The sequence below is a fragment of the Streptomyces corchorusii genome (genome assembly GCF_001514055.1).
GTDB lineage: Bacteria > Actinomycetota > Actinomycetes > Streptomycetales > Streptomycetaceae > Streptomyces > Streptomyces olivaceoviridis.
Genome location: NZ_KQ948374.1, coordinates 55,892 through 105,858, shown reverse-complemented (window position 1 = coordinate 105,858; position 49,967 = coordinate 55,892). Strand labels below are relative to the sequence as shown.

44 protein-coding genes and 7 pseudogenes are annotated in these 49,967 nt (G+C 69.7%); 22 read left to right on the top strand and 29 right to left on the bottom strand.

Features of this window, described 5'->3' with window-relative positions; all coding sequences use genetic code 11:
- Nucleotides 1-89: 89 nt before the first annotated feature.
- Nucleotides 90-668 carry a hypothetical protein gene (locus AQJ11_RS40315; protein WP_244218601.1) on the bottom strand — a complete coding sequence of 193 codons (579 nt, stop codon included), beginning with the start codon at nucleotides 666-668 and terminating at the stop codon, nucleotides 90-92.
- Here AQJ11_RS40315 and AQJ11_RS52955 point away from each other — a divergent pair.
- Nucleotides 564-1,013 carry a DUF5958 family protein gene (locus AQJ11_RS52955; protein WP_398790881.1) on the top strand — a complete coding sequence of 150 codons (450 nt, stop codon included), beginning with the start codon at nucleotides 564-566 and terminating at the stop codon, nucleotides 1,011-1,013. The genes AQJ11_RS40315 and AQJ11_RS52955 overlap by 105 nt on opposite strands.
- A 707-nt stretch (nucleotides 1,014-1,720) precedes the next feature.
- Here AQJ11_RS52955 and AQJ11_RS40310 read toward each other — a convergent pair.
- Nucleotides 1,721-5,461 carry a S8 family serine peptidase gene (locus tag AQJ11_RS40310; RefSeq protein ID WP_244218600.1) on the bottom strand — a complete coding sequence of 1,247 codons (3,741 nt, stop codon included), beginning with the start codon at nucleotides 5,459-5,461 and terminating at the stop codon, nucleotides 1,721-1,723.
- Nucleotides 5,462-5,705: 244 nt separating this feature from the next.
- On the opposite strand from AQJ11_RS40310, the gene AQJ11_RS40305 reads away from it, so the two are divergent.
- Nucleotides 5,706-6,674: a helix-turn-helix domain-containing protein gene (locus AQJ11_RS40305; protein ID WP_059266718.1), complete on the top strand. Its 969-nt coding sequence runs from the start codon at nucleotides 5,706-5,708 to the stop codon at nucleotides 6,672-6,674.
- 19 nt (nucleotides 6,675-6,693) lie between these two features.
- Here AQJ11_RS40305 and AQJ11_RS47520 read toward each other — a convergent pair.
- The 4 genes and pseudogenes from AQJ11_RS47520 to AQJ11_RS50175 all read right to left on the bottom strand — a co-directional run bounded on the left by AQJ11_RS47520 (nucleotide 6,694) and on the right by AQJ11_RS50175 (nucleotide 9,267).
- Nucleotides 6,694-7,546, bottom strand: a pseudogene (locus tag AQJ11_RS47520) (IS5 family transposase).
- A gap of 63 nt (nucleotides 7,547-7,609) precedes the next feature.
- Nucleotides 7,610-7,918: a DUF6233 domain-containing protein gene (locus AQJ11_RS40295; protein WP_059266717.1), complete on the bottom strand. Its 309-nt coding sequence runs from the start codon at nucleotides 7,916-7,918 to the stop codon at nucleotides 7,610-7,612.
- Nucleotides 7,919-7,994: 76 nt separating this feature from the next.
- The gene (locus tag AQJ11_RS40290) at nucleotides 7,995-8,333 is read right to left on the bottom strand and encodes a hypothetical protein (RefSeq protein WP_159061798.1); all 339 of its coding nucleotides are present in this window, start codon (nucleotides 8,331-8,333) and stop codon (nucleotides 7,995-7,997) included.
- 655 nt (nucleotides 8,334-8,988) lie between these two features.
- The gene (locus AQJ11_RS50175; RefSeq protein ID WP_059266715.1) at nucleotides 8,989-9,267 is read right to left on the bottom strand and encodes a hypothetical protein; all 279 of its coding nucleotides are present in this window, start codon (nucleotides 9,265-9,267) and stop codon (nucleotides 8,989-8,991) included.
- 241 nt (nucleotides 9,268-9,508) lie between these two features.
- On the opposite strand from AQJ11_RS50175, the pseudogene AQJ11_RS51865 reads away from it, so the two are divergent.
- A pseudogene (locus AQJ11_RS51865) lies at nucleotides 9,509-9,606 on the top strand (ATP-binding protein); the annotation flags it as partial.
- On the opposite strand, the pseudogene AQJ11_RS51860 reads toward AQJ11_RS51865, so the two are convergent.
- Nucleotides 9,607-10,085: pseudogene (locus tag AQJ11_RS51860) on the bottom strand (DUF6233 domain-containing protein); the annotation flags it as partial.
- 985 nt (nucleotides 10,086-11,070) lie between these two features.
- A complete protein-coding gene (locus AQJ11_RS40270) occupies nucleotides 11,071-12,126 on the bottom strand; it encodes an XRE family transcriptional regulator (RefSeq protein ID WP_244218599.1) in 1,056 nt (351 codons plus the stop codon).
- Nucleotides 12,127-12,901: 775 nt separating this feature from the next.
- Here AQJ11_RS40270 and AQJ11_RS52950 point away from each other — a divergent pair.
- Nucleotides 12,902-13,084, top strand: a pseudogene (locus AQJ11_RS52950) (MauE/DoxX family redox-associated membrane protein); the annotation flags it as partial.
- Nucleotides 13,085-13,144: 60 nt separating this feature from the next.
- Nucleotides 13,145-13,308: pseudogene (locus tag AQJ11_RS50600) on the top strand (IS5/IS1182 family transposase); the annotation flags it as partial.
- A 664-nt stretch (nucleotides 13,309-13,972) separates the two neighbouring features.
- Here AQJ11_RS50600 and AQJ11_RS40260 read toward each other — a convergent pair.
- The 3 genes from AQJ11_RS40260 to AQJ11_RS40250 form a co-directional block, all read right to left on the bottom strand.
- Nucleotides 13,973-14,803, bottom strand: a complete 831-nt coding sequence (locus AQJ11_RS40260; RefSeq protein WP_014670211.1) for an alpha/beta fold hydrolase — start codon at nucleotides 14,801-14,803, stop codon at nucleotides 13,973-13,975.
- A 188-nt stretch (nucleotides 14,804-14,991) separates the two neighbouring features.
- Nucleotides 14,992-15,705: an alpha/beta fold hydrolase gene (locus AQJ11_RS40255; RefSeq protein ID WP_059266712.1), complete on the bottom strand. Its 714-nt coding sequence runs from the start codon at nucleotides 15,703-15,705 to the stop codon at nucleotides 14,992-14,994.
- Nucleotides 15,702-16,904 (bottom strand): AraC-like ligand-binding domain-containing protein, encoded by a 1,203-nt coding sequence (locus AQJ11_RS40250; protein WP_244218598.1) that lies wholly within the window; start codon nucleotides 16,902-16,904, stop codon nucleotides 15,702-15,704. The genes AQJ11_RS40255 and AQJ11_RS40250 overlap by 4 nt, the downstream gene beginning before the upstream one ends.
- Nucleotides 16,905-17,161: 257 nt before the next feature.
- Here AQJ11_RS40250 and AQJ11_RS52305 point away from each other — a divergent pair.
- Both AQJ11_RS52305 and AQJ11_RS52300 read left to right on the top strand, forming a co-directional pair.
- Nucleotides 17,162-17,962 (top strand): annotated as a pseudogene (locus AQJ11_RS52305) (relaxase domain-containing protein).
- Entirely contained in the window at nucleotides 17,952-18,677 is a 726-nt protein-coding gene (locus AQJ11_RS52300; RefSeq protein WP_059266710.1) for a relaxase domain-containing protein, read from the top strand. Before AQJ11_RS52305 ends, AQJ11_RS52300 begins: the two are co-directional and overlap by 11 nt.
- Here AQJ11_RS52300 and AQJ11_RS40235 read toward each other — a convergent pair.
- Genes AQJ11_RS40235 through AQJ11_RS40220 form a run of 4 tightly spaced genes read right to left on the bottom strand, consistent with a single transcriptional unit; the run spans nucleotide 18,666 to nucleotide 22,139 of the window.
- On the bottom strand, nucleotides 18,666-19,208 hold the full coding sequence (locus AQJ11_RS40235; protein WP_059266709.1) for a hypothetical protein: 543 nt from the start codon (nucleotides 19,206-19,208) through the stop codon (nucleotides 18,666-18,668). The genes AQJ11_RS52300 and AQJ11_RS40235 overlap by 12 nt on opposite strands.
- Nucleotides 19,209-19,225: 17 nt before the next feature.
- A complete protein-coding gene (locus AQJ11_RS40230) occupies nucleotides 19,226-20,560 on the bottom strand; it encodes a Dyp-type peroxidase (protein ID WP_059266708.1) in 1,335 nt (444 codons plus the stop codon).
- 22 nt (nucleotides 20,561-20,582) lie between these two features.
- Nucleotides 20,583-21,593 carry a hypothetical protein gene (locus AQJ11_RS40225; protein ID WP_079082643.1) on the bottom strand — a complete coding sequence of 337 codons (1,011 nt, stop codon included), beginning with the start codon at nucleotides 21,591-21,593 and terminating at the stop codon, nucleotides 20,583-20,585.
- 12 nt (nucleotides 21,594-21,605) lie between these two features.
- A complete protein-coding gene (locus AQJ11_RS40220) occupies nucleotides 21,606-22,139 on the bottom strand; it encodes a hypothetical protein (protein WP_059266707.1) in 534 nt (177 codons plus the stop codon).
- Nucleotides 22,140-22,833: 694 nt separating this feature from the next.
- On the opposite strand from AQJ11_RS40220, the gene AQJ11_RS40215 reads away from it, so the two are divergent.
- Both AQJ11_RS40215 and AQJ11_RS40210 read left to right on the top strand, forming a co-directional pair.
- Entirely contained in the window at nucleotides 22,834-23,694 is an 861-nt protein-coding gene (locus AQJ11_RS40215) for a hypothetical protein (RefSeq protein WP_244218597.1), read from the top strand.
- Nucleotides 23,695-24,167: 473 nt separating this feature from the next.
- Entirely contained in the window at nucleotides 24,168-24,365 is a 198-nt protein-coding gene (locus tag AQJ11_RS40210) for a hypothetical protein (RefSeq protein ID WP_059266706.1), read from the top strand.
- 9 nt (nucleotides 24,366-24,374) lie between these two features.
- Here the strand turns inward: AQJ11_RS40210 and AQJ11_RS40205 are convergent, their stop codons facing one another.
- A complete protein-coding gene (locus tag AQJ11_RS40205; RefSeq protein ID WP_059266705.1) occupies nucleotides 24,375-25,796 on the bottom strand; it encodes an NAD(P)/FAD-dependent oxidoreductase in 1,422 nt (473 codons plus the stop codon).
- A gap of 154 nt (nucleotides 25,797-25,950) precedes the next feature.
- On the opposite strand from AQJ11_RS40205, the gene AQJ11_RS40200 reads away from it, so the two are divergent.
- Nucleotides 25,951-27,033, top strand: coding sequence for a carboxylate-amine ligase (locus AQJ11_RS40200; RefSeq protein ID WP_059266704.1), 1,083 nt, complete (start codon nucleotides 25,951-25,953; stop codon nucleotides 27,031-27,033).
- 279 nt (nucleotides 27,034-27,312) lie between these two features.
- Here the strand turns inward: AQJ11_RS40200 and AQJ11_RS40195 are convergent, their stop codons facing one another.
- The gene (locus AQJ11_RS40195) at nucleotides 27,313-28,434 is read right to left on the bottom strand and encodes an epoxide hydrolase family protein (protein WP_059266703.1); all 1,122 of its coding nucleotides are present in this window, start codon (nucleotides 28,432-28,434) and stop codon (nucleotides 27,313-27,315) included.
- Nucleotides 28,435-29,262: 828 nt separating this feature from the next.
- The gene (locus tag AQJ11_RS40185; protein WP_058078935.1) at nucleotides 29,263-29,760 is read right to left on the bottom strand and encodes a tautomerase family protein; all 498 of its coding nucleotides are present in this window, start codon (nucleotides 29,758-29,760) and stop codon (nucleotides 29,263-29,265) included.
- A 94-nt stretch (nucleotides 29,761-29,854) separates the two neighbouring features.
- Here AQJ11_RS40185 and AQJ11_RS40180 point away from each other — a divergent pair, with 94 nt between their 5' ends.
- Nucleotides 29,855-30,346, top strand: a complete 492-nt coding sequence (locus AQJ11_RS40180; RefSeq protein ID WP_058078934.1) for a winged helix-turn-helix transcriptional regulator — start codon at nucleotides 29,855-29,857, stop codon at nucleotides 30,344-30,346.
- A gap of 180 nt (nucleotides 30,347-30,526) precedes the next feature.
- Here AQJ11_RS40180 and AQJ11_RS40175 read toward each other — a convergent pair whose 3' ends face one another.
- From AQJ11_RS40175 to AQJ11_RS40165, 3 genes are all read right to left on the bottom strand, one after another.
- Nucleotides 30,527-30,901 (bottom strand): Asp23/Gls24 family envelope stress response protein, encoded by a 375-nt coding sequence (locus AQJ11_RS40175; protein WP_059266701.1) that lies wholly within the window; start codon nucleotides 30,899-30,901, stop codon nucleotides 30,527-30,529.
- Nucleotides 30,898-31,452 (bottom strand): hypothetical protein, encoded by a 555-nt coding sequence (locus tag AQJ11_RS40170; RefSeq protein ID WP_244218596.1) that lies wholly within the window; start codon nucleotides 31,450-31,452, stop codon nucleotides 30,898-30,900. The genes AQJ11_RS40175 and AQJ11_RS40170 overlap by 4 nt, the downstream gene beginning before the upstream one ends.
- Before the next feature lie 92 nt (nucleotides 31,453-31,544).
- A complete protein-coding gene (locus AQJ11_RS40165) occupies nucleotides 31,545-32,135 on the bottom strand; it encodes an RNA polymerase sigma factor (RefSeq protein ID WP_203348812.1) in 591 nt (196 codons plus the stop codon).
- 177 nt (nucleotides 32,136-32,312) lie between these two features.
- Here AQJ11_RS40165 and AQJ11_RS40160 point away from each other — a divergent pair, with 177 nt between their 5' ends.
- The 5 genes from AQJ11_RS40160 (at nucleotide 32,313) to AQJ11_RS40145 (ending at nucleotide 34,801) form a co-directional block, all read left to right on the top strand.
- Complete coding sequence (locus AQJ11_RS40160; protein WP_058083633.1) at nucleotides 32,313-32,792, top strand: Asp23/Gls24 family envelope stress response protein; 480 nt, start codon at nucleotides 32,313-32,315, stop codon at nucleotides 32,790-32,792.
- Between the two features lie 76 nt (nucleotides 32,793-32,868).
- Nucleotides 32,869-33,039 (top strand): hypothetical protein, encoded by a 171-nt coding sequence (locus tag AQJ11_RS49535; RefSeq protein ID WP_159061796.1) that lies wholly within the window; start codon nucleotides 32,869-32,871, stop codon nucleotides 33,037-33,039.
- Complete coding sequence (locus AQJ11_RS40155) at nucleotides 33,036-33,443, top strand: Asp23/Gls24 family envelope stress response protein (RefSeq protein ID WP_058078931.1); 408 nt, start codon at nucleotides 33,036-33,038, stop codon at nucleotides 33,441-33,443. Before AQJ11_RS49535 ends, AQJ11_RS40155 begins: the two co-directional genes overlap by 4 nt.
- 52 nt (nucleotides 33,444-33,495) lie before the next feature.
- The gene (locus AQJ11_RS40150; protein WP_244218595.1) at nucleotides 33,496-34,164 is read left to right on the top strand and encodes a DUF6286 domain-containing protein; all 669 of its coding nucleotides are present in this window, start codon (nucleotides 33,496-33,498) and stop codon (nucleotides 34,162-34,164) included.
- 28 nt (nucleotides 34,165-34,192) lie between these two features.
- Complete coding sequence (locus AQJ11_RS40145) at nucleotides 34,193-34,801, top strand: hypothetical protein (RefSeq protein ID WP_059266699.1); 609 nt, start codon at nucleotides 34,193-34,195, stop codon at nucleotides 34,799-34,801.
- Here AQJ11_RS40145 and AQJ11_RS49530 read toward each other — a convergent pair.
- Nucleotides 34,763-35,116, bottom strand: coding sequence for a hypothetical protein (locus AQJ11_RS49530; protein WP_059266698.1), 354 nt, complete (start codon nucleotides 35,114-35,116; stop codon nucleotides 34,763-34,765). The two genes, AQJ11_RS40145 and AQJ11_RS49530, sit on opposite strands and share 39 nt — an antisense overlap.
- 113 nt (nucleotides 35,117-35,229) lie before the next feature.
- On the opposite strand from AQJ11_RS49530, the pseudogene AQJ11_RS51850 reads away from it, so the two are divergent.
- A pseudogene (locus AQJ11_RS51850) lies at nucleotides 35,230-35,513 on the top strand (NAD(P)-dependent oxidoreductase); the annotation flags it as partial.
- A gap of 911 nt (nucleotides 35,514-36,424) precedes the next feature.
- Here the strand turns inward: AQJ11_RS51850 and AQJ11_RS52945 are convergent.
- Both AQJ11_RS52945 and AQJ11_RS40135 read right to left on the bottom strand, forming a co-directional pair.
- The gene (locus AQJ11_RS52945; RefSeq protein ID WP_398790884.1) at nucleotides 36,425-36,844 is read right to left on the bottom strand and encodes a hypothetical protein; all 420 of its coding nucleotides are present in this window, start codon (nucleotides 36,842-36,844) and stop codon (nucleotides 36,425-36,427) included.
- A 118-nt stretch (nucleotides 36,845-36,962) separates the two neighbouring features.
- Nucleotides 36,963-38,393, bottom strand: a complete 1,431-nt coding sequence (locus AQJ11_RS40135; RefSeq protein WP_059266697.1) for a selenium-binding protein SBP56-related protein — start codon at nucleotides 38,391-38,393, stop codon at nucleotides 36,963-36,965.
- 700 nt (nucleotides 38,394-39,093) lie between these two features.
- On the opposite strand from AQJ11_RS40135, the gene AQJ11_RS40130 reads away from it, so the two are divergent.
- Entirely contained in the window at nucleotides 39,094-39,885 is a 792-nt protein-coding gene (locus tag AQJ11_RS40130) for an IclR family transcriptional regulator (RefSeq protein ID WP_059266696.1), read from the top strand.
- 60 nt (nucleotides 39,886-39,945) lie between these two features.
- Here AQJ11_RS40130 and AQJ11_RS40125 read toward each other — a convergent pair whose 3' ends face one another.
- Together AQJ11_RS40125 and AQJ11_RS40120 are read right to left on the bottom strand one after the other, a co-directional pair.
- Nucleotides 39,946-40,974, bottom strand: coding sequence for a transketolase family protein (locus tag AQJ11_RS40125; protein ID WP_059266695.1), 1,029 nt, complete (start codon nucleotides 40,972-40,974; stop codon nucleotides 39,946-39,948).
- Nucleotides 40,971-41,831 carry a transketolase gene (locus tag AQJ11_RS40120; protein ID WP_059266694.1) on the bottom strand — a complete coding sequence of 287 codons (861 nt, stop codon included), beginning with the start codon at nucleotides 41,829-41,831 and terminating at the stop codon, nucleotides 40,971-40,973. Before AQJ11_RS40120 ends, AQJ11_RS40125 begins: the two co-directional genes overlap by 4 nt.
- Nucleotides 41,832-42,041: 210 nt before the next feature.
- On the opposite strand from AQJ11_RS40120, the gene AQJ11_RS40115 reads away from it, so the two are divergent.
- From AQJ11_RS40115 to AQJ11_RS40100, 4 genes are read left to right on the top strand one after another with little or no spacing between them, the layout of a single operon-like run.
- A complete protein-coding gene (locus AQJ11_RS40115; protein ID WP_059266693.1) occupies nucleotides 42,042-42,968 on the top strand; it encodes an SMP-30/gluconolactonase/LRE family protein in 927 nt (308 codons plus the stop codon).
- Between the two features lie 54 nt (nucleotides 42,969-43,022).
- The gene (locus AQJ11_RS40110) at nucleotides 43,023-44,060 is read left to right on the top strand and encodes an alcohol dehydrogenase catalytic domain-containing protein (RefSeq protein WP_059266692.1); all 1,038 of its coding nucleotides are present in this window, start codon (nucleotides 43,023-43,025) and stop codon (nucleotides 44,058-44,060) included.
- A gap of 2 nt (nucleotides 44,061-44,062) precedes the next feature.
- Nucleotides 44,063-45,124: an aldose epimerase family protein gene (locus tag AQJ11_RS40105; RefSeq protein ID WP_059266691.1), complete on the top strand. Its 1,062-nt coding sequence runs from the start codon at nucleotides 44,063-44,065 to the stop codon at nucleotides 45,122-45,124.
- A 13-nt stretch (nucleotides 45,125-45,137) separates the two neighbouring features.
- A complete protein-coding gene (locus AQJ11_RS40100; RefSeq protein ID WP_059266690.1) occupies nucleotides 45,138-45,926 on the top strand; it encodes an SDR family NAD(P)-dependent oxidoreductase in 789 nt (262 codons plus the stop codon).
- A gap of 70 nt (nucleotides 45,927-45,996) precedes the next feature.
- Here the strand turns inward: AQJ11_RS40100 and AQJ11_RS40095 are convergent, their stop codons facing one another.
- Genes AQJ11_RS40095 through AQJ11_RS40085 form a run of 3 tightly spaced genes read right to left on the bottom strand, consistent with a single transcriptional unit; the run spans nucleotide 45,997 to nucleotide 49,579 of the window.
- Nucleotides 45,997-47,007, bottom strand: coding sequence for a sugar ABC transporter substrate-binding protein (locus AQJ11_RS40095; protein WP_059266689.1), 1,011 nt, complete (start codon nucleotides 47,005-47,007; stop codon nucleotides 45,997-45,999).
- A gap of 26 nt (nucleotides 47,008-47,033) precedes the next feature.
- Nucleotides 47,034-48,065 (bottom strand): ABC transporter permease, encoded by a 1,032-nt coding sequence (locus tag AQJ11_RS40090; RefSeq protein ID WP_059266688.1) that lies wholly within the window; start codon nucleotides 48,063-48,065, stop codon nucleotides 47,034-47,036.
- Nucleotides 48,062-49,579, bottom strand: coding sequence for a sugar ABC transporter ATP-binding protein (locus tag AQJ11_RS40085; protein WP_059266687.1), 1,518 nt, complete (start codon nucleotides 49,577-49,579; stop codon nucleotides 48,062-48,064). Before AQJ11_RS40085 ends, AQJ11_RS40090 begins: the two co-directional genes overlap by 4 nt.
- Nucleotides 49,580-49,967 lie beyond the last annotated feature (388 nt).

The window sequence follows — 49,967 nt, the reverse complement described above, 5'->3', positions numbered from 1 at the left end:
ATCAACCGCCTCAAGCAGTGGCGAGGCATCGCCACCCGCTACGAGAAGACCGCGACCATCTACCTCGCCGGACTCCACATCGCGGGCATCTACCTCTGGTCCGCCCGCTGATCCAGCTCATCCAAACGAGACCGCCTAGTTGAGGCTGGCGTCTGTCTCCGAGTCTTTCGGGCGTTGTTCCTGAGGTTGGCGAAGGGCAGAGCTCCTCCATGGAGTTCTTTGAACTCGTCGATCAGATCCTGCTCGGCCTCACCCGGGTCATCCTCGGTCATCGGCCGCCAGGCAACGAGCAGTGCATCCGAGTCGGCCAGTTGCCAGATGTAGCGTCCGCCCCAGTGGCCGGCCAGCAGACCGGTGCCGTGGCGTCGGTAGTCGGCAAGCCGCTGATCCAGTCCGTCCTGACCTGCGGCCTTGCCGATGTACACGATCGTTGCCCGGTCCACCCAGGCGGCGCGGAGTTTGTCGGCGGTCACGGACGGGTCGCGGCCCTTGAGGTGCCCAGCAGGGTTGGTGGGGAGGAATGACGGGGGCGAGGTGTCCGTGCGGATCACCACGTAGATTCCGTGCCCGGTGGGGACGTTGCTGCCGGGCAGTTCACGAAACGGCACGAAGCCGCGGAAGCCACGTGTGGTCAGGGTCCTCTGCGTCAGCTCGGGTGTCGGGCTCATACCGGGCGCATCTCACAGTCGTCGGCGGTGGGTGACGTACCGCAGCCGAGCGGGGGAAGGTCAACGACCTGCCCCCGCTCGGGCTTGGCGCACATCACAGCTGCTGACGGCCGTTCGGGGGTGGCGCGGTCCGGTGTGAAGCCAACGGCCTACTGCTCGGTGATGATCTGCACGGACCCGCCCCGCTACGGGTCCGCGGGCCTCCCGCCCGCCGAATACCCCAACGCATTCCGCGTCCTCGTCTCCGTGTTCGCCGTCGCTGACACTCGCCGCCGCGAGACGTACTGCAAAGGCGCCTGTGGACACGCATGGCACCACCTGCCGATGGCAACCGAGCAGCCGTAGCACCGGCCGTCGCGGCTCGTCCTCGACTAGGGAGAACTCAACGACCCGCCCGCGCACAACCCCCGGCCGCGTACAACGTGGCGAGCGCCTTCCTCCTCGACGGCCCGGGCCGGCGGGTTGAGGCCGGATTCCTCCCACCCCTCAGACCGCTGCGCCAACCTGGTGCGGGCCGTTCCTGCTGAGGTCACCTCTGTCCGACCGACGTGTCACCGTCTCCAGTGAGGAGCCTTCAACGAACCAGCGTCCGCTCAAGTCCCGTCCGTGCGCCTTCCGTCCGGCCGCCTTCTGCCTGGGCGAGGACCTCGCCGCGCGGCCCTTCGCGCAGCCGTAGCAGCCGCGGTGACTTCCTCCAGCGCCCGCCCGGGGCCCCCTCCGTCCTGCCCAGGCGATGGGTCGTGTAGCGAAGCCTCGGATAGATCATGTTGCACCACCGGCTCGCCCACGGCTACGAAACCAAACCCATGCGCTCCGAGAGCATGATCCGCCTCGCGGCGATTTCCGCCCTTGCCAAACACGTAGCCGGCGAAGCATTCCCAACTTGGTGAAATATACCGCAAATATGCACTAACCACTTGAACCAGACATCCTCTAAGCGCCCCCGCCGGACGGACCGCGCCGTCCGGGGCGCCCGGCGGCGGACGGTCCGTCCGTGGTCGTGCTACCACGGACGGACCGGCCTTTACCCGCGTGCGATCAGCGGGGTGGCGTCAGCGCAGGCCGAACGCTCGGATCACGGTCTGGTGCACCGCATTGCCCGCCGAGTCCTCGGCGCTCGCCCTGAGCGACACGAAGGACGCGTTCTTCGGCGCGTCCAGGCGGAACCGTCCGTCATGGTCACCGGTGGCCCTGTGCCATGTCGTGCCGTCGTCGTAGGACAGCTCCAGGGTGACCGCGCCGACCCGGCCGGCGCCGGCGGCACCCGGCAGTTGTGCGGCGGTGGCGGACAGGGTGTCGTGCCTCCCGGCCCGCCCGGCCGGGTCGGTGGTGACCGTGTAGTCGATCTGCAGCAGTGGCAGGACCGTGTCGGAGCCGTCCGACGCCGCCTTCGAGGTGAAGTCCCACTCGGTGCGGGTGCTGGAGGAGTACGGGGTGAACGGAACGTCGCGCTTGCCCGTGACCACCAGCCGGTACGGCAGCTTGCCGGCGCTGGGTGCGTCGCCCGATACCTGCGTGAAGGTTCCGGTGCCGAGCTCCTTGGTGCCCTGGTAGAGGGTCTGGCGCTGCTCCGCCGCGCCGTCGATCTGGTTCATGCCGACGTGGTCGCGGCTGCCCCAGGCCGGAATGTCGATGTACAGGTGGTCGCCCTTGCGCGTGGGAAGACTGTAGACGTCGTTCAGGTAGGGCCGTTCGATCGGCTTGAACCATTCCTCGGACTGCCTGCTGCCCGCCCGGTAGGCGGTCTTGGCCCCGGCTTCGAAGACCATGCCGTCCGCGTAAGCGCTCTGGCTCCAACTGTTGAACCCCCCGGTGGAGACCCAGTCGGTACGCTTGCCGCGCACCGGCTCAGGCATCAGCTCGCCGATGGCCCAGTTGTTGTAGGCAGGCCAGTCGAAGCGGAACTCGCCGCCGGTCTTCCCCGGAGCCGGGCTGTCGAAGGTCTCGTCGACCCGGGCGAGGTTCCTGGAACTGCCCGGCACCACCATGCGGTCGGGGATCTCGTTGTGCCAGGTCCAGCTGAGGTCGTAGACGTACGGGCTCACGGGCGCGGAGTCAACCGTGACGGAGGCGTTGCGGGCCCGGGCCTGCTGGACGAGCTTCTCGCCCTCGTCGGTGCTGAGCAGGCCCACGTCGAGCGGGACGGGTGTCGAGCCGAACGGCGCGTTGTAGCGGCGGAAGCCGCGGCCGTCCACGTTGTTCACGACCAGCATGAGTTCGGCGCCCGCGGCTGTCGCGGCGGCCGCCTGGTCGATGTCGGTGACGTCGTCGTTGCGGCGTACCACCACGGCCTTGCCGTGCGCGTCGAGGTGCGCGTAATCGCTGCTCGCGCCCTGGCCGGCGAAGACCAGCGGGAGTTTGGCACTGCCCTTGGGCAGGGGGGTGACGCCGTCCTGGCGCAGCACATCGGTGAAGTCGGTGGTGCGGGTGGAGACGGCCAGCGCGGGCTTCTCCTTGCGCCAGCGGGCCGCCAGGTAGAAGTCGCCGTGGGTGACCTTGTGGATGGTCGGCTGGGCCCACAGGCTGTCGTAGTTCGTCTGGGTCTCCATGTAGTCCCGCCAGTTCTGGCCGCCCATCATGCGGGTGTAGTCCAGTCGCTGGTAGGTCGTCTCGGTCCGCTGAGGGGCCGTCATGTCGATGCGGCTGATCCTGGACGCGTCAAGGCTGACGGTGGTGTCGCTGTCCAGGTAGACGTCAGGGTCGCCCAGCAGGGCCATGCCCCACGAGTGGGGGCCGTGGACGCCCTGCACCGTCTTGAAGGAGAGCACCGAGTACACGTCCTTGGGCAGGTACATCTGCCCTGTGCCGGAGGCGTCGATCTCGACGAACGCCGGGGAGTCGTCACCGGACCTGAGCAGTTCGACCACGCCGGACATGGGCCGGCCATGGGCGTCCTTGAACGTCATGGTCAGTTTGTGCATGACGTCACCGAGGGAGACCGCGGTGTGCGCCGCGACCTTCCCGGCCGCGGTTCTCGCGACGACCTGGCCGGTGTACCGGCCGTCGGCGGGGGCGGCCGAGCCGTCGATGGTCACGGTGACACCGGCGCTGCCGTGCGCGGGCACGACCACCTGGGGGGCGGAGAGGCGGAACACGCCGGCCGGGGCATGTGCGGCTTCGACGGTCACCGCGAGGGTGACCGGCGTGTCGGTGGTGTTGGTGTAGGTCACCGGGCGCCGCACGCCGCCGGCGGGATTCTGCGGGACCTGCGCGGCGTACGCGGTCGCCGTGGCGAAGACTCCGGCGTGCGCGGCCGCGGCGAGGTCGAGGCGGCCGCTGCCCGCCTGGAAGGCGTCGTACTGCGGGGTCTGTCGGGAACTGCTGGTCAGCAGGTCCTTCAGCTGGCTTCCGGTGAGGTCCGGATGAGCGGCGGCCATCAGCGCGGCGGCGCCCGTCACGTGGGGCGTGGCCATAGAGGTGCCGCTCATGGTCTGGTAGGCGCCCGCGTCGTTGCCGTCGAACCGGGAGTTGGCCGCCAGGATGCCGACGCCGGGCGCGGTGATCTCCGGCTTCAGGGCTCCGTCCACGCGGGGGCCCTGGCTGGAGAAGTCGGCCACGGAGTCGCCGGAGTCGACGGCGCCCACGGTCAGCGCGGTGCTCGCCGCGCCCGGTGCGCCGATGGTGCCGGGTGCGCCCGCGTTGCCGGCGGCGACGACGAACAGAGCGCCCGTCTCGGCGCTGAGCTTGTCGACGGCCTGGCTGAGGGGGTCGGTTCCGTCGGACACCTGGGCGTCGCCGAGACTCATGTTGATGACCTTGGCGTGCTGGTCGATCGCGGCCCATTCCATGCCGGCCAGGACCCAGGAGGTCTGTCCGGAGCCGGTGTCGTCCAGCACCTTGGCGATGTCGAGGCGGGCGCCGGGGGCGACGCCCTTCTCCCTGCCGGCGGAGGCCGCGCCGGTGCCGGCGATGATGGACGCGACATGCGTGCCGTGGCCGAAGCGGTCGTCCGTGTTCTCACCCGGTACGAAACTCTGCCGGCTCGCGACGCGGTCCACGAGGTCGGGATGTCCCGCGTCGATGCCGGTGTCGAGGACCGCCACATCCACGCCTTGTCCGGTGTTGCCCTCCGCCCAGACCTGAGGCGCGCCGATCTGCTCGGTGCTGTCGGCGAGGTCGGCGTGGACGAGGCCGTCCAGCCAGATGTGCGCGATCCCGTCGGCGAAGGCGGCTGCGGTGTCCTGCTTGCGGGCTCGGTCGGTCGTCGCCGTCCCGGCCACGGACTTCCAGAAGTCAGCGGCGCGGGAGCGGTCCGCGGTGAGGGCGGCGCCGCGTATGCCGTCGAGGGTGCGGACCCGGGTCGCCCCGGCGGGCAGAGCAGGGGCCTTGGGGCGTGTGCCGGCGGAGTGCGTGTAGGAGACGATGAGCGGCAGCTGGTCGCGGTGCGCGTCGTCGTACCCGTCGGCGATCATGTCCGTGATGTTGAACAGCTGCCGGTCCAGGGTGCCCTGGGCGACGAAGGGCAGTACGGACTCGGGGAACACGTAGAGGTCGTCGCCCGATGTCAGGATGCGGGTCTGTGCGGGGCGCCCGCCGGCACCGCGGACGCTGACGGAGCCTCCGCCCTTGCCGTCGGTGCCGGGTCTCCGCCGGGTGGTGACCACGTCACCGGTGATCAGTGTGACGGAGTGGTCGCCCGCGGGCACCCGGTCGGACACGGATGCGGTGGACGCGGCGTCGAAACGGGCTGTTGAGGGCGCCGAGGCAGTCGCGTCGTAGGGGCCCGCCAGCGCGAGTACCAGAGCGCCGGCCGCGACCGGCACGCTCCAGCGTCTGCGGTGGTGTGCTTTCACAAGGTCTCTCCCGGGTCTACGGTCGGGCAGAGCACCGTCGTCCTCTGCCGTCCACGTTGCGCCACCTGACCGGTCGTCGGCATCGAGGTGGCTCGGATCTCTCGACAGGCGGCGTGAACGTTCAGAGTGAAGGCTTGTGAAGGAGAAATGTCTAGATCAGACTCGTGTCGTAGATCGCCAGTTGGCGATTCGCGTCACGCGCGTCCCGAGGGGCCGTCGGGCGGTGATCACGGGAGGGCGGCCGGTGCTGAGCACGCTGGGGATCAGCGAGTTCGACGAAAGGGTCTACCGGGTCTGTCTGACCAGGTCGGGCGGGACGGCCACCGAGATCGCCGAGAGCCTGGGCACCACGCCCAGCCGGATCCGGCGCACGATCTCCCGGTTGGTGGAGCTGGGCATGCTGCGGAAGGAAGGGCACGGCCAGTACCGTCCGGTCAGCCCGCACACCGCGTTGAGCGCGCTGCTCGCCAGACGCCGGGCCGAGAGCGAGGCGGCGTTCACCGCGGTGTGGGGCGCCGTCGAGGACCTGGCGGACGAGTACCGTGCCCGCCGGCTCCGGGAGGATCCGACCGGACTGGTGGAGGTGATCACGGGCGAGGCGGAGATCACGTTGCGCGTCGCCGAACTGATGCAGTCGGTTCGCACGCACTTCTGGGTGCTCGATCGGCCTTCCTATCTCGGCCACTACAGCACCGAGTTGGAGGAGGCCCTGACAATGGACCTGCTGGGCCGCGGCGTCGACATCCGGTCCGTCTACACCCCGGAGGCGCTGGCGCTGCCCGGCCGTTTCGAGCTGATCACCCACCTCGCCCGGATCGGCGAGCAGGCCCGCATCCTGCCGGCCCTGCCGTTCAGACTGCGCATCATGGACCGACGCGTCGCGCTGGTCGCGCTGGTCCCGGGCCGTTACGACATGATCGCCGTGGTCCACAGGTCGGGGCTGCTCGACGCGCTCCTGGAGTTGTTCGACTCCTACTGGCAGCGTGCGCAGTCCGTCGTCGCCACCGATCCGGCGACGGCCGACGGGCCGAGCGCTCAGGACCTCCTGCTGCTGAAGATGATGCAGGCGGGGTACAAGGACCAGGCGATCGCCCGGCAGTTGGGGACGAGCGCGCGCACCGTGACCCGCCGGATCGCGGCGATCGCCTCCGGGCTCGGCCTCGACACCCGCTTCCAGGTGGGGGCCGAGGCCGCGAAAAGAGGCTGGATCTAAGAGAGCATCTGATCGGTGTTCACGCCGATGCGGGCGGGATGTCCGTTTCGATTCGCCAGGTTGGTGCGGATTCTCCAGTCAGCTCGCGGGACATTTTGTCAGCCATCGCCCAGTGGATCATTGTCCGGGATCTCTGCGGGAGGGCTTCGTAGTCCCGCGCCAGGCGACGGTGTTGCATCAGCCAGCCAAAGGTCCGCTCGATCACCCACCGCTTCGGCAGCGGCTCGAACCCCCTCGCCCGTGGCCGCTGCACCACCTCGACATCGATGCCCAGCCGGGCGCCGTGGTTGAAAGATGCTGTTCTGGTAACCGCCGTCGGCCCAGACCTTGGTCACGCTGGGATGCGCCGCGGCCAGGTCATCGAGCAGAAGTCTGCCGCCGGTGGTGTCGTGCACGTTCGCGGCGGTGACCAGGACGGCCAACACCAGACCGAGCGTGTCCGTGATCAGGTGCCGCTTGCGCCCTTTGATCTTCTTGCCGGCGTCGATGCCCTGGCTGGTCTCGGCGACGCATGCCGAGGCCTTCACACTCTGCGCGTCCACCACGGCCGCAGTGGGCTCCGCGCTGCGGCCGTGAGCCCGCCGGGCCTCGTCGCGTAACAGGTCGTGGACCTGCTGGGTGGTGCCGTCTGCTTCCCACTTCGCGTAATAGTCGTAGACGGTCTTGTACGGCGGGAAGTCCTGCGGCAGGTACTCCCATGGGATGCCGGTGCGGTTGACGTAGAGGATCGCGTTGACGATCTCCCGCAGGTCGTGCACCCGAGCTGCCGTGCCGGGTCCGGTCCGTCTGGCCCGCCAGGCGGAGAAGACCGGCTCGATCAAGGCCCAGCGGGCATCGGACACACCACTGCGGTAGGGACGACGAGCACTCACACTCGCCTGACGACAGCCCACACCAGCCGTCACAAAATCATCCCTAACTACCAACTACTTAGATCAGATGCTCTCTAAGCCGGCGATGCCCAGAGCGGTGTCGGGGCGGCAGCGGCTGCACGCGCTGGTGCCGTCGGCCAGCAGCCGGCGGGCCTCGTCCGGGCCGATGGGCCGTTGCCGTTTGCCTTCCATGTAGCAGGTGCCCTGGTGGACCTGCACGGGCGGCCGGCCGACTCCGATACCGAGTTCGACGATCCAGTCCGGCGGCTCCGGCTTCGCCCGCCGACCGCGTTCCTGTTCGGCTTGCCGTTGCACCAGCTGCGCGATCTTGCGGTCGATGCGGGCCAGCCACATCGCATGCCACACCCGCATTCTGTGGAATCGGCTTTGTCAAGCGTCCTCGGCAGCGAAGGGCACCCCATGGCTCGACGCAGTCAATCCGTGGTGGCTACTCGGGACGCCACCAGCCCTGTCCGACATGCCAGTCCCCGATCCAGCCATGGAAGCCGCCCCCGAGTTGCGCGGACGGGGAATCGGTGGAGGGAGCTGCGCATCCGTCGCGGAGCCACCAGACCTGGCCGCGCTGCGGACCGGTCACTGCCAGCGTCCAGTACTCACCGGGCCGGTCGCTGCCCAGCAGCACCGAGCCGCACTGGTAGATCTGATGCAACGTGTCGGAGTGCAATGCGTGGTCGTAGTAGTCGTACTCCCACTGCCATTCCTCTTCGAGCGGGAAGGGCTGGGCGAGCCCGCGCACGGCTGTGCCATCGAACGGCTCAGGACTCATCCAGCAGTCCGCTTCCCACCTGACCCAGCTGGCCGGCTTCTCTCCCAGGGGCAACAGACCGCCTTCGTCAGGGGGTCCCTCGTCTGTCCCGTTCGCGATCTCGGCCACGAAGGTGCGATATGGCTCAGGCAACACCACACCCTGCCGGTCCTCCCAGGAGCGGAGCGCCTTCCACCAAGAGGGCGATGGCGGACCTGTGCGGGAATGCGTCCTGGAGGAGAGCCAGCGCATCCGGGATCGCGTCTTCCATGTCTTACAGGTATCACCCGCCACCGAGACCCCGACTGCGGCCGGCAGAACACAGCAGTTCCGACGTCAAGCTCAGGCTTTCGGCGTCTGCCCCTGCCGGACCTCGACGATCGGCAGGAGCTGTGCCCGCAGGACGTGACGGGTGAGGTGACCGGTCGCAGGGGCATCCTTGCCCGCGCTCAGAGCCTCACCCGGACATCAGACCCGATGCCGGGTGAGGCTCTGGCCCAGCCGCGCACCCGCACTTTTTCGCCTCGCACTGACCGGTCGGTGGAGCAGCCCAGCGCGGTTGTCGCCCACGAGCAGGGCGCTCGTCAACGTGCGGTGGCCGCTTTCACCCGTTGTTCGGGTTGCACCAATGCGGTGAGCGGGGGGCTGCCCGGGTCGGGGTGGTGAGCGGCGGTGCTCAGCCCTTCTGGAGCCACAGCTTGTAGGTGCTGCCGCTCCAGCGGCAGTCCCAGCTGTAGACATTCGAGTAGTTGTCCCAGTACCACGACCCGCGTGTGTTGCAGGGGTCGATCCGGTTGAAGGTCTCGCCCGTGTTGACCCAGTAGAGCTGGGCCGAGTTAGGCGTAGCGACCGACGGCGTGGCCGCGGGAGCGGCGGCAGCGGCAGGCAGAGCAGTTGCCCCGAGTGCCAGCGCGGCGCCGAGCCCGGCGCTCACTAACGCACTGCGAATGCGCATGACTGTCTCCTTGCAGGAGGAGGTTGTGTGAAGTGGATCGTCCGAGCAGTCCGGCCGACATGCTTCCGAGCCATCGTTCGGAGACACCGAACGCCACGTCTCTTGATGGATCGGCTGGACAGTCGGAAGCTACGTCGGCGGCACCGAGCAGGTCAACGTCGGTGGCTGTCCCGGACAGCTGCAGCCCTGTCCGGCCTGGTGAGCGCGCTGTCCGACCTCTGTCCGGGACAGAGTTTCGAGCGAGGTGCTGGCCACCGCCATCCTCGACCGTCTCCTGCACCACTGTGTAGTGATCACCATCAACGGCCCAGCTACCGGTTCAAGAACCGCCTCAAAGCCAAGCTCCTGAGCGCACCCGCACATGGTGCACAGCTGAGTTCCCGGGTTCTCGGCGACGTTCAGCGCGTGCTCCAGATCGAGCAGTGGCGCGCCCTGCGGGGCTTCCTCGCAGTCCGGCGCGTGCAGCACGCCCCGGGCCGGGCCCCGCCCCTCGCGCGCGTTCGCCAGCATCCAGCCCGAAGGCCGGCGCTCCCCGAGGACCTCGCGGACCACCGACGTCGGCGGCACCGGTGGAAGAGGCTCGGTGGGGACTTGGTCGAGTCGACGCCGTCGACCGGCCGCACGTGCTCGGGAGCCCGGACCCACACCCGGTACTCCGCCGCTTCCGCCCCGCCGTTTTCAAGGTCCCGGTACGACGGCAGCCCCACCAGGTACAGCCAGCCCGTCTCGGTCTGCCGCCGCCTCCACAGCTGCGCGACGACCTCCTGTTCCGGATGACCGAGCACCGGATCCGCAGGCAGGACGACCCGCACCGGCACCGGCTGGGCCGCGTCGTCGGAAGGCGTGGTCACGGTCCCACGGTAGACACGCAGCCGGGCCCGGACCTCCGGGGGGAGAGCGCGCGGCGCCCGGCGGCCGGGCGCTCGGGCTTCGGCTCGGCGGCGGCCGGGACGGACGGCAGGCGTTCGGCGGCGAGCTGGGCGCGCGGCGCCGGCGGATCGGTGTCTGGCGTGCGGGACGGCTCGGCGGTGGGTCCGGCGGCGGTCGGTCATCGCCCGATCATCCCGGCGGGGCCGGAGTTCTTCTTCACCGCCTCGGCCACCCGCTGCGGCCCGGCCCAAGGCGCGCGTGTCGCGCACGCGCGAGGCGGTGAACTTCCGGGCGGGCGCGAGCACCAGGCCGTGCTCCCACAGGCGGTCCGCGACAGGGAGCCGGAGCGCCAGGAGCGGTCCAGGAAAGTAGTCGGCGCGCCGGATCGTCTGGAATCGAGGCGCTGAGCGACGCAGGACGCGACCGAGGGCGTGACCTGCTGCCGGTCCGTCCGGCAGGGAGTGTCACAGGGAAGTAGTCGGCGCCTCCGGTTCCCCTTGACCACCCGGCCTGATCTGCGGTTCCGCCTACCCGGCCGGGTCGGTGGAGGCAAGTTGTAGAGCAAGTTCAGAGGCAGGTTGTAGGGCAAGTTGGAGGGCCATTTGTAGGGCAAGCCCGCCGGGACGTGCCCAGTTTGCGCCGCCATGCCCTAGTACTGCCCTGCCCTGTCGAGACCACGCTTGATGACCTGATCCGCATCGCGGGCAGCCGGTGGGTCATCGAGGATCGGGCATGCAGCGGCCGGTGCGAGCCTGGTGTCGTCGTCGGCAGGTCCACCGGTGCAGGACGTGCTCGACGGGGGCGGACCGGTGCCCGGCGAGGCGGCCATGGTGGCGTGCCGGTGGCCATGACGTGGACGACGTGCGTCCGTGTCGGTTCGGAGGACCAGCCCTTGGAGAGCCGTAGGGTCTGGTTTGCCGGGCGACGGCATCGTCAGCCGACGGTATCCACGAGGAACTCCTGGTCCGGGGCCCCCGTGCAGCGCTGCTGAGCGATCTCGGCGCCGACCGCCCGGTCGTCGGCACCGTTGATGCCGAGGCACATTCCGTTCTGCACCACGTGAATTCGGTAGGCGTGGTTGCGGGAGCCGTCGACGGGGTCGAAGAAGAAGTGCTGGCTGGTGCGGTCCGCCGAGCAGCTCTCCCAAGGCCAGGGTTCCAGCAGCCCCTCGACCACATGTCCGCTGCCCAGCGCCGTGAGGCACCCGTCGCCGTACACCGGATGGCGCCACTGGATGTAGTACGAGCCTGTCTTGCCAACAGGGACAAGGGAGACTGCCGGCGGTGTGGCGTCGGCACACGGACGCTGGACGGCGACCTGGCTCCGGTAACGCTCCTTCCGGTCGTGGCCCTCGGTGATGCACAGCCCGGCGGCCAGGGCCGGCCGGATACGACTGCGTCCTGGTGCCGGGCCGTCGGCGCCGGTGGACGCGACGGGGGGCGAGGAGGAGGCAAGGCCCGGTGCCGCACCGGCCTCACGCGCCGCCGGGTCCCGGCCGCCCGCCCCTCCGGGCAGCAGCGCCCAGGCTCCCGCAGCGGCGAGCAGGAGCACGGTGACGACACAGACCGCGAGGATGCGCCGGTTCCTTATGCGTGGCAAGGCGGGCGGCTTCGCCGGTTGTTCGCACGTCGCGTCGAACGTCGGATTGTCGTCCGATTGGGCCGGGCCTCCGTCTGCGAGCTTCGACCGGTCGTGCCCGAACGCCGGCCCTTCGTCCCCGTGCGGCAATGCGCCGCCCTCGGGCGGAACCCCGTCGTCCGCGTGCGAGGGCTCGGCGGTGGCCAGCCGGTCTCTGGCCTCCAGCCAGGCGGTGGGGTCCTCGTCTCTCCCGCAGGCTCGGACGAACGCGGCGACGACCTCCGCACGCGGCAGCGAGTCCCGGCGCAGCGCGTCGGCGACCGTGCTCCGAGCGAGCACGTCCCCGCGCCGCTGCGCATGGGCCTCCAACTGGCGGTAGGTCAGCCCGGACTGTTCCTTGAGCTGCCGCATGCAGGCCACGAACTCCGCGACAGTGCACGCCTCCTGAGGTAACGGACGCGGTCTCCCCATGTCCGGACATCTTCGTCCGGTTCCTCGCGGTGGACAATCCGGGATTCTGCCAATTGCCGTACCACCACTTGGACCCCCCGGACACCGGCTCGGTCGTCCCGGACACGGCCTGGACAGATCCTTGACCAGCCCGGACAACCCCGCTGTGTCCGGGACAGCCGAAGCCCTTCCATCGGGCGGAGTCGGTCCGCCCAGACTGGATGCCCGGCCGGCCGAGCACGGCCCGAGGCCGAACAACTGATCCCTCCACGTGAACCGCCGGGGGGATCAACCGACGAAAAGACACCGCCAGATGAAGTCGATCCGCACCCTCGCCGACCGGATGCTGAACCACCTAGTGCCACGGGAGACGGCCGGGCATGCGAGTGGTGGTACCGCTGCATCCGTAACCAGCCCTGTTCCTCCTACAACGAGTACACGCAGCGCGTCTGGTCGGGCGCGAGTTCGTGCGGTGCGGCTGCACGTCGTAAGGCCGCTCCCGCCCCACTGCGGCCGTGCCTTGGGGGGGGCCCGGCCGTCCGACGCGCGGGAGGTGCACGACGCGCCAACCACCGGCCGCCTTCCGCCTGCCGCGAAGTCCCGCCGTAAGGAGCGCCCGTGTATTTCCTTTCCTCGACATGCCAAGGACTGCTGGCGCTCGTCTTCGCCGGCGCCTGCGTGAGCAAGGTGCGCACCGCGGCCTCGTTCGCGGCGTTCTCGGACACCGTCGTCACACTTGGGGGGGGCGCGGCGCCTGGTCGGCGGGTTGGCGGCGGGAATCGTCTCCCTGGAAGCCCTGACCGTCCTGTGCCTCGTCGTTCCGAAGCTGTATGGAGTGGGCCTCGCGGCGGCAGCCGTGCTGCTGACCGGCTTCACCTACGCCATCGCCCGTGCGCTACGGGACGCCACCACGGTTACGTGCCACTGCTCCGGCACGTCTGGCGACCGCCCGGCGGGACGGCCCCAGATCGTCCGCAATCGCGCCCACCAGCACGCCGCCGGCCGCCGCAAAATGGGGACCCCGACAGAGACAAACTGGAGGAGCCGGAACGCTCGGCGGCTCGGCAGGCACTCGGCCGGTCCCGGGGAGGACTGACGACCAAGGTGCACCTTTCGGCCGACGGCCGCGGCCTGCCAGCGAGGTTGGGTCAGCGCCCACTACTTCGTGGTCACCGCCCCACTCATGCAGTGGCTCTGCTGGCCCACAGAATCTCTCGCCCGCATCATCGAGCGCCGAGGTTAAACGGCAAGTTCAGAGCTTGTGTCTGAACTTCAGAGCCCGTTGGAGCGCTCCTCAGAACTTGCTGTGGACGCTGGCATGACACGGGTGGCCGTGTCCTTCGTTGGCTCCCGCGCGTTGCCAGAAGGACACGCCGCGCGCTGCGTGTCGGCGGTCTGGAATCCGCTTTCCCCCCGGCGGGGAGCCGGATCGCGCCCGTCGGTGAACCGGCCGGCGGAGGGCGCCCCGGGAAACGTCATGGCCCACTGATCCCGGGGCCGCTGCGGTCGGTTGTGCGGGGCCGGCCGGTGTGACCAGTGCGTCCGCCGCCCGCCTTCTCCAAGCTGTTGAAGTGTGTAAGGCTCAACGGGGCAGGGCCCGTTGGCCCTTCATGCATGGGCCGGTGGACCCCATCTTGCCGTAGTGCTGGGCGGGAGGATGGACGTCATCCATGACACTCCGGAAGCCCGGGCCCGGAACCCGGGGCGATATGCGCGTCCCCCGGCAATGGCCCGCATGGGCGTTACCGGGGGACGGTGTGTCGCTATCAGGTTCTCGCTGTCGCCCGGCAGAGGCGGGCGGTGCGCCTTAACCCTCCACGAAGGCCAGGATGTCGGCGTTGAGCACCTCGGGGTGCGTCGACAGCATGCCGTGGGGGTAACCCTCGTAGCTCTTGAGCGTGCCGTCCTTCAGCAGCTCAACGGACTTCGGGCCCGAGTCGGCGTACGGCACGACCTGGTCGTCCGTCCCGTGCATCACGAGGACGGGGACGTCGATCTTCTTGAGGTCCTCGGTGAAGTCGGTCTCCGAGAACGCCTTGATGCATTCGTAGTGGGCGTTCGTCGCGCCCATCATGCCCTGCCACCACCACCGGTCGATGAGTCCCTGGGACACCTCGGCCCCGGGCCGGTTGAAGCCGTAGAAGGGCCCGGCCGGGACATCGATGAAGAACTGGGCCCGGTTGGCGGCGAGCGCGGCACGGAAGCCGTCGAAGACCTCGATCGGAGTGCCTTCGGGGTTGCTGTCCTTCTTCACCATGACCGGCGGGACGGCCGCGACGAGTACCGCCTTGGAGACCCGGCCGGGCTTGGCCTGCGCCACGTAGCGCGCGACCTCGCCGCCGCCGGTGGAGTGCCCGACGTGCACTGCCCCCTGGAGGTCCAGGTGGTCGGTCAGCACGTTGACGTCGGCGACGTAGGTGTCCATGTCGTGGCCGGTCGAAGGCTGGCTGGAGCGCCCGTGCCCGCGGCGGTCGTGGGCGATGACGCGGTAGCCCTTGGAGAGGAAGAACAGCAACTGGGCGTCCCAATCGTCCGAGCTGAGCGGCCAACCGTGGTGGAAGACGATCGGCTGGGCGTCCCGCGGGCCCCAGTCCTTGTAGAAGATGACGGTGCCGTCCGGCGTGGTGACTGTGCTCATTACTGGTTCCTCTGCTTGTTCGGATGTTCGGTTGTGCATAGCGTCAGTCGACCGGTGTCCCGGTGAACGCCGGGGTGTGTCGGCCGGCTGTCGGGCCTGTGCGAGAAGTTCTCGCCTTCGGACGGCTCTCGGCCGGCCTGCCGCCCGAGCCGCGGGGAGCTCGCCTGGTGGAGCTCACCTGGTGGAGCTCACTCGGTTGCTTCGACTGCCTGCAGGATGATGTCCACGACCTCGTCGGGGTGAGAGAGCATGACCATGTGCGAGGAGTCGATCTCCACGAAGTCGATTCCGGCACGGCGGTAACCGAAGCGTTCCACATCGGGATTGATGGTGGTGTCGGAGCTGGAGACGACTGCCCAGGCGGGCTTCGTCCTCCAGGCTGCGGCGGTTGCCTTCTCGGCGAACGCCAGACCCGCCAGCGGGCGCTGTGACGACGCCAGCACGGCGGCGAGGTCCGGGTCCACGTCGGCGGCCACGACCTCGGGGAACTTGTCCACGTCGACGGTGACGTCGGGGTTCTTCTCGTCGTAGTCCGCCAGTGGCGACGGCGTGTAGACGAGGGCGGCGCCCAGTTTCGAGTCGGGGAAGCCGCCCTGGAGTTCGCCGAGGCTCTCGCCCTCCTCCAGCGCGTACCCCGAGAGGTACACCAGGGCCTTCACGTTCTCCTCGGTCCCGGCCATGGTGATCACGGCGCCGCCGTAGGAGTGACCGACGAGGACCACCGGGCCGTCGACGTTGCGCACGACGGACGCCACGTATGCGGCGTCGCCCAGCAGGCTGCGGTTCGGCACGCCCGGAGCGACGACCTTGAAGCCCTTCTTCAGCAACCGGGAGGTGACGGGGGCGTAGGAGGAGGCGTCGGCGAACGCTCCGTGGACGAGAACGATGGTGGGCCGGGTCATGGCGAGGTCCTCGGGTGAGCGATGGGCGGTGAGACCTTCGAAGATACGGAGTCATATCGCGGCGTCTTGTCTCTGAGCGCACGACGCCTGGCCCAAGAGCGCTCGCGCGGCATGCGCGAGACCGTCGCGTCATCGGCCGTAGCCGGCATCGCCGCAGTCAGCAGCACATCTAGGCGCCCGGTTGGCGACGTGTGCGTTCGACGTTCGAGTGCCGCGGAGTACCGCCACTCGACGGGGGACATCCCGTAGGCGGCCCGGAACGCCCGGCTGAAGTGGGCGGCGCTGACGAAGCCCCACCGTCGGCTCACCGCGGCGATGGTCCGGCTCGCCGCGTCCCGGTGGGCCAGCTCGCGTCGGCACTGCTCCAGCCGGCGGCTCTGTATCCACCGGCGGACGGTGGTGCCCTCGCTCTGGAAGAGCTTGTACAGGTAGCGCAGGGAGATCTGGTTGGCCCGGGCGATGGCCTCCGGGGTCAGGTCTGGGTCCGCCAGGTGACGGTCGATGTACGCCTGGACCCGCATCAGCAGCACGCGGGCGGCGCTCGGTGTGCCTGTGGTGTCACCGCCGCGTCGCTCGTCGGCCAACACCGTGAGCAGGTCCAGGACATTGCGGGTGATCAGGTCGCCGACGTGCTGCGGATACGCGCCCGCGGTGTCCACGAGCCGGGACAGGAAGGGGGACAGCAGGTTGCCCAGGGGCGTCGTGGAGTCGAGAGGAGATGCCGTGATCCGGCGCAGATCCGACTCCCTCAGACTCAGGAGGTGCCGGGGCAGGACGAGGGCCTTCGTCTGGAAGGTGTCGGGGAAGGTCAGCCGCATGGGACGCGCCCGGTCGTAGACGAAGAGCTGCCCGGGCTCGACATACGCGTCGCGCGCGTCCTGCTCGACCCGGGCCAGCCCGCTGCTCAGCAGCATCACGACCACGTGGTCGTCGCCTGTGGACTGCGCGATGAGGCGCGGTGTGCGCACGGTCTGCAGGGCTTCGCTGTCCACCGTGACGCCCCGTGTCCGGCCCGTTGGTGAGGCATGGATCGTGCCGGAGAACACCTCCTCGGCGAGCTTGACGTCCACGGCTCCGAAGGTGTGGGCCACGGCGTCGCGCCAGTAGGTCCGTCTTCGCTGCCTGGGCACCCCGTCCGTGGTGTAGAAGATGCCTGCGGGCTGCTTCCCCGTCCCCTTCACCGATACGTCCGACATCATCTCCGCCCTTCAGCCGGTGTGCGCTGCGGACACTGTGCCAGCGGGGCACGGGGTGGCGCATCGAGTGAATGCACTAGATCCGGGATAGGGGGTGGAGATACGGGGGACCGCGGGGCCTCATTCGAAGCGCAGGTCGGAGAGCTGCCGTTCGAGGGCGGTGACCTCGTCGTCGGGCGTCTCGGCCCGGCCGGCACCACTCAACTCCGCGGCCACCCGCTTGCGCAACCGTCGGTCCCGGCGCCACTGCCTGGAACGACATGCCGCCGAGCAATACACGGCCGTCGGCCGTGCGTCTGGCCGCAGCCGTTCACCGCAGCCCCCGCACACCCGTTCCCTGGCCTCCCCGGCGCCCTTGGACACCCAGCCAGCCTAGACCCAAAGCTATTCAAAACCGGGGATCGAAAACAGGCACTGACCGGCTCCTGACGGCACCGTCGTCCGGGGACGGCTCGGGGTGCTTGTTGGCCTGTATGACAGTGGATATCAGGGTCATTCGGGCCGGTCAGATGTACCGATACTACCTCCGCGAGACCGTCGTCGGCGACGGTCGTCGCCCGGACCGCATGCCGCTGCGCGAGGCCCAGGAGAAAGCTGGTGTCCCGGCCGGGCGATGGATGGGCCGCGGCCTGACCGTGCTTGGCCTGACGCCGGGTGAGGAGGTCACCGAGGCGCAGCTGCGGAACCTGTTCGGTGAGCGGGGCCGGCACCCGTACGCGGACCGGATCGAGGCCGACCTGCTCGCCAAGGGTGCGTCCCCGAAGAAGGCGTTCAAGGCCGGCGCCCTCGGCCGCCGGGTGACGGTGACCGGTGTCGAATTCGTCCTCCGGCCGCAGCCGACGATCTACCTGTTGTAGGCGCTGGGGGATGAGGAGACCCGGCGGGTGATCGAGGCCGCGCACGAGCGCGCGATCGAGCGGGTGCTGGCCTGGATCGAGGACGAGGTGGCGGTGATCCGGTACGGCAAGGACGGCATCCACCGGGACCGGCCGCCCGGCGGTCTGGTCGCCGCCCGCTTCCGCCACGACGAGGTGCGTTCCGAGCGGACCCTTGCTCCATGACCATCTGCTGCTGAGCGTGAAGGGGCAGCGCCTGGACGGGAAGTGGGGCTCGATCCACACCACGGCCCTGCACGAGAACACCGTGGCCGCCTCCGCTCTCTACAACGAGATCGTGGCCGCTGAGGTCTGCGAGGCGCTGGGACTGGCGACCGAGCCGCGCACCGTCACCCCCGGGCGTCGGCCCGTGATGGAGATTGCCGGGGTGCCGCACGAGCTGATCCGCTGGACCGCCCGGCGCAGCGACCAGATCGCCGCCTGCCTGACCGAGCTGGAGCACGAGTACGTCACCGCCGTCGACGACGACGGCGAGCCGCGGTTCCTGCCCGTGGTCTCCGAGCGGGCCCGCGCCAAACTGAACGGGATCGCCGCGAAGATGACGCGCCCACCGAAGCAGAAGGCCCGTCCCCTCACGCAGCTGCGCAGGGAGTGGAAGGAGAGCGCGATCCGCACCTCCAAGGTAGCCATCGACATCGTCAACTCCCTCGTCGAGCACGCCCGTGCCGCAGCTGCCGCGATCCGGGCCCGGGTCACCGCCGTGGTCGACGTCGCCCTGGCGGCCGTCGACGTCACCGCGACCGTGTTCGTGATGAACGACGGTGGCCGCTTCCATCGCCGGCACCTGCTCGCCGAAGCCCGCCGCCACCTTGCCCGAAGAGGTCGGCGACGTCGCGCAAGCTGCCGAGCAGCATGCCCGCCAGCACGATCAGGAAGGTGATGTTGGAGACGGCGGCTGCCGGGGGCGCCATGCCTGTGCGGTGGGTTCGGCGTAGCGGCGCAGGAGCAGGCCGATGGCGAAGGGAACGAGTTGCAGAAGCGCCATCGCCCGCACCAGCGCGCCGACGTCGAGGGAGACCTCGGCGCGAGTGTCGGCGGCGGTGAGGATGGCGTTGACGGTGGGGGCGAAGGTGAGGCTGCCGAGCGAGGCGAGCAGTACCTGCGTCGCCGCGCCCGCGACGACGTCGCCCTGCTGCCCGGTCGCCAGTTTCGCCCCGAAGGGGCCGCCCGGGGAGGAGGCGATCAGGACGAGGGCGATGGAGGCGGCCGAGGGGAGACCGAACAGAGCACCGATGCCCCAGCCGAGCAGCGGGATGACCACCATGTTGGCGGTCAGCGCCAGCGCCAGAAGCGGAATGTCGGCGAAGACTCCGCGCAGTGCCGGGACGGTGGCGCGCAGGCCGGCGGCGAACATGGTGGCCGCGATGAAGATGACGGTGACCGCGTTGAGGACGAGATGCAGGGCGTCCATGGCGTTTGTCCGCCCGGTCAGTCGTGGAGGTCCCCGAGCCAGCGCAGGGCGCTCAGGCTCGGCAGGAAGCAGTATTCGCCTCCACGGGTGACCGCGAACCGGGGCAGCGGGGCCAGGCGGCGCCGCACGGGCCGGCGGGGGATGGTGTAGCCGGTATGCCCGTCGGCGGCGCCGACGACGGGGTCCTTCGTGGCGCCGGCCCCGAAGAAGACGCCGTCGTTCATCCACTGCGACTGGACGAACTCGAACTGCCGGCCCAGGTGGGCGCCGATGAACGCGAACATCAGGCCGCGGTCGGCTCCGTCGTCCTCCAGCACGCCCTCGGGCAGCGGCGGTCCGTAGACGGCGCCGCGCCGGATCATGCGGTGCAGCCGCACCTCGCCGGCCACCGAGGCGTCGCGCGGGTTGGCCCGGCGGATGTGGCAGCCACCGGGGGTGGTGAATCCCATCGGGTCGTCCTGCTCGTACAGGAAGGTGTTGCGCCGGTGGGCGTCGGAGCCGAGCGCGGGGTCGTCGTGCTGCGGAGCGAGCGCCAGCGGGGCCCCGCTGCGCCAGCGCCCCATGATCTTCGCCGCGATCAGCTCCTCGTCCTCGGCCCTGGCGGAGTTGTCCCTCAGGTACCGCCTGAACCCGGCGACGTCCTGGTGGAGTTTGCGGAAGACCGCGTAACTGCCGTTGCGCCCGAGCACGGCCGGCTGCGGCGTCTGGACACCGCCGAGCTCATCGGGGTAGCCGAGCACGAACTCCCCGCTCCTCAGAGGCGCTTCCAGCGTATTGGACCCTGGGATGCCGCTGCCTTCGACAGCCGGATGGCTGACGCCGTCGAGATAGCCGAAGTGCTCCTTCTCGGTGGGCAGCGCGTAGCAGTCCTGCCTCCAGATCGCCGTCACACCGGGTAGGCGCCCATAGGCGAGACGGGCGCGGTCGATGGCCGCCTCCAGGTGCGGGGGGTCGGGCGCGACCGCCGTGATCACCACATGGACCTCGCGGGTACCGAGCGGTGCCTCCCAGTGCTGCGGGCTGCTGGCGCCCTCGTCACGCAGCGCCCGGGCGCGGGCTGCCATGCCCTGCCGGAACTCCCAGGCGAACGAATCCAGCGAGGAGCGCGGCACTCCCAGGGCCTGGAGGCCCCAGTAGGTGACGGCGATACTGACCCAGGTGTCCCCCAGGGGACTGGAGGTGTCGGCGGCGGAGGTCGCCGCTGCGCTCGCCCGCCGCATCAGCTCACGGCCCCGGGTGCGGTCGTCGATGCGGAAGGCCAGATAGGTCGCCGCGTACGGGGTGGGGCGTGGGCTGAGGACCCCGCGTTGGATGTCGTCGAGTTCGAGTGTGACGTGGGTGGGTGCGCTCACGTCGGCCTCCCTACGGCATCGCCTATGTAACGAGGTTGCGCCAGAAGTTCCTCAGGCTGTCGTCGGCGCCGAAGAGCGTGCTGAAGATCGTGGAGTCGGCCAGCAGAACGTCTGCCGCGCGGTCGCCGCCGGGGGGCATCCACAGGAACATGTTGAACTCGGCGTTGCCGTCCTCGGTGAACGGATGGGGCCGGGAGGTGTCGATCGGCTGCCGGGCCAGCACATGGACGGCCTTCGGCTCGTCGGTCGTCACCGCGTAGTGAGGCAGGTGCATGTGGAAGTTGAAGTTCGTGACCCCGTTCAGCCACCCCTTCTCGTCCAGGTCAGGGATGGTCGACAAAGGAGCGATCCGGTTGCCCTCACCGGTGGCGGGACGCAGCCCGTACCGATTGATGACCGGCACGCCCAGGCCCTTCATCAGATCCCTGACGTAGGTCGCGAACCGCTGCTGGCGCGGCACCAGGGGATCGCCGTGATGGCGGTACTCCACCTCCCGCACGGACAGATCGTCCGAGGCGCCGACATCGTGGTGGGGCCCGAGGACCAGGCGGGCGTCGTCCCGGCCGAGGAAGCCCCGAAGCGCCTCGATCTCCCCGGGCTGCGCCTCCTGTCCGGTGATCATGTGGTCCAGTCCGAAGACGAACAGGACATCCGTGTCATCGAGCACCCGCCCATCGAGCGGAGTATGGAATCCGGCCTGGTCAATGCGCTGGTACACCGGGACGGGATGCCCCGTGACCTCCTCGACGAAGTCCTGGAACGGCGCCCAGGCCCAGAAGAACAGCTCCAGCGACCCTGCGATGCCCTGCTGGAACCGGTAGGGGTCGGACCACTTCGGGTCCTCGTACGCGGGCCAGGCCACCCGCCTGACCTCGGTCATCGTGGAGAAGCGGTTGTCGAGCTCTGCCGCGTTGCGACCGGCCTCTGCCGGATAGCTCCACGAGACGTAGACGCTCACCCGCCGACCGTCAGGGGTGTACTTCCGCGGAATGTGCCGCTGGTTGTACGTCCGCGCGGTCCTGACCTCGCTCATTTTCGTCCAACCTCACTGCATCTGGTCGAGCATCTCCGACAGAGCGCTCTTGATCCGCAGAGCCTTCTTGATCTCGTCCGCCGTCACGTACGGATACTCTCCGTATTCGATGAAGCTCGGACAATGGTGTTCCCGTACGAAGCGCACGAACGCCTCGGGGTTGGTCCGCCAGTCCTCGGGGAACCCTTCGAGGTTCTCGAAGGTGGTGCTCACACCCGCCTTGCTGAACAGCGCGGCGGCGTCCTCGGTGTACTTGTCGAAGTCGGTGTCGAAGATGCCCTGGTACATGAAGCGCGTGTCGTCGTCGAAGAGAACCCAGCGCAGGTAGTGCAGTTTCAACGGCGCGAGGAGATACGGATCCTGCTCCAGCGCCTTGGCCAGGGTATGTCCGTGCTCCCGTATCGCCTCGGCCCTGCCCGGTTTCACGTCTGCGATGATGGTGAACCCGTAGCAGGCCGGAGTCCTCGGAAAGACGGGGCCGTACTTGCCCTGCTCCAGGTGGTCGGTCTCCTTGGGGATGGCGACCGCCCGCGGCTTGATCTCCATGTCCGCACCTCCGCATTCCACAGGCCGGAATCCACCTACAGCGTGGCACTGGACGGCTGGCCGCGCCCGCTGACTGGGCGGGGGCTGACGGGTCGGCTGCCGGCCAGTGAAGTCGTGGCGGCCTGCGCGGTGCGGACCACCGCGCAGACGGCCGATCATTGTTTCGGATCATGACGACGAGAACCTGACGCAACGGCTTCACCCGACCGGGCACCGGCCACTGCCGAGCCGTTACCGATGTCGTGCCGATTGCACGCCTTTTGCCCACGCCCAGGCCGTCAGCCGCCACTCGGTGTCCACCTTGCGAAGCGCCACCGTGAACCCCGAGCCGGTCTGAGCGACCCGCCTGTCCCGCAGGTCGAATGCCATGGTCGCGGGAACAACCACATGAGCGTACTCGCCGGTGACATCGACATGCCGCGGCTCACACCGCAGTCGGCCACAAAGAAGCAAGCGGGCCGCCGGCCTCGTAGCGCCCTTTCTGACGCTCTGGTCGGCGGCGTCCGGTCCGGACGGGGATGCCGACGAGGTGGGCCGCCAGCCCCCTTGGCTCGGAGTAAGCAACAGCCACAGGTGGCGTGCAGTCACGTGTCCGTGACATGGACCCGACGATTCCGGAACGGATGATCTTTAGGGTTGTTCTCGCTGGTCAGAGTAGCCAGCACCTCAGAAGCCGAAGCCGCCAGGAGCAGCCATGCGTACCGCACTCCGTACCGCCCTCGCCACCGTCGCCCTCGTCGGTACCGCCACTGCCTCCATCGTCTCGGCCCATGCCGCCAGTGCCGCCACATCGCCCGGACCGGCCGGGAGCAGCGCCTGCGTCGCCGCCACGACCATCCCCTCCGTCTTCGGCGGCGGCATGAAGGTCCGGCTGGTCAGCAGCGCCGACCACGGCGCGTCCGCCACGCTCCTGGATGCCAAGGGCCACGCCGTCGCGACCGTCAACCAGAGCCGGCCCACCGACCTGGCCGACGGACTGAAGATCACCGGAGTGCTCTCCGCCAAGCCGGTCTTCGGCCAGCGCAGCCAGGGCGGGTCCACCCCCTGGCAGTCCACGCCCTTCCCGGCCCTGTCCGCCGACTGCACCCTGCACGGCACGCTCTCGCGCACCCTGCGCCTCGACGCACGTACGACGGCCCAGATCTTCAAGGTCTCCGCCGACCACCACCAGGCCCGCGTCTTCCAGGACGGCAAGCTGGTGCGCTTCCTCGACGCGCACTCCCGCGCCGGCGCCGCTCTGTTCGGCAACCGCACGCTGGTGCTCGACCCGGTCGGCGGGACCGTCGGCTGGACCGGCGCCGAGACCGCCGTCAGCCCCCGGCTGGGCCGCTACAAGCTGGCCAACGGCGCGATCGTCAAGCTCGTCCAGCGCAACGGTGTCTACGGGGCGCAGCTGACCACCAGCCACGGCACGTTCCCCGTCTCGTACGCCAAGGGCCGCCCGGTCGTCCTCCAGGACAACGTCACGCTGGTCGTCCTGGGCGCCGACGGCACCCTCAGCAACCACATCTACAGCAAGTCCGTCCAGAAGACACCGGTCTACCTGGGCGCCTGAGCCAACCGTCTGAAGGGGCGCCGCCGATCCAGCGCGGCGCCCCTTTGTCGCGACAGGCACAACGTCTAAGTTCCGTCTCACACAGCACCGCGTCCGCCAACTCGAACAGCACATCGCGCCGAGCGGTCAGACACTCGTAGAACTCGCCCCGGAAGCGTGACGCTTCCGCGAACGCTTCCCTCGGACAGCATCAGGCAGCAGACTCACCCTCACGGCCTTCGTCCCCGTCACGTGCACCTTGGTCGGAGCACATGATCAGACGAAGGCCGTTCCTGCGTCTGGTGATTGCCGGGCATACGATCAAGTTCGACGGCCGTTCGAGGTCCACAGGGGGCGCAATGTCAGAGATCGCTCAGTGGCTCAAGGACTGGTATGCCGCACATGAACACGAGCTGCGCTCTCGTGGGATCAGCTCTGCGGTGAAGCGGCCCGTCCCAGGAACCCCGTCCCGAGGGCGGCCGAAGGCCACGGCAGTGAGTCTCACACTGGAATCAGACGAGCGCATGGGGACGGTGTTCCTCTGGGAATCGGGTGCCACTTCGCTGCTCTTCCTCGACTCCGGAACCGAGCGCACCTGGCAGGACGACGCGGTGCTCCACTCCGAGAGCGACCTGCCACGGATCCTGGCGCCCCTCGTGAAGCTAGTCGAAGCAGCTGCCGACGGTAGTTGAAGAACAAGCTCAGGCGTGGCCGGTGGCGTGGAGGCGGGGATGAGGGTGGAGGCTGAGGTAGAGGCCGGCGGTGGCGCGTGCGGGGGTGGTGGGCAGGGGCAGCAGGTGGCTTGTTCCGTGGCCAGCGAGTCCTTGCGGGGGTTGGCCGTTGACGGGTGGGCGCACGGTGCGCAGGAAGGTGTCGACGGGGTCGTCGGTCTGGCTGTCGCGGAGATCTTCGGCGCCGGTGATGATGTTGAGAAAGCTCTCGTGCAGGCGTAAAGGGGCTTGGTCCCGGCGGCTGAGCCGCTGTGCGGTGCGGAAGTAGCTGTCGCGGCCGTCGTGGATGCGGTAGAAGGCGCTGACCAGGATGAGGAGCCGTTCGTAGGCGTGCTGGTAGGCGCTCTGGTAGAAGGCGTGGGCGGCGTCTTCGTCGACGTCGCCGACCAGCATGCTGTTGATGGAGGCGGCGGCGAGCAGACCGCTGTACATGGCCAGGTGCACGCCGGTGGATAGCAGGGGGTCGAGGAAGCAGGCGGCGTCGCCGGCGAGGAACCAGCCCGGTCCGCTGAACGCTTCGCTGACGTAGGAGTAGTCGCTCTCGGTTTTCAGCGGCGCCACCTGACGGGCGCTGGTGAGCATGCCGGCCAGCAGCGGACAGCGGGCGATCGCCTCGTCGTAGAGGGTCTGCAGTGAGCCGCCTGCCGCCCGCCTGGCGTGGGCAAAGGAGCGTTTGTCGGTGACCAGGCCGACGCTGAGGGTGCCGTCGTGCAGCGGGATCGCCCACAGCCATCCGTCGTTGGGCAGCGAGAACACCCCGATCGCGCCGCTGGGGGCTGCGACAAGGGGCGCGGCGCCGCGCCAGTAGCTCCAGGTGGCGACGTTGCGGAAGGCGTCGTGGACGCGCCGGGTGCGCAGGTGCCGGGTGGCGAGGAGCCCTGCGCGGCCGGAGGCGTCGACGAGGTACCGGAAGCGGACGCGCCCCGCGGCTGTGCCCCGGCCGGCCCAGGTGGCTTCCACCGCCCGGCCGGCCGGGCCTCTCCCGCCGCCGGCCTCGAAGTCGACCCGTTGCGCGCGGGCCTCTTCCCTGACGTCGGCCCCCTGCGCGCGGGCGTGTTCCAGCAGCAACTGATCGAACTCGGAGCGGATGACCTGAAAGCTGTAGGCCGCCGGCCTGCCCGGTTCGTCGAAGCCCAGTGACCATTCCTGGCCACCCCAGCCGTAGAACGCTCCCGTCTTGCGGATGAACCCGTGCGCCTCGACCGTCTCGCGCGCACCCAGGACGTCCAGCACGGGCAGCAAGGAGGGCAGCAGCGACTCCCCGACGTGGTAGCGCGGGAACCGTTCCCTTTCCAGCACCCGCACTTGATGGCCCTGGTGGGCCAGGAGGGCCGCGGCGGTCGCGCCCGCCGGGCCGCCTCCGACCACCAGGACATCGGTCTCTTCACGCATCGGTACTCCTCAGCCTTCGGCAACCAGACGATTCCACCCACCGGCGAGCACTTTCTGAGACAGTGCCATCACTATGAGAAGTGAACCTCACGGTGGGGCCAGCCCGACAGACGGCACCGCGCCCGCATCAACCCGCGCTCCAGCCACGCTCACTGTGGGCGTCGAGGAGGAGCTCCTCCTGGTCGATCCCCTCACGCGCGAGCTCAGCCCCCGTGGACCGGAGGTGGTGAGCGAGGCGGCCGGTGAACTCGGTGACCGGGCCGGCACCGAGCTGACCCGCTATCAGGTCGAAGTGCGCACCGATCCGCACACCTGCCTGAAGGAAGCCGCCGAACAGATCCGCTCCACAAGAGCGGCGGCCGCCCGTGCCGCCGCCCGCCTCGGCGTGCGCCTCGCCTCGACCGGTACCCCGGTGCTCGGCCAGACGTCCCCGGTCCCGATCACACCCGGCGCCCGATATGCCCGCAGCGCCGCGCACTTCCGCGCTCTGGACGACGAGCAGACCGCGTGCGCCTGCCATATCCACGTCGGCCTGCCCGACCCCCGTGACGCCGTGTACGTCAGCAACCACCTGCGGCCCTGGCTGCCGCCCCTGATCGCCTTCAGCGCGAACTCCCCGTTCCGGGACGGTCAGGACACCGGCTACGCGAGCTGGCGGACCACCACCTGGGGGCGCTGGCCCGTCGCCGGCCCGCCCCCGTACTTCGAATCACCCGCCCACTTCGACGACCTCGTCGACACTCTCCTCAACACTGAGACACTCATCGACCGCGGCGGCCTGTACTGGGACATCCGCCCCTCTCACCACCTGCCCACCATCGAAGTCCGCGTCGCCGACGCCGCCCTGACGCCCGATGACACCCTGTTTCTCGCCGCCGTCGTCCGCGCTGTGACCGCCACCGCCCTCAGCTCTGTCCAAGCCGGAGAACCGGCCCCGCGCCCGGCACCGGAAGTCCTGCGTGCAGCCTGCTGGCGCGCGGCACGTGACGGACTGGCCGGCACCGGCATCGACCCACTCACTGGCCGCCTGGTCGCGCAGACCACGCTCGTCGAAAGGCTGCTGCACACCATTGCCCCAGCACTGCGGCAGCACGACGACCTCGGCCACGTACGCGAGCAGTGGCAGCGCCTGCGCGGTGAAGGGACCGGTGCCGACCGCCAGCGCGCCGCCTACCGGCAAGACTCCAGCACGCACGACGTCGTCGACTACATCATCTCCGCCACCTGCCCCCAGTAAGGCAGCGGTGATATGGGCCCCAGCGTTCAACAACTCGCGCAAGCACGGCCTGGCCGGCCCGGTGTCTTTCCGCTTCGGCCGTACCCACATGCAGCCCTGCGGGAAGCGACTGGCAATTTCCGCCGTGAAGTGGCCGTGGCCCGGACGGGTACCAGGCGCAGATGCGGCGGGCGGGCTGGGAGCGGGCGGCGAAGAAGACAGCCGAGCGTAAGGCCCGCCGCCCTGTCTGCGCTGGCTGCGGAGCGAAGTGCACCGACGAACGCTGGAAGGCGACACGCCTTACGAGGTCCCACACCTCTGCCTCGCCAGGTCAACTGCCGTGCGGATGCCGATGGCGTACTCCGACGGGCGCTCCCAGGCCGCGAAGTGACCGCCGGCCGCTTCCTCGGTCCACGAGCGGACGTCGAAGAAGCGTGCCGCGAACTCGCGCGGCGCGTTGACGAGGTCCTTCGGGAAGATCGTGAACGCCGTGGGGACGTCGATGCGTCCGCTCGGTTTCGCCGCGCTCTCGGCGTAGGGGGTGAAGGAGGTGCCGATGGCGCCGCTGACCCAGTACGCGGTGATCCAGGTGAGCAACTCGTCCCGGTTGAACACCGCTTCCACATCACCGCCGCAGTCGGTCCACGCCCGCAGCTTCTCCAGGATCCAGGCCGCCAAGCCCGCGGGCGAGTCACCGAGCGCCACTGCCAACGTGTGCGGCTTGGTGGCCTGTTCGTGCATGTAGCCACCCTCGGCGGCCTGCCAGTGATGACCGCGCCGGATGTACGCCCGCTCCGCGTCGGACAGGTCCTGCGGCGGGTCCACCAGGAAGCGGTACTGCGACACATCGGTCAGGTGCAGGGCGGTCACGCGGTCGGGGCGAGCAGCGGCCAGCGCCTCGGCCACGTCACAGCCCACATCGCCCGCGGACACGACGTACCGTTCGTAGCCGAGCTCGGTCATCGCGTTCGCGATCGCCTCGGCCATGTCCCCGGACGACATGCCCCGGGAGGCGACGGGCGCGGCGAACGGAAAGCCTGGCAGGGCCGGGACGATCACGTGGAGGTCGGACAGCAGGGGCCAGACCTTCTCGAACCGCAGGACGGAGTCGGGCCAGCCGTGGAGGAGCACCACCGCCACCGCGTCGGTGCGCGCCGCTCGCAGGTGGACCGCCCGCACAGGTGTGTCGGCCAGGCCGGCCAGGGCCCAGGGCAGGGCACGGATGCGGGCTTCGTGCTCGCGCCAGTCGTAGGAGCGGGCCCAATGGGAGATCAGGTCCGCGAGGCGGTCACCGTCGACACCGCGCGCCCAACCGAACCCGGCGGGGACGTCGACCCGGCGGTAGCCGCGCAGGCGTGCGCGCAGGTCTTCGAGTACCGACTCCTCCACGACTGGTGGAGCGGCGTGTCCCGTGCTGATCATGCTCGGTCGTCCTCTCGTTCGCTAGAAACATCTCTGATGTCCGTGTCCCGGCGATGTTCCCGGGACGCCTTCTCCGGGACAACTGCCCGGAGGGCGTGAACGGCGACGAATGACCTCCCTGGCCCGGACCGTGTTGAAGGAGGCGTGGTGGTGAAGGGGACAGTGTTTCCGGGCCTTACCTATTGCCTGCGGACGTTCTGGACGGTGGTGCTGGATGCGGTCCGCCTGGAGCACGGCGCCGACGTCGCCACAGTGACCATCGTCCGGATCCGCGAGGTCGTCGAGCGATTCGTCGCCGGCCAGGTGAAGCAGGATGCCCCGGAGGTCCTGGTCGTGCTGGACGCCGGATACGACCCACCTGGCATCGCCCACCTGCTGAAAGATCGGCGTCGGCCACCGGCTCGGCATCGGGCACAGGCTCGGCTTCGCCACCGAGATCCCGCACAGCTACGTTCAGCGGGCGGACCTGGTGGCGCGAGCGCCGGCGGCCGGGGTACCGGTGCTGCTGGTGGAGATCGACCGCCGCACCGAGGACGCCCACGACTTGGTGAACAAGCTGCGCCGGTACCGGAAATGGGGTCGGCTGCTGGCACCGGACGCGAACAAGCGCATCGCGGACCGGGTCCGCTCCCGTTCACCTGGACGGCACCGCCCACGCCACCCGCAAAGAGCCGGGCAGCACGGTCCGCCGGTCCATCATCTGGCGGAACCAGCACGCCGCCGACGAACGCCTCCGCGAGGTCGTGGCCAAGGCCAACGTCGTCTGAAGCGGAGTGGTCCTCGCGACTGTGTCACCGGCCGCATCGATCCCACTTCGTTCGCCGCTCATCAGGGCAGGCGGGCGTGTTCGGCCCGGCTGGCAGCGATCCGCTCACGCGCGAGCGTACGGGCCCGCTTGGTGTCGCCGCCGGTGAGTCGGGCGAGGATCGTCGCGAGCGGCCTGATCTGACCCCAGCCGCCCCAGTGGCCCTCGGGGATCTCGGTGGGGAATACCCAGATCCGGCTGGCGTCACGCGGCCAGGCGCCGTTCTCCGCGTCGAGGATCGCCTCGGTGACCTCGGCGATGACGCTCGCACGCTTCTGTTCGTCGAGCTGGCCCTCGGGGACGGACGGGACGACCTTGTAGCGAGGTGCGTCCGCGGGTTCTCCGCCGACGTAGATGCCGGCCGGTCGGTGCAGCCAGAGCCAGGAGACGGAACGGCTCACCGGGTCGGCGGGGTCGAATCCCTCGTTGCGGACGAGGATCTCGGTGATGCGGTTCAGCAGCGCCGTCTCGGCGTCCGGCTGGAGCGCGCCGTCGGGAATGTAGACGTCAAGCATGGGCATGGTCGATCTCCTCTATGAGTTTAATTCTTCAACTCAGGCGGGAGCCTATGAGGGCTGAGTACAGCTTGTAAACCCAGAGGGGTACACTCGGCCCATGGAGACGCGGCGAATCGACCCGGTGAACTGCTCGGTGGCGCGCGCCCTCTCGGTGGTGGGGGAGCGCTGGTCGCTGCTGATCGTCCGTGAAGCGCTGGACGGCGCGCGCCGGTTCGGAGAGTTCCACTCCCGCCTCGGGATCGCCAGAAATCTCCTGGCGACTCGGCTTGAGACCTTGGTGACCGCCGGAGTGATGCGCCGCGTGCCCTATCAGGAGCCCGGGGATCGGCAGCGCTTCGCCTACGAGCTCACCGAGCAGGGCCGGGCGTTGCGGCCCACGCTCGTGGCGCTCCTGGAATGGGGTGACACGTACCTCGCCGACCCGCAGGGCCCGTCGGTCATCGTCCGGCACCGGCCCGTCGACGATGCGAGCTCCTGTGAGGAGCCGGTCAAGGTCGTTCTTGAGTGCGCTGCGGGGCACAGCCACCTCGCCCCGGAAGACGTTTGCCGCACGCCCGGGCCGGGCGCGCGCTTCGTGGAAAGCTCCTGAGATCCCAGGACCCTACTCAGCAGCTCATATCGTGAGAAGCATGATCCAAGCAGTTGGGGTCGACGCCTGGGTCATGGGGCAAACGTTGGATGCTGTGGCACTGGTCAGGCGGACCAGGCCCGAACGAGCATCCTGGCTGTCCGGCTACCGCCGACTCTCACGGCGAACGTGCAGCCGGTCTCACCACCCGTCGTACCAGGTGGCGATGCGGGTCACGGTGACCTCGACGGTGACTCGCTCTACGGCGTCGAGGGCGGCGAGGTGGGAGGTGACGGCGGTCCCCACCTGGTCGTGGACGTTCTGGGCGACGTCCAGTGCCCGCCGGCCCTCGGCCAGGACGCAGCGCACCTCGATGTGCCATCCTCCACCCGGTGCCCGGTCGGCGCGGATACCCGCATCGGGCGATGTGTGGTGGGGCCTGGCGTCCGTCAGGGTGGGCGCGGCGGCTGCCGCGAGGCGACGGGAGAGACGGGGTTGCAGGCCCGTTACGCCGGGAACTGCAAGGGCCGCCTCGGCCGCGACGCCAGGGAGGGTGGTCGTGCGGTTGACGGTCATGATGGACCACTGCCGGGCGGGAGGGGCGGCTCCGGCTCCAGGATGTCGACGACGGTGATGTCCACGGCCGTCACGGCGAGACCCAGGTCCTGTACGGCCGAGTGGAGGACGGATCGGCGCACCTGGTGGGCCCGGTCGGGCAGCGGGCCGTCGAGAGTGGCGGCCAGGGTCATGATCACGTGCACGCCGGTGCCTTCGCCCTCGGGTACGAGCCGGCAGGTCGCGACCGCGACGCCGGGGATCGTGTCCGCAGTCTGCCGCAATACCTTTGCCGCAGCGCTTTCGGAGATCCGCAGGTCCCGGTCCGGGTCGGCCAGAGGCAGCAGCCGCCCGAGCCGTACCTCTGCTCTGACGATGTTCATGACGCGGTCGGCGAGTGCGTGGAGGCCGGGAGCTTCGTCGCGCAGCGCCCGGGTGGCCGCGTTCACCGTGGCCAGTCCCTCGACGGCCTCGCCGCAGTGTGGACAGGAGACGGTGTGCGGGTCCGCGTCCGGTGCCGCGTCCCGGGCCTGTTCCCAGGCCCGGCTGAGCAGTCGGCCGCAGGGGAGCACCTCATCACCTGCGAACAGGAGGATGCCGGCGGCTGGGCCGGTACAGGGCCCGTCGGCTCCGGGGGGTTCGGAAGGCCGCGCGTGCGGGTCGTCTAGCGCCATGGGTCCATCGCCTCCTGCAGGGATCGGCGCGCCCTGAACAGTCTGCCCCGCACCGTCTGTTCGCTGGTCCGCGTCACGTGGGCGATCTCTTTGTAGGACAGGCCCTGCACTTCTCTCAGGATCCAGCAGAGCCGCTGGCCGGCGTCCAGTTCGGCGAGCGCGTGAGACAGGGCGGCGGTGGCCGCGTGCTGCTCGGCGGACCGGGCGGGCTGGCTCCAGGCGTCTTCCGCTGCGGGCTCGACGACGGTGTCGAGGGAGACGGGCGGCGGCCGGCGCCGGCGCATGGTCAGGCAGCGGTTGACGGTGATCCGGTACATCCAGGTACGGAACTCCGCGCTGTGACGGTACTCCGGCAGTCGGCGCCAGGCACTGACGAAGGCGTCCTGGACCGCTTCCTCGGCGTCCTGGGGGTTGCCGAGCATGCAGCGGGCCAGGGAGAGGAGGGCTCGGCCGTGCCGTTGGACGAGAACCGCGAAGGAGTCCTCGTCCCCCTCGGCCGCCCGTACGGCCAGGAGCCGGTCCGGCAGGTCGCGTCCCAAGAAGTCGCGATTCGCCGATGGGGGTACAGCGCGTTCGGTCATGGCGCCCTCGCACACGGCTCGGACCGTCCAGGTACCCGACAGGCCGTTTGTGAGGCATGCCGCACTCGATGGGTGTGAGGTATCCGCCGCATGTGCGTGAGACATCCGCCGCCCCGCATGTCCAACCTTGTGACGGGCGCCGCACCGGTGTCCGACCTATCGATCGGGGCGACCGCCATGACGGAGAACACCACCAGCGTCGGCGGGGGCAACCGGCCGGATGCGAGCGTGAGCGCGCTGAAGGGCCGTACCGGGGCCGGGGCTCCGGCCGAAACACGGGGGAAGACCACCATCGCGGACGGCGTGGTGGCCAAGATCGCGGGCATGGCCGCCCGCGAGGTACCGGGCATCTTCAGCCTGGGAGCGGGGATGGCCCGCGCCTTGGGCGCCATGCGGGAACGCGTCCCCGGCGGAGGCGGAGCCGTCACGCGCGGGGTGAAGGTCGAGGTCGGCGAGCGCCAGGCGGCGGTGGACCTGGACGTCGTCGTCGAGTACGGCGTCTCCATCGTGGACGTCGCCGGCGACGTACGCACCAATGTCATCGGCGCCGTGGAGCGGATGACGGGACTGGAGGTCGTCGAGGTGAACATCGCCGTCGACGACGTCCATCTCCCTGACGAGGAACAGGCCGAACCGGACGAGGGTCGCGTGAGGTGACCCGCCACCGCGTCCGGTGCGACGCGGATGATCGCGCGGACGGCGACGTACGTACGTCCGCGAGACGGGTGAGTGCATGATGAACGCAGGAACGACGGGTCTCGTAGCGGGCATCGCCCTGGGCTTCGCCGGTTACTTCGGTGGCTTCTGGGCCTTTCTGCTGGTCCTCTTCCTGGGTGCTGCGGGGCTGATAGTCGGCCTCGTCGTGCAGGGCGACCTCGACGTCCGGACGCGGAGGCAGCGGTGAGGACCCCGCCCGGTTCCCCCGGCGAGGGGTCCGCCTTGCCGGCGCGGACCACCGGCTTGCCGCCCCCTGCCGAGCGGGGCGCCACCGTCATCCCCGACCGGGTGGTCGCCCGTATCGCCGCACAGGCCGCACGCACGGCGCAGTCCCGGCGCGCCGCCGTACCGCCCGACCGGGGCAGCCCGGAGGCACCCAGCGCCTCCGCCGCCGCCCGTATCGGTTCGGTGCGCCTGCACCTGGCCATGGATCTGCCCTACCCCACCGACATCCCCCGGGTGTGCGAGCGGATCCAGCAGGACGTCGCCCAGAAAGTGGCCCAGCTGACCGGCCTGCGGGTGGAAGAGGTCGTCCTCACCGTCCGGCGGCTGGTGACCGCCGCCGACACGAGCCGGGGGCGGGTCCGGTGACCGGCCACGCGGCCCGGCTCGCCGGGCACGCCGTGGAGGAAGGAGCCCCGCGATGACACCCGACCCCGGCCCTTCCGGCCGCGACTCCACACCGTCCGCATCGCGTGCCACGGTGCCGTTGGCAAAGGAGCCCGAACCAGGCGCCGACCTCACGTCCGGTGAGCGCGACGCAGGGCACCGGTCCCACCGGCCGTGGTCCGCGCGCCGCATCCCGGCCGCGCTGGTCGCCTCGGTGATCCTCGTGGCGGCGGTCGCGGCGCTGGTCGACGTCATCGCCGTACGAGCGGGACGCCCGGCGGCGGCCTGGCGACGGCACCTGGCCGACGAACTGGCCACCCGCTCCGTGGACGATGTGTGGGTGCTCACGGGAGCCGCCGTGGCCGCTGCCGTCGGCGTCTGGCTGATCGTCCTGGCCCTCACCCCCGGGCTACGCCACTGGCTGCCCCAACGCTCCCCCACCGACTGCCCCCGGCTGCGGGCCGCCTTGGACCGCGACGGAGCCGCCGGCCTGCTGCGCGACGCCGCGCTGCGGGTCCCCGGAGTCGGCGCGGCGCGCATCCGGGTGCGCCGTCACCGCATCAAAGCGCGCGCGGACGTCCGCTTCCGTGACCCCGGGCAGGTGAAGGACGACCTCACCGCCGTCCTCGACGAGGAACGCGACCGGCTGGCCCTCGCCCGTCCTCCTCGCATCGTCGTACGGGTGCGGCAACGCACCGGCTGACCGACAACCGCAGCACCGGGAGTCCGCCATGACGTCGCGATCCGCACTCAACCGCACTCTGCTGGCCCTCGCCGGACTGGTCATGCTCGGCGGCGGAGTGCTGGTCCTCTTCGCCGGGCTCGACCTCTACCGGCGACACGATCTGATCCCGCCCGCCGGCTGGCCCCTGATCACCCCGAACGACGTCCTGCTCGCCTCCGCCGACCGGGCCCGCTGGAGCGGCCAGGGCTGGTGGTGGTGGCCCGCGGTCATCGCCGCCCTCGCCCTCGCCGCCCTGCTCGCCCTGTGGTGGCTGCTCGCCCAGCTGAGCCGACGCCGCCCCGGAGGGCTGCCCGTCGGCGGCACACCACCGCAGGAGGGCGTCGAACTACGCGACCGCGCACTCAGCGACGCGATCGCGACCGAAGCCGGTGCCCTGCCGGGGGTCAAGCGTGCGGCCGTACGCATCACCGGCCGACCCGCCCGCCCCCGCACCCACGTCACGCTCACCCTCACCCCTGAGGGCGCGCCCGGCGCCACTCTCGGTGCCCTCTGCGAAGGCCCGATCAGCACCGCCCGTCGGTCTACCGGTCTCCCTGACATGCCTACCGACGTCCGCCTACAGGTCGCCCACCACAAACCACACCGCGCGGAGTAAGGAGGAAACCGTGATTCCGGGCTCCAACGGCGCCTCCCACCCGATGGCCGTCAACGAGACCGTGATCGCGATGCTGCGCCCGAAGCCGAACCTCGCCAAGCTCACCAAGGAGTCGGCCGAAGTCCGGGCAGCCGCCCATGCGGCCGTCGACGCGCCGCCCGGGATCGGCACCATCGCCTCGTACTGGACCGAGGTCTCGCTGCCCGCCACCGGCACGCAGAACGGCCTCGCAAGGGCAGTGCCCAGGCCGACATCGTCCTCACAGCCCCGCAGGGCAGGGCGCCGCTGCTGTTCAACGAGGTCGACAACTGCCACGAAACTGTTGAGCGGTCGATATGGCGCACCCGCTGGACGGCTCCGGCGACCTCGTCCGGTGATGCGGCGCACCCGCCAGCCGTACGTCGCAACGGTCCCTTGCACTGTTACGGGAGTTCCTGGTCGGCGCTACCCGCACGGTGCTGGACCTCACCGCACAGCTCGGGAACCGCGTCCTCGTGGTCGGCGGCGCCGGCGCACTGCGCAGCCCCGACGATCCCCATCTCCTGGTCGCCGACAACCGGCGTACGTGCCTGCCGAAGTGCAGGCGGTCGCCGCCGCCGGGGTGGCACAGTTGCGGACCTGCCAGGCCCACGTCAGTGCCCACTGGGTCTACCTCAGTCCACTGGCCCTGCTGGAGACCGGTGAACGGACTGGCCGCACACCGACCGGTACGGCTCGTCCCAGACGCGTCAAACACAGCCCGTCCAGCCAGCCGCCCTCCGCTCCAGCCGTCCTCGCGCCGCGCCCGCCGGGTGGTCGTCGGCGGACACGGCGTCAGCGGCGCCTGAAGGCCGTGGTCCGTGACCAGCGCCTCCAAGGCGGCGTCACCGCTCGTACGGCCAACCCGTCACGTCCCCGCCCGCGTGCACCAGGTCGAAGACTGGGTAGTGCCTCGGCCGCCGCTGTGCCAGCCTCAGCAGCGACCTGCTGGATCTGGAGGAACACCAGCTGGTGAGGATCGAGTCGGTGAGGGAGGACCAGCGGCAGGTATGGGTACTCACCGCGCGAGGTCACCGCGAAGCGAAAAGGCTCCTGGAGCCGAAGGGCATACGGGTCTCGGTGCTGCGCAAGCAGGAGTACGACCCGGCGACGGGGGAGCTGCTGGGCACTGGCTACGACGACCACGCCGCGGCGGTCACCTCGACGGCCCTCGAACTCCACCGCACCCGGATCGGCCACCGGCTCGGCTTCCAGACCGAGATCGCGCACCGGCTCGGCAACGGCTACGTGCAGCGGGCGGACCTGGTGGTGCGGGCGCCGGAGGCCGGGGTGCCGGTGCTGCTGCTGGAGACCGACCGCCGCACCGAGGACGCGCACGACCTGGTCGCCCGAGCTGAGCCGACACCTCGACGCGGGCGCCGACCACGTCGCCGTGCAGGTGATCGGGGTCGAGCCGGGTACCTCGGCAATGGCGCGGCGGCGGGAACTGGCCCAGGCGCTGCGCCCTGCGTGACCAGAACCGCACGGTGCGCGCAGATATGCATGAGCACCCGGTCAGTGGTCGAGCGAGTGACATACGCGGCGCACGCAGCAGCTCACCAGCCAGTCGCGCCTCGTCGTCGCGACCGGGGAGCGGCCCAGCCGTCAGGGATCCGGCCCCGGCCGAGGGCAACTGGTCGATCTTGGTGGGCCCCACCCTGCTCCTGCGCTTCTCGGCGCGGGGGCCGCTGGCGATCGACTACCAGGTCGTGTCGCCGCAGCTTGACCACTGAGGCCTGGTCGGGCGGGCGGCGGGGTCGACGGATGGGCGTGAGCACGCGGGACTTCCCCGGTCGCACCACGGCGCAGGGGCGGGTCGCCCCGGCATAGGACGCCACGCCTCCACGACCCCTTCGGGCGTGGAGGGCGATGTTGTGCCGCGGTCTTGGTGATACCGGCATCAAGGGTGCGGTGGTCGCGGATGAAGTCGGTGCCGACCCTCTTGACGCAGGCGGTGGGCGCCGCGCTCCGGGCTTGCTGACTGGTGGTGATCTCCCACAGGTTTCCCTGATGGGCTGCGGTCAGGAACTGCCTGTCGAGCGTGGAGACGATTCCTCAGCCCGGCGCCATTCAGGCGGCGGGCCGCGTGCGCCGGTGCCCTGGCGCACAGGCGCTGGCCCGGACGTAGTTACCGGTCCTGGGGTCAGCGGCGGTAGCAGTAGGAGTCGGAGGAGGCGTCGCCGCCCTGCAGGCGTGTCTGGTGCACGCGCAGGCCGGCGAAGTCCTCGCCGTGGGGGAAGAAGCGCCTGTCCACCGACAGCCCGCCGCGTGAGGTATCCGCGTCCAGCTTGACCATCCACGGTTCGATGCCCGCTGGATAGAACTGCTCGTCCCAGGCGGCGTACAGGGAGTTCGTCAGGTAGACGCGCTGCCCGTCGCGGCTGACCTCGACCATCTGGGCCCCGCCCGTCAGCGGCACGTCGGGCGCTGCGGGGTGCGGCCGGCGGGCGGTGATGCCGCCGAGCCGCATGGTCGCGGTCCGCCTGGGTTGCCGCGGGTCGCTCACGTCGTACTGGATGAGGTCGCCGGTGCCCCACGCAGAGACGTACAGCCACCGGTCGTCCACCGACAGGCCGATGTCGGTGATCAGCGGGGGCACGGCGCCGAACGGCTTGAGCGCCGGGGGCAGGTCCTCGGCCGGGGCGGGCTCGGCCGGGAGGGTGATCACCTTGGTGACGTGGAAGTCCTCGCCGTCGCGGTGCCACCGCCACACCGAGGCCGACAGGTCCTCGACGTCGACCACGGTGTTGGTGAACCCCCAGGTGGCCTCGGGGTCGTGTGCGGGACGCAGTTCCAGCACCATCTGGTGGGCGTCGCCGAGGTCGACCTGCTGCAGGTGCCGGCCGGTGCCGAGTTCCCAGAAGTGCAGGCGGTGGCCGTAACGGCGCCCCAGCAGCAGGTCGGGGACGAGACCGCCCTCGATCATGGAAGGGGTTCCCCACTCGCTGGTCACGGCGATGTTCTGGGCCAGGTGCCACCAGACGTCGTAGGCGAGATGCTGCGGCCCGCGCTCGCTCTCCCAACCGCGCAGCACCTCGAAGCTCTCGTGATCCAGCAGCGCCACGCCGCCGGGTCCGTCCGCGCCGTCCGCGCCGCCCAGGCAGGACAGGAAGACGCCGTCGGGACCGCAGTGCAGGGTGTGGGGGCGCGAGTACCCGGCCCGGGCGGCCAGTTCGCCGGGCTCGACCGTCTTGACCAGGCGGGGGCGGGCCGGATCGGGGACGGTGTCGAAGACGTGCAGCCTGGAGGAGCGCAGTCCGGGGACGAGGAGATAGCGGCGCGCGGCGTGGTGGTGACCGGCATGGGCCAGCGCACTCGAACAGGCGTTCCAGCCGAAGTGGTGCAGTTCGTTGCCCACGCCGGGCACCTCGGCGCGGGCGATCACCCGGCCATACGCCGCGGAGCCGGGATCGGTGCCAACGGTGAACAGCGCGTCCGGGCGCGCTCCGGCCGGGTCGAACCCGACGACGTAGGCGAGTCCCTCCCCGGGCGCGGCGACGGCGTCCGCCGGGGTGCGGTACAGGGTCGGATCCTGGTGGCCGTCGTGGTCGTGCGGGTGCTCGGTCGTCGTCATCGTGTGTTCCCCACTCGGCGAACACAGGGCCGAAAACCGGGTGAACCCCCGTCACGGACGGGCCGGCTCTCTTGTCCGCCGTCGATGTGCGGTGAAGGACGGATATGCCACTGATTCCGAGCGTTTCACAGTCCCCGGGGCCCTGCCACGGCGCCCGGCCGCGACAGCGCTGCGGGCCACCGAAAACCAGGGCCGATGGTCCGGGTGCCGGCGCACTCCTGGTGCCGACGCGGCTGCCGGCGCCCTCCTCGCGGGCGGCTTTGAGATCGCGCGGGCACGGCCTCGCCACGGATACCCCGTGGGCGGCCTGCGTGCCTGCGAGTGCTGCGCGGCCATGTACGGCGTCCCAGCCGCTGGAATGGAGCAGTGAACGGCGGTGACGAGGCGTTCCCGTCGGCCCTGGACCAATGGACGCCCGAGGACTGGCAGGAGTACCGCCGCCGCATCGAGGACAGCGAGGGCAGCGTGAGAGCGAGGGTGCCGCCCGTATCCGACGTGCCGGACGTGGTGTGCTATTGCACTGCGTGCCGGGCAGTGGCCGCCGTAAAGTGGGTGATCTTCTCTTCCTCAGTAGCGGCCAGGCTGGCGGAGAGTCTTCGCTCCCGCCTTTGCCGACCCTCGCGCCGGGCTGGGAATGCACGCGCCGCTCGCTGCTTATCACTGAGTGGACCAACTGTCCACTCAGTGATACTTTGAGTGTGTGGCTCAAGAAGGTGGACTCGCACTCGTACGTAAGGCCGTTGAGGTTCTGGACCTGCTCGCCGAGCAAGGTGAGGCCACGGCCGCCAGTATCGCCGAGGATCTAGGGGAACCGCGCAGCTCGGTCTACCGACTACTGAGTAGTCTCCAGAAACTTCAGATGGTGGAGAGTGGCTCGGGGCGGGGCGCCTATCGCCTGGGCTTCCATCTGCTCAGTCTGGGTACTGCCGTCGTGGAGCGCTTCGACGAACGTCGATTCGCCCGGCCCGTGATGGAGCGGCTGCACGAGCAGACCGGCGAGACCGTGTATCTGTGTGTACGCCGGGAGCGTCAGGCCGTCTGCATCGAGCGTCTGGACGGCCGCAGGGTGCAGTCGCTGGCGCTCAAACTGGGTGGCGCCCTGCCGCTGCACGCCGGGGCCGCTTCGAGGGCCCTGCTGGCCTTCGACGACCGCGCGGCGTGGACGCAGTACCTGGAGAGCGGACCGCTGCAGCGGTTCACTCCCTCCACCCCTGTGACTGGCGAGGAACTGCTGCCCGCTCTGGAGCAGGTCCGGCGGGACGGCATCGCGGTCAGTGATCAGGATGTAACCGTCGGTGTCGCGGCCCTGGGGGTGCCGATCCTGGACTACCTGGGCCGGGTGCGGGCCGCGCTGTCCATCAGCGGGGTCCGTGAGGCGATCTTGTCGGATGCCACGACTGCCTTGCGGGAACAGTTGCTGTTGGCGGGTGAGGAGGTGTCCAGGGCTATGGGCTGGAAGGCCGTGGACGGTGCGGTGGCGGACTTCGGCTGACGGCGGCCGGTGGGTGCTCCCGGGCGCGGCGCCCTCGGCGGGGCGCCGCGCGGTTCCGGGTCAGTCGTTGAACAGGAGGCGAGCTTCGGCCTCGATGCCGGATGCGTCCAGTCGGTAGTGCGCGTACAGGTGGGTGGGCGGCCCGATGAGACTGTACTCGTCCTGAATACCGTGCCGGCGCAGTTTGACGGGCAGTCCGTGACGTGTGACGACTTCGGCCACGGCGCCGCCCAGGCCGCCGAGGACGTTGTGTTCCTCGACCGTCATCAGTAGCCGTGAGCGGTGAGCCGCGGCCAGGACGGCGGCCTCGTCGAGCGGCTTGATGGTGTGCATGTCGATGACGCCGACGCTGTGGCCGTCGGCGCGCAGCGCGTGCGCGGCAGCCAGTGCCGGGTGGACCATCGATCCTGTGGTGATGATGGTCAAGTCGTCACCGATGCTGTGCGTGATGGCTTTGCCGATCTCGTACGGCACGTCTGCCGGATAGACCTCGGGGTCACGGCCGCGGCCTATGCGGAAGTAGACCGGCCCCTCGTGTGTGACCGAGGCGCGCAGGGCCGCGGCCAGTTGGGCGGTGTCGGCGGGAGCGATGACGGTGAGGCCGGCGATGGCGCGGGTGATGGCCAGGTCCTCGGTGGCGTGGTGCGATGTGCCGTAGAAGCCGAGGGTGATTCCGCTGTGGTGCCCGATCAGGCGGACCGGTAGCTTCGTATAGGCAGCATCGGTGCGGATCTGCTCGCAGGCGAGCAGTGCCATGAACGAAGCGAACGTGGCGACGTAGGGGATCAGGCCGGTGGTGGCCAGGCCCGCCGCGGTGGAGACCATGTGCTGCTCGGAGATGCCGAACTGCACGTACTTGTCAGGATGCCGCTGCTGGAAGCGCACCAGGCCGTTGGAGTACTTCAGGTCGGCGGTGCCGACGACTACGGGATGTCCCTCGTCGGCGAGGTCGGCGAGGGTGTCACCGAGTGCCTGAAGGCCGGGGGCCTGTTCCAGCAGGCTAAGCAGATGCCAGGACTCACGCTGCAGGCCGGGCGCGACCGGTTCGGTCCCGGCGGCGCCGGCCGGACTCGCGGCTGTGGTGCTCATCGCTCACCCCGCAGCTCGGCCATGGCGTTCGCCTCGTCCTGTTCGGCCAGCCAGCCGAGATGCCATCCGAAGTCGGTCTCCATGTAGGAGATCCCCTTCCCCTTCACGGTATGGGCGATCACGACCGCGGGACGGTCGCGTCCGGTGTCCTCGGCGACGGAGCGCAGTACTGGCAGCAGCGCCTGGACGTCGTGCCCGTCGACCTCGTGGACCTCCCAGCCGAAGGCGCGCCACTTGTCGGCGAGCGGTTCGATGCCCGTGACACCGTCGATACGGCCGTCGAGGGAGTGGTCGTTGCGGTCGACGATCGCGACGAGGCGGTTCAGGCGGTGGTGGGCGGCCCCGAGCGCGGCTTCCCAGACCTGCCCTTCGTGCTGCTCGCCGTCTCCGAGGAGCACGAAGGTGTTGTACGACCGTCCCAACAGCTTCCCGCCGAGTGCCATCCCGGTGCCGGCGGACAAGGCGTGTCCAAGGGACCCAGAGCTGAAGTCGATGCCGGGGATCCGGGTCATGTCGGGGTGGTCGCCGAAGGCGTTGCCGAGGCGGGTGTAGTCGTCGAGTTCAGCGGGGTCGAAGAAGCCCCAGTCGGCCAGCAGTGGGTAGAGCGTGGCGGCGGCGTGGCCCTTGCCGAACAGGAAGCGGTCGCGGTCGGGCCAGTCGGGTTCGCCTCGGCGCAGCCGCATCACGCCGTAGTAGAGCGTGGCGAGGATCTCCGCGCAGGAGAAGCCGGAGGCGTAGTGGCCGGTCTTGGCGATGGAGATCAGGCGTACGGTCTCGAGCCGCGCAAACAGCGCTCGCTCCTCGATTCGCTTGATCAGTTCCGTGTCCGTCGGCGGGGCCGACGTCGGTGCAGTCATGCGGTGTCTCCCGGTCGGTGGGCGATCGGCGGTGCGGGTCGCTGACCGGCGGCACCGCCATCGAAACCGCAAGTTATCACTCACTGGACAGGCTGTCCACGCCATGAGAATGTTCCTCCAGTGCGTCCGGTGATCAGCGAGACAGCCGAGGAACCGCACGCCGCGTGACCGGGGTTCACGCCCGACGGTTCACCGACGAACAGGAGCCGCATGCCCGACGAAGTCCCGACCTTGCACGCCGTCCCCGTCGCAGGCGGATTCACCTTCCTCGAAGGACCGCGATGGCACGGCGGGGAACTTTTCGCCTCTGACTTCTACAGCGAGCGCGTGCTCGCCTTCCGTACCACTGGATCACCGACCGCTCACCATCTGGCGCGCACGGTGTGCACCGTGCCGGGCCGCCCGTCGGGGCTCGGCTTCACGCCTGATGGATCACTGCTTGTCGTCTCCATGCTCGGGCGCCGCCTGATGCGCTGGAACGGCAGGACCCTGGAGACCGTGTCGCGCTTTTCCGACCTCATCGACGGCGTCGCCAACGACATGATCGTCACCGATTCGGGCTGGGCGTTCATCGGCAACTTCGGCAACACGGACGCCGCACCGCATTCCCTCCATGAGACCGCGCTGGTCCGGGTCTCCCCCGACGGGACCGCCGACCTCCAAGGCGGCGGCCTGAACTTCCCCAACGGCATGGTGCTCACCACCGACCGCCGACAGCTGCTCGTGGCGGAGACGTTCGCCGGGCGCGTCTCCGCGCTGTCCGTCGACTGGGACGCCGCGGGAGTCCCTACGCTCGGTGGCCGGCGGACGTGGGCCCAATTCGGCGACGCCCCCGCCTACCTGGACGCCGACCGTGCCAGACGCGAGCTGCCGGTGCTACCCGACGGACTGGCCATCGACCGCCACGACCGGGTCTGGATCAGCTCCTCGACCGGACACGGCGCGCGACTGCTCGCCCCGGACGGCACCCTCTTGGCTTTCGTCGACACCGGCGAGCTGAGCGCCTATGCCGTAGCCCTCGGCGGCGACGACCATCGCACTCTCTACCTCTGCTGCTCCCCGCCGCTCGGTACCGTCGACCCCGCCCGCACCACCGCATCGGTGCTGTACGCGGCCGACATCTCCGCCCTGCGGTAGCAGCCCCCTTCGACGCCCGTCCCTCCCCGGGCACGATCCCGAAAAGGAGCCGTCATGACCACCACCGTCCGCGCTCTGCGGTTCGCCGCTAAGGAGCAGGTCAGCATCGTCGATGCTCCGCTGCCCGAGCCCGGCCCCGGCGAACTCGTCATCGACGTGAAGGCCGCAGGCCTGTGCGGCAGCGACCTGCACTACTTCCACATGACTCACGAGGAGATGCAGCACGCCACACAGCCTCGATCGCCAGAGATGACGCCCGGCCACGAGATCGCCGGTGAGGTCAAAGCGGTCGGCCCCGGTGTGACCTACCCGAAGGTGGGCGACCGTGTCGCCGTGCAGCACTACTCCGGATGCGGCCAGTGCGCGTCATGCCGCCGCGGCTGGGACGTGCACTGTGAGCGCGGCGCACGCGTCTACTCGCTCAACCGGCCGGGCGGCTGCCAGGACGAACTCGTCGTCACCGCCAAGGACTGCGTGGTGCTGCCGGACGAGGTGAGCTTCCCGGTCGGCGCCTTCCTGGCCTGCGGTGCCACCACCGCGTATCAGGCGCTGCTGCGCTCGGATGTCAAGCCGGGCGAGACGGTCGTCGTCATTGGTGTCGGACCAGTTGGCCTGGCCGTGCTCGCCTGGGCGAAGGCCTACGGCTTGCGCGCCGTCGGCACCGATCCCAGCCCGCAGCGCCGCGAATTCGCCGCGCGTCTGGGCTACACGGAGATCCATGACTCCGCCGGCTTCGACATCGAGGCGGTCGTGCCGGGCGGTGCGGACGCCGTCATCGACACCTCGGGCAACGTCCACGGCCGCCGCACCGCCACCGAAATCGTCAAGACCTGGGGCACCGTGGTCTTCGTGGGCCTGGGCCCCGGCTTCGAGATCGACCCCGTACCGGACCTGATCATGCGGCAGGTGACCCTGCGGGGCATGTTCGTCTTCAGCGTGCCGCTGATGATGGAGGCCGCGGAGAAGGTCGGACACCTGGGCGTCGACCTTGACCCGATCATCACCCGCGTCTCACCCATCGAGGAAGGCCCCGAGCTCTTCGCAGACTTCGCCGCAGGAAGCGTCGGTAAGTCGGTCATCGGATGGGATTGAACATGCAGACGGCATCCGGGCCGGCGGCCGCCTCCGTCCACCCCGTCACGGGTGGTGCGTGGACGCTGGAGAATGACCTGGTCACCGCACTCGTCAACCCGGCTCGCGGAGGTGACGTGCTTTCGCTGGTCTGGAAGGCCACCGGCGAAGACATCCTGTGGCGCAACCCCCGCTGGGAACACCGCGTACCCGTGCATGGCGAGTCTGATGCGCAGGACGCCTCGTATTTCGACAACTACCCGGGAGGCATACAGGAGTTGTTTCCCAATGCTGGCCCCGCGACCACCGTGCACGGTGCCCCGCTGCCCTTCCACGGCGAGGCTGCGCGACGCCCGTGGACGGCCGAGGTCGTGCGGGCGAACGGCGGAGCGAGGCTACGCTGCACCACCCGGCTCGCACGTTACCCGTTCCGTCTGACGAAAACCTTCGCACTCGACGGCTCGGTCCTGCGTTTCCACAGCGTGGTCGAGAACCTCTCGGCCCAGAACCTGCCCGCGCACTGGGGCCTGCATCCCGCGTTCGACACCGCTACCGTGGCTCGTGCGGCCACGTTGTACGGCCCCTTCGACGGACTTGTCGCGCACCCGGAGCGTTTCGGTGACCGGCAGTGGACGCCCCCCGGCCAGACACGCAAGGCCCGGAGCGTGGCCCCTGGTGTGGGAGCCGTCGAACTGGCGCCCGGCGCCGGGCTGACAGCCGACCTCGGCTACGCCACCGTCTCCCGGGGCTGGTTCGGTCTGAGATCGCGCGGCTGCGGTCTGCTGGCCACGATGACCTGGCCGCACAGCCTGTTTCCCGAGCTGTGGGTGTGGCAGGAGTGCCATGCGCCCGGCAGCTACCCCTGGTGGGGGACCGAACACATCGTGGCCGTCGAGCCGCACACGACCTCACCGTTCATGCCGCTCGCCGAGGAGACGGAACACCCCGGTGTCCTCGACATCGCGGGCGGTTCGACGCTGAGCGCGCAGTTCACGCTCGGCGTCCACCCCATCGCTGACGACGAGATGCCCGTCGCTGTCGATGAACGGGGCGTCCCCGTACTCGTGGCGGCGTCGAAGGACTGAGAGGAGCCACACCATGACACGATTCACCGGCCGCGTCGCGATCATCACGGGCGCGGGAGCCGGCATCGGCCGCGCGGCGGCCGAACGCATCGCCGCCGAGGGCGGTCTGACCGCGGTCTTCGACATCTCCGCCGAACGTGCCAACGACACCGCCCGAGCCATTGTCGACGCCGGAGGTTCGGCTGTGCCCTTCGAGGTCGACGTCTCCGACGCCGATCAGGTCCAGGAAGCCGTGGACGAGGTGATGGCCCGACTCGGCGTGCCGTTCTCCCTCGTCAACAGCGCCGGCATCCTGCGTATATCACCCGCGCTATCCATGAGCGCGGCGGACTTCGACACAGTGGTCGGGGTGAACCTGCGCAGCGTGTTCCTCATGTCGACCGCGGTAGCCCGCCACATGGTCGCGGCCCGGCAGCCGGGCCGCATCGTCAACGTCTCCTCGATCCACTCGGTGATCTCGCTGCGCGAGGGCGCGGCCTACGCGGCCTCAAAGGGCGGAATCGAGGCCCTGACCTTCACGCTTGCCGGGGAGTGGGCCGAGTACGGCATCACCGTCAACGCGGTGCGTCCCGGGGCGACCTGGTCCGCCCTGACCACGCCCCTCTACACGGAAGAGGTCGTTGCCTCACTCAACCGCCGAATCCCGCTCGGTGCGGTCGCCCGCGCGGACCAGGTGGCCTCCGCCATCGCCTACCTCGCTTCGGAGGAGGCCTCCTACTCGACCGGAGCGACGCTCACGGTCGACGGTGGCTACATCGTCAACGGCGACATGCCGGACGCCGTTTACGGGCGGGCCACCTGATCGAACGACGCCGAAGCGGCCGGAACCCCGGAGGGGTTCCGGCCGCTTCGGCCTTTCGCGCCGACCCTGGTCAGAACACGGCGTCCGGGTCCCAGAACTCGTCCACGTTGTGGCAGTCGATGCCGGCCGCCTTCGTGTACTGCTGTTTGCCGAAGCTGCGCGGCGCCGCCTTGCCCGTGGCGATCCGTACGGCGATGTCGAAGGCTCGGCCGGCGGCGAGGGCGGGCGAGTTCAGGCCGGTGGAGACGTACTGGCCGGTGCAGCCGCCCCTGCGGATCTCCCGTAGCGCCTCCTTCTGGCCGTCCGCCGCCGCGGCGACCAGCGTCCTGGTGTTTCCCTGGTCCCGCAGGACCTGGAGGGCGCCCAGCGTCATCGAGTCGTTGAGGCCGAGGATGAGATCGACATGGTGATGCGCGGCGAGGACCGACTCGGTGGCGGGGACCGCGGCATCCTGCGAGTAGAGCGCGGGAGTGTCGGCGACGATCTCGTACGTGACGCCGCCGGCCCGCAGGCCGTCCAGAAACCCTTTGCGCCGGTCGGGGCCGACGACCTCGTCGTCCGGTCCCCCGTTGAGTATGGCAACGCTGATCGTCTTGCCCCGGCCGAACCGGTGCGCCGCGAGCTGGCCGGAGAGCTTGCCGATCGCGTAGTTGTCGGAGGAGACGGAGGTGACGCCCACTCCCTCGATGCCGGTGTCCAGGAAGACGAGGGGGACCTCGCCGGCCAGATCCTGGAGTTGCACCTTCTGTGTTCTGGGGCTCATCGAGTCGACGACCAGCACGTCGACGTTCTGCGCGACCATAGTCTGTGCCTGGTTCAGCTGGGTGACCGCGTCACCGTTGGCGTTCTGCACCTCGAGCCGGAAGCCTTCCTTCTTGGCCTTCTTCTCGGCGACATCGACCATGGCGGCGAAGTACGGTGCGTCCAGCTGCCGCTGCGCGAATCCGATCCTGACCTCGGTGATGCCCTTGGCCTTTCTGGCGCTGGCCGAGGAGGCATTGCCGCTCATGGTCGAGCAGCCGGCGAGGACGGTCACCGTCACCGACAGCACGGCCAGGGGCCTCAGCCGTTTGACTTTCATGGGTGACTCCCTGTGGTGAGTGGTGGTCAGGACCGAGCGCGGGTCGCCCGGTCGCGCCGGAACCGGACGGTGGTGAGAACCACTGCGAAGATGATCAGCGCGCCACGGAAGGCGTCCTGGAGGAACGTCGAGACGTTGAGGAGCACGAGCAGGTTGGAAATCACGCCGAAGATGAGCGTGCCGATGACGGCGCCGAGTACACGGCCCCGGCCGCCGGCCAGGCTGGCGCCGCCGATGACGACCGCGGCGATCGAGTCGATCTCGTAGCTGTTCCCGGCGGTCGGCGTGGCCGCGCCGACGCGGGCGGTGAGCAGGAAGCCCGCGAGCCCGACGAGTGCACCGGCGATCACGTATGCCGCGACCATCGTGGTCTTCACCGGCACCCCGGAGGCGTATGCGGCTTGCTTGCTGCTGCCCAGGGCGTACACCCGGCGCCCGAAGACGGTCCGGCGGGTGAGGAAGGCGACGGCGAGCGCCACGCCGATCCAGATGATGCCGAGCACCGGTATCTGGGCTGTCGCCGTGGTGGCCACCACGCGGAACGTGGGGGAGTGGGGCGTGATGGGCTGACCCTCCGTGTATGCGTAGACCAGTCCGCGGGCGAGTGCGAGCATGCCGAGTGTCACGATGAAGGCCTCGAGTCCTCGGAAGGCGACGAGGTAGCCGTTGAACGCGCCGATGGCGACACCCACCGTGATGGCTACGAGGGCGGCGAGCAGGGTGTTGTCGCCGCCGAAGAGGCCGGCACAGAGCACTCCGGCGAGGGCCACGACCGCGCCCACGGAGATGTCGATGCCGCCCGTGAGAACGATCAGGAACTGGGCGAGCATGACGATGCCGATCACCGCGACCTGCACGACCAGGTTCTGCAGGTTCCGGACGGTGAAGAAGGCGTCGGAGGTGAGTCCGGCGAAGAGGAGCAGTGCGAGGAGGATGTAGAGGGGGTACTGCTTTTTTGCCCACTGTCTGACGCGGGAAGGTGTCAGGCAGCCCGCAGCCGCGATCCGGGGGACCGCCGGGGGCGGGGTGGCCGATCTGGTCGTCGTGTCGTGGGTCACTGGACTTCTCCTCCGAGAGCGGTGCGCGTCAGGTCGTCGGTGCTGCTGGTCTGTGAGGTGAATTCGCCGGCGATCACGCCGTCACGCAGCACGATCACCCGACTGCACAGGCTGAGGGCTTCCTCGGCCTCGCTGGTGACGACAACGATCGCCTTGCCCTGCGCCGCGAGCCGGCGCACGATCTGGTAGATGTTCAGCCGGGCGCCGACGTCGATGCCCTTGGTCGGTTCGTCGAGCACGACGACGTCAGGGTCGCTCTCCAGTGCCTTGGCGATGCAGACCTTCTGCTGGTTCCCTCCGGAGAGTGAACCGGTGAGGCTCTCGCTCCCGCCCTTGATGCCGTACTCGGAGATCAGCTGTGTCACCCGGTGCCGCTCGGCGCGGAGGTTCATCACTCCGCCGACCGAGAACTTGCCGAGGGTGCCGAGCGTGAGGTTGCCGGCGTTGTCGAAGTCCCTGACGAAGCCCTCCCGGCTGCGGTCCTCGCTGAGATAGACGATTCCTTCCCTCAGCGCGGCCTGTGGCGAGCGTGGATGGATACGGCGGCCCCGGACCAGCACTGTGCCCGTGTGGCGGCGCTGGTGGCCCGAAAGGGACCGGGCCAGCGAACTGCGGCCGCTGCCGACCAAGCCGTAGATGCCGACGATCTCCCCTTCGTGCACGGAGAACGAGACGTCGGTGGCCGATCCCGATGACACCCCCCGCACTTCGAGCAGAGCGGTGGCGTCCGCGGCCACGGGCTGGGGCGGCTCAAGGGCCATCACAGCCTCCCCGATCATGAGCGTCATGATCTCGTCGGGCGTGGTGGCGTCCTTGTCGACGATGTCGACGAGAGTGCCGTTGCGCATGACCGCGATGCGGTCGGCCAGGGCGAACACCTCATGCATGCGGTGGGAGACGAAAACGATCGTGACTCCAGCATCGCGTTCCTTGCGCACGAGTTCTTCGACGTCCTTGAAGTGCTCCTCCGTCGTCGACGCGGTGGTTTCGTCCAGGAGGAGGATTCGGTGGTCGAGCAGCTGGGAGCGGCTCAGCGCCACCATCTGGCGGGGCCCGGGAGCGAGTCCTTCGGCAGGGCTGTCCAGGTCGACATCGCGCATCCCGACCGTGTCGAGTGCGGCGCGGGCCCGGTCGGTGCGGTCACGGTCGCGGACGATGTGCCATGGTTTACGGCGTCCGGCACAGCTGATGCTGTTCAGCCATACGTTCTCCTGGACGCTGAAGCTCTCGATGATCACCGGTTCCTGATGCATGAGCAGGACGCCGGCGTCGAGAGCTGCGGACGGCGTGGTGATCTCGCCGTCGTGGCCGTGAATGATCACGCGCCCCGTGGTGGGGCGTTCCTGGCCGGCGAGGAGCTTGGTGAGTGTCGACTTCCCCGCCCCGTTCGCTCCGCAGATGGCAAGCACCTCACCCGCGTAGCCGCTCAGGGTGACGTCGGAGACGGCGACGACACCGGGATAACTCTTGCCGACCGCGTCCAGTGTGAAGGTGGCCTCTCTCGGCTCCGGCACGGCGGATCTCACAGGCGCCGCTGCGCCCATCATGCTCAATTCGGTTACGCTCCTTCGCGATCGAGTGACCCGGTCCGCCCGGGGCTGCGCTGTGGCCCCGGAACGGAGCGGGGGAGTGGTGGGTTGTCCTCGCGACGCGTGACGGCGGGCGGGCGACGCAGGGGAGGCCTCGTTCACCAGTGCCGCGCGCGGTGCGGTCGTGCCGTCGGGGCCCGGTTCTTGTGGCCGTTCGGTGTCAGGCCAGATGCGTCGCAGAGTCCCGGTGTCCGGTGTCCGGTGTCGGGTCGGTGGTGGGAGGTCCTGACGTCACCAGCTGGGAGCCGACGGCCGGAACTGCGTCGAGCCGTTGAACGGGAGGACGGGCCCTGCGGAACCGGTGGCGACAGAT

Bases quoted from the DNA above. Each gene is read 5' to 3' on its own strand.
- AQJ11_RS40215 (WP_244218597.1), top strand. From the start codon at position 22,834: ATGCGTACCGCACTCCGTACCGCCCTCGCCACCGTCGCCCTCGTCGGT.
- AQJ11_RS40145 (WP_059266699.1), top strand. From the start codon at position 34,193: ATGACGTCGCGATCCGCACTCAACCGCACTCTGCTGGCCCTCGCCGGA.
- AQJ11_RS40160 (WP_058083633.1), top strand. From the start codon at position 32,313: ATGACGGAGAACACCACCAGCGTCGGCGGGGGCAACCGGCCGGATGCG.
- AQJ11_RS40110 (WP_059266692.1), top strand. From the start codon at position 43,023: ATGACCACCACCGTCCGCGCTCTGCGGTTCGCCGCTAAGGAGCAGGTC.
- AQJ11_RS50175 (WP_059266715.1), bottom strand. From the start codon at position 9,267: ATGCGCATTCGCAGTGCGTTAGTGAGCGCCGGGCTCGGCGCCGCGCTG.
- AQJ11_RS40125 (WP_059266695.1), bottom strand. From the start codon at position 40,974: ATGAGCACCACAGCCGCGAGTCCGGCCGGCGCCGCCGGGACCGAACCG.
- AQJ11_RS40205 (WP_059266705.1), bottom strand. From the start codon at position 25,796: ATGCGTGAAGAGACCGATGTCCTGGTGGTCGGAGGCGGCCCGGCGGGC.
- AQJ11_RS40185 (WP_058078935.1), bottom strand. From the start codon at position 29,760: ATGCCCATGCTTGACGTCTACATTCCCGACGGCGCGCTCCAGCCGGAC.
- AQJ11_RS40175 (WP_059266701.1), bottom strand. From the start codon at position 30,901: ATGACCGTCAACCGCACGACCACCCTCCCTGGCGTCGCGGCCGAGGCG.
- AQJ11_RS40180 (WP_058078934.1), top strand. From the start codon at position 29,855: ATGGAGACGCGGCGAATCGACCCGGTGAACTGCTCGGTGGCGCGCGCC.
- AQJ11_RS40235 (WP_059266709.1), bottom strand. From the start codon at position 19,208: ATGGACGCCCTGCATCTCGTCCTCAACGCGGTCACCGTCATCTTCATC.
- AQJ11_RS40220 (WP_059266707.1), bottom strand. From the start codon at position 22,139: ATGGAGATCAAGCCGCGGGCGGTCGCCATCCCCAAGGAGACCGACCAC.
- AQJ11_RS40135 (WP_059266697.1), bottom strand. From the start codon at position 38,393: ATGACGACGACCGAGCACCCGCACGACCACGACGGCCACCAGGATCCG.
- AQJ11_RS40250 (WP_244218598.1), bottom strand. From the start codon at position 16,904: ATGATGTCGGACGTATCGGTGAAGGGGACGGGGAAGCAGCCCGCAGGC.
- AQJ11_RS40315 (WP_244218601.1), bottom strand. From the start codon at position 668: ATGAGCCCGACACCCGAGCTGACGCAGAGGACCCTGACCACACGTGGC.
- AQJ11_RS40195 (WP_059266703.1), bottom strand. From the start codon at position 28,434: ATGATCAGCACGGGACACGCCGCTCCACCAGTCGTGGAGGAGTCGGTA.
- AQJ11_RS40100 (WP_059266690.1), top strand. From the start codon at position 45,138: ATGACACGATTCACCGGCCGCGTCGCGATCATCACGGGCGCGGGAGCC.
- AQJ11_RS40095 (WP_059266689.1), bottom strand. From the start codon at position 47,007: ATGAAAGTCAAACGGCTGAGGCCCCTGGCCGTGCTGTCGGTGACGGTG.
- AQJ11_RS49535 (WP_159061796.1), top strand. From the start codon at position 32,869: ATGATGAACGCAGGAACGACGGGTCTCGTAGCGGGCATCGCCCTGGGC.
- AQJ11_RS40105 (WP_059266691.1), top strand. From the start codon at position 44,063: ATGCAGACGGCATCCGGGCCGGCGGCCGCCTCCGTCCACCCCGTCACG.
- AQJ11_RS40165 (WP_203348812.1), bottom strand. From the start codon at position 32,135: ATGACCGAACGCGCTGTACCCCCATCGGCGAATCGCGACTTCTTGGGA.
- AQJ11_RS40120 (WP_059266694.1), bottom strand. From the start codon at position 41,831: ATGACTGCACCGACGTCGGCCCCGCCGACGGACACGGAACTGATCAAG.
- AQJ11_RS40270 (WP_244218599.1), bottom strand. From the start codon at position 12,126: ATGCGGCAGCTCAAGGAACAGTCCGGGCTGACCTACCGCCAGTTGGAG.
- AQJ11_RS40260 (WP_014670211.1), bottom strand. From the start codon at position 14,803: ATGAGCACAGTCACCACGCCGGACGGCACCGTCATCTTCTACAAGGAC.
- AQJ11_RS40225 (WP_079082643.1), bottom strand. From the start codon at position 21,593: ATGAGCGAGGTCAGGACCGCGCGGACGTACAACCAGCGGCACATTCCG.
- AQJ11_RS40115 (WP_059266693.1), top strand. From the start codon at position 42,042: ATGCCCGACGAAGTCCCGACCTTGCACGCCGTCCCCGTCGCAGGCGGA.
- AQJ11_RS40295 (WP_059266717.1), bottom strand. From the start codon at position 7,918: ATGCGGGTGTGGCATGCGATGTGGCTGGCCCGCATCGACCGCAAGATC.
- AQJ11_RS40150 (WP_244218595.1), top strand. From the start codon at position 33,496: ATGACACCCGACCCCGGCCCTTCCGGCCGCGACTCCACACCGTCCGCA.
- AQJ11_RS40290 (WP_159061798.1), bottom strand. From the start codon at position 8,333: ATGAGTCCTGAGCCGTTCGATGGCACAGCCGTGCGCGGGCTCGCCCAG.
- AQJ11_RS40255 (WP_059266712.1), bottom strand. From the start codon at position 15,705: ATGACCCGGCCCACCATCGTTCTCGTCCACGGAGCGTTCGCCGACGCC.